The organism is Streptomyces sp. SAS_270 (assembly GCF_052543295.1).
Window position 1 is genome coordinate 1 of record NZ_JBMNDS010000061.1, and the last position, 57,251, is coordinate 57,251.

Genomic DNA, 57,251 nt, shown 5'->3' on the forward strand with positions numbered 1-57,251 from the left:
AAACGCCCGGTTACATTCCGAACCCGGAAGCTAAGCCTCACAGCGCCGATGGTACTGCAGGGGGGACCCTGTGGGAGAGTAGGACGCCGCCGAACAATCATTCAAAGAGCTGGTTCCCGAACTTCGGTTTGGGGACCAGCTCTTTTTTGTTCTGCGTCACTTGCAGTTCACGTTGTGCGACCAGCATTCGCATCATGGGTACCGCAGCAATGCTCAGGGCCGCCGGAGTCGGAGTCGGTGACGAGGTCATCGTGCCGGCGTTCGGGAACGTGGAAGTCGCCGAGGCAGTGACCCTGACCGGCGCGACACCGGTGTTCGCCGACATAGATCCGGCGACCTACTGCCTCGACGCCACCGCGATCGAGTCAGTCGTCACTGCCCGTTCGGCAGCCGTCGTCGCCGTACACCGCTTCGGGCGGTCGGCCGACATCGCGCGCCTGCGAGCACTCGGGCAGCGGCACGGGCTCCTGGTGCTGGAACAGGGCGAGTCCGAGGCGCCGTACGACGAAATCGCGCAGCGCCGGGAGCGGGCCGCGTACCTCGACGGGCGATTGAGCGGAGTGCGGACGCCCGATGGTGGTGACGGGCACACCTACCAGCAGTACGTGGTGCGGGTGCCGGGCAACGGGCGGCCGGACCGGGATGCCTTCGCACGGGCCGTACGGGCCAGGGGAGTTGAGTGCCGGGTGCCGGTGAAGACGCCGGTGCACCGTATGCCCGGGTTCCGTCAGGACGTGTACCTGCCCGAGACCGAGCGGGCCGCGGACGAGACCCTCGCGCTGCCGGTGGACGGGGCACTGACGAAGCGGGAGATGCAGCGGATCGTCTCCGCGTGCAATGCGCTCGGCGGGCTGCTGCAGCCCGCTTTCTGATCGTCTGGGACTGGTTGGGAGCACGGGCCTGTTCGGGGTATGATCTATTTCGTTGCCGCGAGGGAAACCTCAAAAAAGTGACAGGCCCCCTTAGCTCAGACGGCAGAGCGTCTCCATGGTAAGGAGAAGGTCAACGGTTCGATTCCGTTAGGGGGCTCCACAACTGAAAAAGGCCTCGCCCTTCCGGGCGGGGCCTTTTTCGTGCCCTGACGGGGGACTTCAGTCCCTCTGGACGCCCGGCACACGCATGGCGAGAATCGCCATGTCGTCCGACGGGGCGTCCGAGGCGAAGCGTTCGACCGCGCGCATGATCCGGGCCGCCACCGCACCCGCCGTCAGACCCGTGCACGTCGTGAGGACGTCCGTGAGGCCGTCGTCGCCCAACATGCGTGTCCCCTCGCGGCGTTCCGTGACGCCGTCCGTGACGCAGAGCAGGACATCGCCCGGATCGAGGGTGACCGTCTGCTCGTACAGCTCCAGGTCGTCCATGACGCCGAGGAGCGGCTGCGGTTCGGCGGCCGGTTCGACCGTGCCGTCCTGGCGCAGGCGGAGCGGGAGCGGGTGCCCGGCGCAGACGACCTTGAGGATCGCCGAGCCGTCCTCCTGGGGCCACAACTCGCCGTACAGGAGCGTCAGGAAGCGGCTGCGGGCGCCCTCGTCGAGGATCGCGGAGTTCAGGCGCTCCAGGACCGCCGGACCGCCGAAGCCCTCCCGGGCCAGCAGCCTGAGCGCGTGCCGGGCCAGGCCCGTGACCGCCGCCGCCTCCGGGCCCGTACCGCAGACATCGCCGATCGCGAAGCCGTAGGCGCCGTCGCGGATCGGGAAGAGGTCGTAGAAGTCGCCGCCGACCTCGTTGCCCTCGCCGGCCGCGCGGTAGATGACCTCGACCTCGACGCCCTCGATGTGAGGGAGCTCCGGGGGGAGGAGGCTGCGCTGGAGGGACTGGCTGATGGCCATGCGCTCCGAGTACAGGCGGGCGTTGTCCAGGGCCAGGGCGGCCCGGCGGCTCAAGTCCTCGGCCAGCTCCAGGATTTCCTGGCGGAAGTGTTCGTCGGACGGCTTGCCCAGCGTGAGCATGCCGATGACGCGGTTGCGGGCCACCAGCGGGAGCACTACCGTCTCGCCGCCCACCGCGGACGCCGTCGCCAGCGTCGTACCGATGCCCGAACTCACCGTCGAGGGTTCGTTGAGCCCGAGACTGCGCATGGACGTGCGCAGCGCCGCCTGGTGGGCCGCCTCCGCCGGGGCCGACCAGACGCGGGCGCCCGGAGTGGGCACCGGGTCCGGCGGGGCGATCTTCGAAAGGAGGGCCTTGAGGCCGTCGATGCGTTCCTCGTCCTCGTGCAGGACGTACGAGAGGTACGGGTCCGAGGCCTGGTCGGCGATCGTGTAGACGGCGCACCAGGTGGCCAGGGTCGGAACCGTCATCTGCGCCATGAGGGCGAGGGTCTGGTCACGGTCCAGGGTGCCCGCGAGGAGATCGGAGGCCTCGACGAGGAAGCTCAGCGAGCCGCGGCGCAGACGCTCCAGCTCGCCGAGGCGGGCGGACTCCACGGCGAGCGCGATGCGGTCGGCGGCGAACTGCAGGCGCAGCGCCTCCTCGTTGGTGTACCGGCCGGGACCCTCGGCTGCCACGCCGAGGGAGCCGGTGAGGCGGCCCTCGACCTTCAGCGGGACCGTGACGACCGAGCGCATGCCGGTGCCGCTCAGCAGCGGGACGGCGCCCGGGACGACCGTGAGGTCCTCGTGGACGGCGGGCATACGGGCCGAGCCGTACCGCCCGGGGCCCGCTTCCACGGGGACGCGGGCGAAGCGCTGACGGGCGGAGGGCAGGCCCGTGGAGGCGCGCACCTCCAGCTCCGTCTCGTCGTCGGTGGCCAGGAGGAGGAAGGCGGAGTCGCCGTCGAGCATGTCGCGGGCGCGCTCCACCGTGCGCTGCAGGAGGCCGTCCAGGTCGTCCGGGGCCGGAGAGCCGATGAAGACCTCGAAGGGGTCCGAGGGCTGGCCGTCGGCACCGGAGGACGAGTCCGAGGCGGGCATGCGCAGCGGCGTCTGGAGGACGGCGCGCTCGTGGTCCCGTACGAGAAGACAGACCGTGGACGGTTCGCCGCCCGTGTCACGTACACGCAGATGGGAGGCGTAGACCGGTGTCACGCGGCCGTTGGCGCCGCGGATGCCGTAGCTGCCCTCCCAGCGCGAGAGCTGGAGGGCCTCGACGATGCCGGTGCTGGTGCCGGGAGTGTGCGGCCAGGCCGCGAGGTCCGTGAGCGGTTTGCCGATGACCAGTTCCGCCGTGTACCCGAAGAGTTCCTCCGCGTCCTCGTTCCAGGCGTTGATGGCGCCGGCGCGGTCGATCTGGACGACCGCGACGCGGACGCGGCCGTCGGCGAGCGGGAGGAGGTCGGCCGGGAGGGCCGGGCCGGCGGCGCGGGTGCCCACCGGGCGGTCGGGGAGGGCGATTTGGAACCAGACCTGCTTGTGCGTGGGCGTGTACTCCACGCCCCAGCGGCCGGCCAGCGCCGCACAGAGCTGGAGGCCCCGGCCGCCCTCGCGGTCAGGGCTGCCCATGTTGATGGCCGCGGCCTGGAGTGGAATCTCTCGTTCCGGGTAGCGGTCCGCCACCTCGATGCGTACGCCGTCGTCGCTCCGCAGACACAGGACGTCCGCGGCAGTGCCCGCGTGCACCACAGCGTTGGTGACGAGTTCGCTGGTGAGGACCACCGCGTCGTCGATGATGTCGGCGAAGCCCCAGCCCTGGAGGGTGTCACGGACGAAGGAACGAGCGGTCGCGACGGATCGCCCGACGGGCTCGAAGCTGGCGGCCGCGCGCGCGGTGATCACAGAACTCCTTGTCCGGTTCTCGACATGCAGGGCCTCATGCCCTGCCTGCTCCTGCCGGGGCAGAGCCTGGTTCCCCGTGGGCCGGGGATCCTGGGGTTGTCCCCCAGGATGCAGTCCGGTGGTCATGGTGCGGTGCCCCTCCGATGCCTGCCCGCTCGTACTCGTGCCACCGCCCAGGCCGGACGGGACCGGCGCGGCTGGACAGCCGCATGCAAGGTTACTTACCTTCGCGGTCCATGCGGATGCCGGTCACCAGTGTTTCCGTCCGGAGGGTGTGCGGACGATGTGCGAAGCTGCCGAACTGTTATGGCCTGGTTCAACCATGGTGAAACACTGGGCAAGCTCCTAGAGAAGGTCCGAGCACACCGAGCGGCAACTTGATTACGCCGAGCAGTAACGGTCGATCCCTGCGGGAGGGACACAGTGGAGTCTGGCGCAGCGACGCGGGGCACTAAGACGCGCGCAAAAGGCGGACAGTCCCTGAACAACCAGCGCAAACCACGCAATGGCACCACCGCAGTGGACACGGCTGCCCTCAACAGGCTGCTGGTGGCCCTGGTGTCGATGCGGGACGGCAACTTCCGAAAGCGCCTGACGGTCTCGGGCGACGGCGTGATGTCCGAGATCGCGGCGGTTTTCAACGAAGTGGCCGACCGCAATCTGCATCTGACGGGTGAGCTGTCGCGGGTGCGGCGCATGGTCGGACGTGAGGGAAAGCTCACGGAACGACTGGAGGCGGGCGCCTGCGAGGGCTCCTGGGCTTCCGCGATCGACGCGTCGAACGCGCTGGTCGACGATCTCGTGCGCCCCGTCTCCGAGGTCGGCCGCGTGCTGTCCGCGGTGGCGGAGGGTGATCTGTCGCCGCGCATGGAGCTGCGCGCTCAGGCGGCCGACGGGAACGGGCATCCGCTGCGAGGTGAGTTCCTCAAGGTCGGGCGGACGGTCAACAACCTGGTCGACCAGTTGTCGACGTTCACCGACGAGGTCACGCGGGTGGCCAGCGAGGTGGGCACCGAGGGCAAGCTCGGCGGCCAGGCGCGGGTGCGCGGTATGTCCGGTTCGTGGAAGGACCTCACGGATTCGGTCAACACCATGGCGTACCGGCTCACGGCGCAGGTGCGTGACATCGCTCTCGTGACGACGGCGGTCGCCAAGGGTGATCTGTCGCGGAAGGTCACCGTTCACGTGGCCGGCGAGATGCTGGAGCTGAAGAACACCGTCAACACGATGGTGGACCAGCTCTCCTCGTTCTCCTCCGAGGTGACGCGAGTCGCGCGGGAGGTGGGCACGGAGGGCGAGCTCGGCGGGCAGGCGCAGGTACCGGGTGTGGCCGGTGTGTGGAAGGACCTCACCGATTCGGTGAACCTGATGGCCGGCAATCTCACGGCCCAGGTGCGCGGGATCGCGCAGGTGACGACGGCGGTCGCCAACGGTGACCTGTCGCAGAAGGTGACGGTGTCGGCGCGCGGCGAGGTCGCGAAGCTCGCCGAGACGATCAACCAGATGACGGAGACGCTGCGGATCTTCGCCGACGAGGTCACCCGCGTCGCCAACGAGGTCGGCGCGGCGGGGCAGCTCGGTGGCCAGGCGAACGTGCCGGGCGCGGCGGGCACCTGGAAGGACCTGACGGACTCGGTCAACACGGTCTTCCGGAACCTCACCACGCAGGTGCGGGACATCGCGGCGGTGACGACGGCCGTGGCCAACGGTGACCTGTCGCAGAAGGTCACCGTCGACGTCGCCGGCGAGATGCTGGAGCTGAAGAACACCGTCAACACGATGGTCGACCAGCTGTCGTCGTTCGGTGTCGAGGTCACGCGCGTGGCGCGCGAGGTCGGTGTCGAGGGTGAACTGGGCGGGCAGGCGCAGGTGCCGGGTGTGGCCGGTACGTGGAAGGACCTCACCGACTCCGTCAACACGGCGTTCCGGAATCTCACCGGACAGGTGAGGAACATCGCCCAGGTGACGACGGCGGTCGCCAACGGTGACCTGTCGCAGAAGGTCACCGTCGACGTGTCCGGCGAGATGCTCCAGCTGAAGAACACCGTGAACACGATGGTGGACCAGCTGTCCTCGTTCGCCGACCAGGTCACCCGGATGGCGCGGGACGTGGGCACGGAGGGCCGGCTGGGCGGTCAGGCCCGCGTGGACGGCGTTTCGGGTACCTGGAAGGAACTCACCGACTCCGTCAACTTCATGGCGGGGAACCTGACTTCGCAGGTACGGCAGATCGCCCAGGTCACCACGGCGGTGGCCCGCGGTGACCTGTCGCAGAAGATCGACGTGGACGCGCGCGGCGAGATCCTGGAGCTGAAGAACACCATCAACACGATGGTCGACCAGCTCTCCGCCTTCGCCGATCAGGTCACGCGGGTCGCCCGTGAGGTGGGCACGGAGGGCCGCCTCGGCGGTCAGGCGCAGGTGCCCGGCGTCGCCGGTGTGTGGCGCGACCTGACCGACTCCGTGAACGGCATGGCGGGCAACCTCACCGCCCAGGTGCGCAACATCGCGCAGGTCGCCACGGCGGTGGCTCGCGGTGACCTGTCGCAGAAGATCGACGTGGACGCGCGCGGCGAGATCCTGGAGCTGAAGAACACCCTCAACACGATGGTGGACCAGCTGTCGAGCTTCGCCGAGCAGGTGACACGGGTGGCCCGCGAGGTGGGCACGGAGGGCATGCTCGGCGGGCAGGCCGAGGTGCAGGGTGTCTCCGGCACCTGGAAGGACCTCACGCAGTCCGTGAACTTCATGGCGAACAACCTGACGATTCAGGTGCGCAACATCGCCGAGGTCACGACCGCGGTGGCCAAGGGTGATCTGTCCAAGAAGATCACCGTCGACGCGAAGGGCGAGATCCTCGAACTCGTCACCACCGTCAACACGATGGTGGACCAGCTGTCCAACTTCGCCGAGCAGGTGAACCGGGTCGCCCGCGAGGTGGGGACCGACGGCAACCTGGGTGGTCAGGCGCGGGTGCCCGGAGTGACCGGCATCTGGAAGGACCTGGGCGACAACGTCAACCTGATGGCCAACAACCTGACCAGCCAGGTGCGCAACATTTCCCAGGTCGCCACGGCGGTGGCCAACGGCGACCTCACCAAGAACGTCACGGTCGAGGCGAGCGGCGAGATCGCGCAGCTCGCCGACACCGTCAACACGATGGTGAAGACGCTGAGTTCGTTCGCCGACGAGGTCACGCGCGTGGCCCGCGAGGTGGGCACGGACGGCATCCTCGGCGGCCAGGCGCGCGTGCCGGGCGTCTCGGGTACGTGGAAGGACCTCACCGAGTCCGTGAACTCGATGGCGTCCAACCTGACCGGTCAGGTGCGCAACATCGCGATGGTCACCACGGCCATCGCCAAGGGCGACCTGACCAAGAAGATCGACATCGACGCGCGCGGCGAGATCCTGGAGCTGAAGACCACCATCAACACGATGGTCGACCAGCTGTCATCCTTCGCCGGGGAGGTCACGCGAGTCGCCCGTGAGGTGGGCACGGAAGGCCAGTTGGGCGGTCAGGCACGCGTGCGCGATGTCGACGGCACCTGGCGCGACCTCACCGAATCGGTGAACGAGATGGCCGGGAACCTGACCCGGCAGGTGCGCGCCATCGCGCGCGTGGCCACCGCGGTGACGCGAGGCGACCTCAACCTGAAGATCGACGTGGACGCCTCCGGCGAGATCCAGGAACTTCAGGACTACATCAACAAGATGATCGCCAACCTGCGTGACACCACGATCGCCAACAAGGAGCAGGACTGGCTCAAGGGCAACCTCGCCCGCATCTCCGCCCTGATGCAGGGGCGCCGCGACCTGGAGGACGTGGCGTCGCTGATCATGAGTGAGCTGACGCCCGTCGTCTCGGCGCAGCACGGAGCGTTCTTCTTGTCGATGCCGCTGGTCGACGGCAAGGACGCCGCCGACGACGAGGCGTACGAACTGCGCATGCTCGGCTCCTACGGCTACTCGATGGGCTCCATGCCGACGTCGTTCCGGCCCGGCGAGGCGCTCATCGGGACGGCCGCGCAGGAGAAGCGCACGATCCTGGTGGAGAACGCGCCGAGCGGTTACCTGAAGATCTCCTCGGGGCTCGGTGAGGCGCCGCCCGCGCAGGTGATCGTGCTGCCGGTGCTCTTCGAGGGGACCGTCCTCGGCGTCATCGAACTGGCGTCCTTCACACCGTTCACGCACATCCAGAAGGACTTCCTGAACCAGATCGCCGAGATGATCGCGACGAGCGTCAACACCATCTCCGTCAACACCAAGACGGAGGTGCTGCTCAAGCAGTCGCAGGAGCTCACCGAGCAGCTCCGGGAGCGTTCGGCCGAGTTGGAGAACCGGCAGAAGGCCCTGCAGGACTCCAACGCCGAGCTGGAGGAGAAGGCCGAGCTGCTGGCCCGGCAGAACCGCGACATCGAGGTCAAGAACACCGAGATCGAAGAGGCCCGGCAGGTCCTGGAGGAGCGTGCCGAGCAGCTCGCCGTCTCCATGCGCTACAAGAGCGAGTTCCTGGCGAACATGTCGCACGAACTGCGTACGCCGCTCAACTCGCTGCTCATCCTGGCCAAGCTGCTCGCCGACAACGCGGACTCCAATCTCACTCCCAAGCAGGTCGAGTTCGCCGAGACGATCCATGGCGCGGGCTCCGACCTGCTGCAGCTGATCAACGACATCCTCGACCTGTCGAAGGTCGAGGCCGGCAAGATGGACGTGTCGCCGACGCGCATCGCCCTGGTGCAACTCGTCGACTACGTAGAGGCCACTTTCCGTCCGCTGACGGCAGAGAAGGGGCTCGATTTCTCCGTACGTGTGTCGCCGGAACTGCCCGCCACCCTGCACACCGACGAACAGCGGCTCCTGCAGGTGCTGCGCAATCTGTTGTCCAACGCGGTGAAGTTCACCGACTCCGGAGCCGTCGAGCTGGTGATCCGGCCGGCGGGCGGGGATGTTCCGGTGGCCATCCGGGAGCAGTTGCTGGAGTCGGGGTCGCTGCGTGACGCGGACGCCGACCTGATCGCGTTCTCGGTGACCGACACGGGCATCGGCATCGCGGCCAGCAAGATGCGGGTGATCTTCGAGGCCTTCAAGCAGGCGGACGGCACGACGAGCAGGAAGTACGGCGGTACGGGCCTCGGGCTGTCCATCTCGCGGGAGATCGCGCGTCTGCTGGGCGGCGAGATCCATGCGCAGAGCGAGCCGGGGCGTGGTTCGACGTTCACGCTGTATTTGCCGCTGCACCCCAGCGAACTGCCGCCGCAGGGCTACGGTCAGCTCGCACCGGCACTGGAGGCGGGGGAGTTGCTGGCCTCCGAGGCGGAGCTGTCCGGGGTCGGCATCGAGACGCCGGCGGAGATGAAGTCGTTCCACGCGACCCAGAACGGGCCCGCCGCGCTCTTCAGGCGGCGCCGCAGGGGGGTGCCCGCGGCCGACCAGCGGGCCGCGCTGCCGGGTCTGCCCGACGGGTCCGCAGGGGCGGCTCAGGAGCAGTGGGCGGCCGCGGGGCGGCAGGACGACCAGCCGCAGCCGCGCCATGGCATCCGCTTCGAGGGCGAGAAGGTGCTGATCGTCGACGACGACATCCGCAACGTGTTCGCGCTCACCAGCGTCCTGGAGCAGCACGGGCTCTCGGTGCTGTACGCGGAGAACGGGCGCGAGGGCATCGAAGTCCTGGAGCAGCACGACGATGTGACGGTCGTTCTGATGGACATCATGATGCCCGAGATGGACGGTTACGCCACGACAACGGCGATTCGTCGGATGCCGCAGTTCGCCGGGCTGCCGATCATCGCGCTCACCGCCAAGGCGATGAAGGGCGACCGCGAGAAGGCCATCGAGTCGGGCGCCTCCGACTACGTGACCAAGCCGGTCGATCCCGATCACCTGCTCTCCGTGATGGAGCAGTGGATGCGCGGGGAGTGACCGCACGCCGGACCGTCGCGCGGCTCGGACGGCCGGACCGGGGTGCCCTGGACCCCGGTCGGCCGCCGCGCAACGGCCCGACGTCGCATAACTCACTGTGGCCGAAGCCGTGTAGAAGTACGGGATTCGGGGAACCTTCTGGTCTCCCGCTACGTTTCTGCTACGTGCACAGTGACATCGCGGTGACAGGGTGTGGCGACGGGCGGGGTGCGGCTACCATGACCGGCACAAGGACGGGCGGCGCAAGGGAGCCGTCCCCTGGGGCGGCGCCCGGTGCTTCCCCAAGTCCTTTGGACAGGGGAGGCCCCATGCCGGGGCGAGGAGGGCGGGCCATGGTGCAGAAGGCCAAGATCCTCCTGGTCGATGACCGGCCGGAGAATCTGCTGGCGCTGGAGGCCATCCTCTCCGCGCTCGATCAGACACTGGTGCGGGCATCGTCCGGGGAAGAGGCGCTCAAGGCGCTGCTGACGGATGACTTCGCGGTCATCCTGCTGGATGTCCAGATGCCGGGGATGGACGGTTTCGAGACCGCCGCGCACATCAAGCGGCGAGAACGGACCCGGGACATCCCGATCATCTTCCTCACCGCCATCAACCACGGCCCCCACCACACCTTCCGCGGGTACGCGGCGGGCGCGGTGGACTACATCTCCAAGCCGTTCGACCCGTGGGTGCTGCGCGCGAAGGTCTCCGTCTTCGTCGAGCTCTACATGAAGAACTGTCAACTCCGGGAGCAGGCGGCCCTGCTGCGGCTCCAGCTGGAGGGCGGCGGCAAGTCCGCACTCGGTACGGCCAAGGAGCCGGCCGGGCTCCTCGCCGAACTGTCGGCGCGGCTCGCGGCTGTTGAGGAGCAGGCCGAGGCGCTCTCCAAGCAGCTCGACGACGACTCGGCGGACGCGGCGGCGGTGGCGACCGCGGCCCATCTCGAACGCAAACTCACCGGACTGCGCAGAGCGCTGGACGCGTTGGAACCGGGTACGGGAAGCGGCGCACCCTCGGTGCCGTCACAGAACTGAGCGGCACCGACCCGGACCGGGCGCGCCGATCCGCTTCGGTGCGCGCCATGCTCATGAGGTCACGTCAGTTTCCGGCCCCGGTAAAGGCGACACGAACGGGTGAAGCAGTAGGCACACGTGTCCGCTGTCGTCTCCACCGGTAACCTCACACCCATGGCCTCACGTCCCTCCGCAGCCAAGAAGCCGCCCGCAAAGAAGGCGGCCGCTCCGACGAGGGCTGCGGCGAAGAAGGCCCCCGCGAAAAAGGCGGCCGCAAAGAAGGCGCCTGCCAAGAAGGCCGCGGCCAAGAAGCCCGCACCCCCGCCGGCGCCCAACCCGACTGCCGGCGTCTACAAACTCGTACGCGCCCTCTGGCTGGGCCTCGCGCACGCCGTCGGGGCGATGTTCCGCGGCATAGGGCGGGGCGCGAAGGGGCTCGACCCGGCGCATCGCAAGGACGGCCTCGCGCTCCTGCTGCTCGGCCTCGCGCTGATCGTCGCCGCGGGAACCTGGTCCAACCTGCGCGGGCCCGTCGGCGATCTCGTCGAGATGCTGGTGACCGGCGCCTTCGGGCGCCTGGACCTGCTCGTACCGATACTGCTCGGCGTCATCGCCGCGCGCCTCATCCGGCACCCCGAGAAGCCCGAGGCCAACGGCCGCATCGTGATCGGCCTGTCCGCCCTTGCCATCGGCGTGCTCGGACAGGTCCACATCGCGTGCGGGGCGCCCGCGCGCAGCGACGGCATGCAGGCGATAAGGGACGCCGGAGGGCTCATCGGCTGGGGGACGGCCACCCCGCTGACGTACACGATGGGCGAGGTCCTCGCCGTACCGCTGCTCGTGCTGCTCACCGTCTTCGGTCTGCTGGTCGTCACGGCGACCCCGGTCAACGCGATTCCGCAGCGGCTGCGGCTGCTCGGCCAGAAGCTGGGCATCGTCCAGGCCGACGAGGACGAGGACGACCTCCTCGGGGACGACGAGCGCTACGACGACCAGTGGCGCGAGGCGCTGCCCGCGCGCTCCCGGCGGCGCCCGAGCGCCCCCGAGACCTACGACCCGGACAGCGCCGAGCAGCAGGCGCTCAGCAAGCGCCGCAGCCGCCCTCGACGGCCCGCCGTGCAGCAGCCGGACATGAACCGGCCGATGGACGCGGTGGACGTCGCCGCGGCCGCGGCCGCCGCCCTCGACGGCGCCGTGCTGCACGGGATGCCGCCGTCCCCGCTGGTCGCCGACCTGACCCAGGGCGTCAGCGTGGAGCGGGACGGGTACGAGGAGACGACCCCCGTACCGGCCGCGCGCGCCAAGGGCGCCAGGCAGACGCCCAAGCAGGAGGCCCTGAAGGTCGACTCCGTGGTGCCCGACCTCACCAAGGCCGCGCCCGAAGCGGCGCGCGACCTGCCTCCGCGCGCCGAGCAGCTGCAGCTCTCCGGCGACATCACGTACTCCCTGCCCTCGCTCGACCTCCTGGAGCGCGGCGGCCCGGGCAAGACGCGCAGCGCCGCCAACGACGCGGTGGTCGCCTCCCTGTCGAACGTCTTCATGGAGTTCAAGGTCGACGCCGCCGTCACCGGATTCACGCGCGGTCCGACGGTCACGCGCTACGAGGTCGAGCTCGGCCCCGCCGTGAAGGTCGAGCGAATCACCGCGCTCACCAAGAACATCGCGTACGCCGTTGCCAGCCCCGACGTCCGGATCATCAGCCCGATCCCCGGCAAGTCCGCGGTCGGCATCGAGATCCCGAACACCGACCGGGAGATGGTCAACCTCGGTGACGTCCTGCGGCTGGCGGACGCCGCCGAGGACGACCACCCGATGCTGGTCGCGCTCGGCAAGGACGTCGAGGGCGGCTACGTGATGGCCAACCTTGCGAAGATGCCGCACGTCCTGGTCGCCGGAGCCACTGGTTCCGGTAAATCGTCGTGCATTAACTGCCTGATTACGTCGGTCATGGTGCGCGCGACCCCCGAGGACGTCCGCATGGTGCTCGTCGACCCCAAGCGAGTCGAGCTCACCGCGTACGAGGGCATCCCGCACCTGATCACGCCGATCATCACCAACCCGAAGCGGGCCGCGGAAGCCCTGCAGTGGGTGGTGCGGGAGATGGACCTGCGCTACGACGACCTCGCGGCGTTCGGCTACCGGCACATCGACGACTTCAACCAGGCCATCCGCGACGGCAAGCTCAAGACGCCGGAGGGGAGCGAGCGGGAGCTCAGGACCTACCCGTATCTGCTGGTGATCGTCGACGAGCTCGCCGACCTGATGATGGTCGCGCCGCGCGACGTCGAGGACTCGATCGTGCGCATCACGCAGCTCGCGCGCGCCGCCGGCATCCACCTGGTGCTGGCCACCCAGCGGCCCTCCGTGGACGTCGTCACCGGTCTGATCAAGGCGAACGTGCCCTCCCGGCTCGCCTTCGCCACCTCCTCGCTCGCCGACAGCCGCGTCATCCTCGACCAGCCCGGCGCCGAGAAGCTGATCGGCAAGGGCGACGGACTCTTCCTGCCGATGGGTGCCAACAAGCCGACGCGCATGCAGGGCGCCTTCGTGACCGAGGACGAGGTCGCGGCGATCGTCCAGCACTGCAAGGACCAGATGGCGCCGGTCTTCCGGGACGACGTCACCGTCGGCACCAAGCAGAAGAAGGAGATCGACGAGGACATCGGCGACGACCTCGATCTGCTGTGCCAGGCGGCCGAGCTGGTGGTCTCCACGCAGTTCGGGTCCACCTCGATGCTCCAGCGCAAGCTGCGCGTCGGCTTCGCCAAGGCGGGGCGGCTGATGGACCTCATGGAGTCGCGGGGCATCGTCGGTCCGAGTGAGGGCTCCAAGGCGCGTGACGTTCTTGTGAAGGCCGATGAGCTGGATGGAGTGCTCGCGGTGATCCGTGGGGAAACTGAAGCGTAAGGAATCGGGGCATGCCGGTCACCGGACGGATGGGTGCGTGGCATGCGGGTATTCGAACGTGACTCACCCGTAAGGAATGGGCGAGCAACCGTTTCCCTTTGCCGTACGTCAAGTTGAGCGAGGGGACGCGAATGTGTCCCGGCATCAGGATGACCGGCCATTCTGATGGCGTACAAAGTCCTACTGCCCGGTTGCCCCACCCTTTCGCACCCCCCCTAGACTGAACCTCCAGCACAGGTGGCTACACGCTCGAAAGGCGCCCCCGTGTCCATCGGCAACTCCCCTGACGGCAACTTCCCCGAAGACGAGCGTCCGTTCGAAGAAGACCACGGCCCTGAAGCCGAACGCCTCTCGATCGGCCGCGCCCTGCGGCAGGCGCGCATCGAGGCCGGACTGACCGTCGACGACGTCAGCAACGCCACCCGGGTCCGCATCGCCATCGTGCACGCGATCGAGCAGGACGACTTCGCCCCCTGCGGCGGCGACGTGTACGCGCGCGGCCACATCCGCACGCTGGCGCGCGCCGTGCGCATCGATCCGGCGCCGCTGCTCGCGCAGTACGACGCCGAGCACGGTGGCCGCCCGGCTCCGACACCGGCGGCCCCGCTCTTCGAGGCGGAGCGGATCCGCCCCGAGCGCCGCGGGCCCAACTGGACCGCCGCCATGGTCGCCGCGATCGTCGCGGTGATCGGCTTCGTCGGCTTCACCGTGATCGGCGGAGGCGACGACGGGGACGGTACGAAGACGCAGGTCGCCGAGGGATCCACGCCGACCGCGAGCAAGCCCGCCGCCAAGCCGACGGCGACCAAGCCCGCCGATCCGAAGCCGGACCCCTCGGACAGCGCCATCGCGGCCGCTCCCCGGGACAAGGTCACCGTCCAGGTGAGCGCCACCGACGGCCGCAGCTGGATCTCCGCCAAGGACCACAACGGCCGGCTGCTCTACGACGGGCTGCTCAAGCAGGGCCAGTCGAAGACCTTCCAGGACAACTCGAAGATCAACCTCGTCCTCGGTGACGCGGGCGCGATCCAGCTCTACGTGAACGGCAAGAAGATCGAGGACGACTTCCAGCAGGGCCAGGTCGAGCGCCTCACGTACACGAAGGGCGACCCCGAGGTCGGCTAGCCGACAGGGCGTTTCGAGCATGCGGCAAGGGGTTGGCCAAGATCGGCCAACCCCTTCGACGTGGGCTGTCAGTCGGACGAAGTAGTCTTGAGCCCATGCCTGAACGCCGTACCGTCGCACTCGTCACTCTTGGCTGCGCCCGCAACGAGGTGGACTCGGAGGAGCTCGCAGGCCGCTTGGAGGCGGACGGCTGGCAACTCGTGGAGGACGCCGAGGAAGCGGACGTCGCTGTAGTCAACACGTGCGGCTTCGTCGAAGCCGCGAAGAAGGACTCCGTAGACGCCCTCCTTGAGGCCAATGATCTCAAGGGTCATGGCAGAACCCAGGCCGTGGTGGCGGTGGGCTGCATGGCCGAGCGGTACGGCAAGGAGCTCGCCGAAGCGCTGCCCGAGGCCGACGGCGTGCTCGGCTTCGACGACTACGCCGACATCTCCGACCGCCTCCAGACCATCCTGAACGGCGGCATCCACGCCTCGCACACCCCGCGCGACCGCCGCAAGCTGCTGCCGATCAGCCCGGCGGAGCGGCAGAACGCCGGCGAGGAAGTGGCCCTCCCCGGCCACGGCGCCCCCACTGACCTCCCCGAGGGCGTGGCTCCCGAGTCCGGCCCCCGGGCGCCCCTGCGCCGCCGGCTCGACGGTTCGCCCGTCGCTTCGGTGAAGCTCGCCTCCGGCTGCGACCGGCGCTGCTCCTTCTGCGCCATCCCGTCCTTCCGCGGCTCCTTCATCTCGCGGCGCCCCAGCGACGTACTGAACGAGACGCGCTGGCTGGCCGAGCAGGGCGTCAAGGAGGTCATGCTGGTCTCCGAGAACAACACCTCGTACGGCAAGGACCTGGGTGACATCCGTCTCCTGGAGACCATGCTGCCCGAGCTGGCGGAGATCGACGGCATCGAGCGGGTGCGCGTCAGCTACCTCCAGCCGGCCGAGATGCGTCCCGGACTCATCGACGTCCTGACGTCCACGCCGAACATCGCGCCGTACTTCGACCTGTCCTTCCAGCACTCGGCGCCCGCCGTGCTGCGTTCCATGCGGCGCTTCGGTGACACCGACCGCTTCCTGGAGCTGCTCGACACGATCCGCTCCAAGGCCCCGCAGGCCGGTGTCCGGTCCAACTTCATCGTGGGCTTCCCCGGCGAGACCGAGGAGGACCTGGCGGAGCTGGAGCGCTTCCTCACGGGCGCGCGGCTCGACGCCATCGGTGTCTTCGGCTACTCCGACGAGGAGGGCACCGAGGCGGCGACGTACGAGAACAAGCTGGACGAGGACGTCGTTGCCGAGCGGCTCGCCCGCGTCTCCCGGCTGGCCGAGCAGCTCGTCTCGCAGCGCGCCGAGGAGCGCGTCGGCGAGACGGTGTACGTCCTGGTCGAGTCCGTCGACGATGTGGAGGGTGCGGTCGGCCGCGCCGCGCACCAGGCGCCCGAGACGGACGGCCAGGTGATGCTCACGAGCGGCGAAGGTCTGACCGTCGGCCGTATCGTCGAGGCGAAGGTGGTCGGTACGGAAGGTGTCGATCTCGTGGCCGAGCCGCTCCTGGGCTCGCTCCCGTGTACTGAGGAGGCGGGCAGATGACCGGAGTCCCGGCATCCGCGGCGGGCGGCTCCCCCAGCGCGAAAGGCGCGCCGGGCGCTTCCGGCGTTCCGGGGGGCGCGAAGCCGGCGCGGGGCGGGAAGCTGGGCGCTGCGGCCGTCAACCAGGCCAGCCTCTGGAACATCGCGAACATCCTGACCATGATGCGGCTCGTCCTGGTGCCGGGCTTCGTGGCGCTGATGCTGGCCGACGGCGGGTACGACCCCGCCATGCGGGCCTGGGCCTGGGCGGCCTTCGCCGTCGCCATGATCACCGACGTCTTCGACGGGCATCTGGCGCGCACCTACAACCTCGTCACCGACTTCGGGAAGATCGCCGACCCCATCGCCGACAAGGCGATCATGGGCGCGGCGCTGATCTGTCTGTCCTCGCTCGGCGATCTGCCGTGGTGGGTGACCGGGGTGATCCTCGGGCGTGAGCTCGGGATCACCCTGCTGCGTTTCCTGGTGATCCGGTACGGAGTCATCCCGGCGAGCCGCGGCGGCAAGATGAAGACCCTCGCCCAGGGCGTGGCGGTCGGGATGTACGTCCTGGCGCTGACGGGCCCGCTGGCCACCCTGAGGTTCTGGGTGATGGCCGTGGCGGTCGTCCTGACCGTGGTCACCGGGCTGGACTATGTGAGACAGGCCATCGTGCTGCGAGGCCGCGGAATCGCCGAGCGCCGGGCTGCTGCCGAGGAGGCGGAGCGGTGAACCCCATGGCCGCCGAAGTGCTGCGACTACTCATGGTGAGGGGCGAGACGCTCGCCGTCGCCGAGTCGCTCACCGGTGGCCTGGTGGCGGCGGAGGTCACAGCGGCGCCCGGGGCATCCAAGGCCTTCCGGGGATCCGTGACCGCGTACGCCACCGAACTCAAGCACGAGCTGCTGGGTGTCGACGCCACTCTGCTGGCCGAGCGCGGAGCGGTGGATCCGCAGGTCGCGGCCCAGATGGCGGCTGGTGTGCGGAAGGCGCTGGGTGCCGACTGGGGGATCGCCACCACGGGTGTCGCAGGCCCCGAACCTCAGGACGGACAGCCGGTCGGCACGGTTTTCGTGGCTGTCGACGGGCCTTCTGAAGCCAATTTTGATGGCATTGATGGCGGGAAAGTACTGCCGCTGCGGTTGAACGGCGACCGTGCGGAAATCCGTATGGAGAGTGTACGGAGCGTACTCGCACTGCTCCTGAAGCAGCTCGCGGGCGAACAGACCGGGAATGAGCGGGCACAGGATACGGAACAGAACGGGGGGACTTGATGTTTGCAGCCCTGAGTGAACACGACATCGCTCCCCGCACGGCCGCGGCGCAAGGCGGTACGGTGGGGCGTGAAGGATGCGGCTACGCGGTCCGAGGAGGGAGCCACCGATGATTCTGCTCCGTCGCCTGCTGGGTGACGTGCTGCGTCGGCAGCGCCAACGCCAGGGCCGTACTCTGCGCGAAGTCTCCTCCTCCGCCCGAGTCTCACTCGGCTATCTCTCCGAGGTGGAGCGGGGGCAGAAGGAGGCTTCCTCCGAACTGCTCTCCGCGATCTGCGACGCGCTGGACGTACGGATGTCCGAGCTCATGCGGGAAGTGAGCGACGAGCTCGCCCTCGCCGAGCTGGCACAGTCGGCAGCGGCCACGGCGCCGGTGCCCGCAGCGGTGCGCCGTCCGATGCTCAATTCCGTATCCGTGACCGGTGTGCCACCGGAACGGGTCACCATCAAGGCGCCCGCCGAGGCAGTGGACGTGGTCGCCGCCTGACCCTCGCGAGCATGCGCTCATGAGGTGAGGAATCGTGTACGAGGCCCCGGCCGGGGCTTTCGTATGCCTCCATGTGTCCGGAATGTGCCGGTGTGTCATGGTGGGTGGGGGTCGAGCGATCCGGAGGCTTGCGGATGTACGTCGTGAAGAGCCCGTTGTCCGACACTGACCTGAAGACCGTGTCCGAGGCGCTGCAGGGTGCGCTCGTCGACCTGGTCGATCTCTCCCTCGTGGCCAAACAGATCCACTGGAACGTGGTCGGCCCACGCTTCCGCTCCGTCCACCTTCAGCTCGACGAGGTCGTGGACACCGCGCGGCTGCACTCCGACACCGTGGCGGAGCGCGCCTCCACGCTGGGCGTTCCGCCCGACGGGCGCGCGGGGACCGTGGCGAGTGCCAGCGGCATCGGCTCGACGCCTGCGGGCTGGGTCAAGGACACCGATGCGGTACGGACGCTCGTGGAGGCGCTGGGCGCGGTCATCACGCGGATGCGGGAGCGAGTGGCGACGACCGGGGACGCTGACCCGGTGAGTCAGGACATCTTCATCGGAATCACCGCCGATCTGGAGAAGCACCACTGGATGTTCCAGGCGGAGAACGGGTGACGTCAGGGGATACGGCGGGCTGAGCGTGCGCCCCTGTGCCGTCGATGCGCCCTGCCGGCGGGCGAGGGCGGCGGTCTAGCGTCGGGCTGGAGGTGGCGGCCATGGCAGGACGGGCGGTGCGCTGGGCCGTGGCTCTGGGGTTCGGCGCGCTGTGGTGGTGGGGGGTGCTCCGGCTGCTGCTGGCCTCCGACGCCGGGGTGCTGGAGGGGGCGGTCGCGACCGGGGGGTGGGGGCTGAGCCTGCTGCCCGTGCACTGCGTGCCGAAGGGGCGCTCCGGGGTGGGGCGGCGGGGCGCAGGGGCACGGGCAGGGGCGCAGCGGGGCGGTCACGCGGGCACGGGCTGAGGGGGCCGGGGGCTGGCGTGTCGTGGGGGCGCGGTCGGGGCTCGGGGGCGGGGCGTGCGACGGGGGTGCTACCAGGGCATTGCCACGCCGCCGTTCGGGCGGAGGATCTGGCCCGTGGTGAAGGATGAGGCGTCGGAGGCCAGGTGCAGTACGGCGTGGGCGATGTCGTTCGGTTCGCCGACCCGGCCCAGGGGGGAAAGGCGGGCCATGAATGCCTCGGTGCGGTCCTGCGCCTCGCCGTGCCGGTCGGTCATTGGCGTACGGATCCAGCCCGGAGCGACCGCGTTGACGCGGATGCCGTGCGAGCCGACCTCGGTCGCCAGGGTCTTGGTCAGCTGGACGACGGCCGCTTTCGCCGCGCTGTAGCAGAGGAGCCCCGGGCCGCCGGTGTCGATGGCGCTCGACGCCATGGTGATGATGCTGCCGCGTGTGTGCGTCCCGATCATGAGGCGGGCGGCTTCCTGGCAGGCGTGGAGCACGCCCTTGAAGTTGACGCTCAGCACCCGGTCGAGGTCCTCGTCCCGGGTCTCCAGAACCGGGCTGCTGTGCATGATCCCGGCGATCGCCGCCATGACGTCGAGGCGTTCGCAGGATGCGACCGCCTGCGCGAGCCGGGCGCGGTCGGTGACATCGAGGAGGTGGGTGTGCGCGATGCCGCCCTGGTCCTTGATGAGGGCCGCCGTCTCATGCAGGCCCTGTGCGTCGCGGTCCGCGCAGTGGACGGTGGCGCCCGCTTCGGCGAGCAGGGCGGCGGATGCGCGGCCGATACCGCTTGCCGCGCCGGTGACGAACGCGGTGCGCCCGGTGAGGTCGTACGCCTTGACGGCCATGAGGGGACGGTACGAGGGTTTCTGACGGGTCGTCAATTAGTCGTACGTCGCTGAGTTCCGCGAAGTCGGGCGGCGGGCGGCGGTGGGGTGGGGCCCGACTGACAGGTCGGGCACCAGTAGGTGGCGCGCTCGCGGGAGCCGTCGCCCTGGTCGGCCAGCAGGATCGAGGTGCGGCAGCGCAGACAGGGGCGTGGTGCGCGGCCGTAGACGAAGAGGTTCTGGTCGCGGCGGCCGGTGGTGCTGCGGGCCGGGCGGTCGCGGTTGGCTTCCAGGAGCTTCTTGGCGAGGGACGGCAGTTGGGCCGCGAGGTCGGCGGGGAGCTCGCCGACGGGGAGCCATGGGGTGACCCGGAGAAGGAAGCACAGCTCGCTCTTGTAGACGTTGCCGATACCCGCGAGGTTGCGCTGGTCGAGCAGGGCCTCGCCGAGGGCGCGGGACGGGTCGCTCAGGAGGTTCTGCAGGGCCTTGTCTGGGTTCCAGTCCGGACCGAGGAGATCGGGGCCGAGGTAGCCGACGGCGTGGGGTTCGTCGGCGGTGCGCAGCAGTTCGAGCACGGGCAGCCGGTAGCCGACGGCCGTGCGGTCCGTGTTGCCGAGGATCGCCCGGATCTGGTGTGTGGGGCCGCCGCTCCAGCGCTGGCCGCTTCCGTACACCTTCCACGCCCCGTCCATCCGCAGATGCGAGTGCAGTGTCAGACCGCCCTCGATGCGGGTGAGGAGGTGTTTGCCGCGGGGGGTGACGTCCAGCACCGTGCGACCGGTCAGGTCGGCGGTGGCGTACTTGGGCACCCTGAGGTCGGAGCGGATCAGCACCTTGCCCGCGAGCGCGATGTGCAGTCGCCTCGCGGCCTGCCAGACGGTGTCTCCTTCGGGCATGGGGTCCAGGGTGGCACGGGTTGGGGGTTTTGGCGGGGTGTGGTGGTGAGGTGATTGTCGTGGGCTGCTGGGGGGTGTTGTGCAGATGAGGTGGAAGGGGGTGCTGTTGCGGGGGTTACGCGCGCAGGCGCAGCCCGCGCGGGGTCGCGATGAATCCGGCTCCTTCCAGGAGGGTGCCGAAGGGGGAGGTCAGCGCGGAGGCGCCGTTGACGCGCTCGACGGTGACCGTGCCGAGCGAGCCCGCGCGGGCGGCCGCGGAGAGGGCCTCGGCGGCGGTGTGCAGGCGAACGTCGTCCGTGACCGCGCCGTCCGGGTCGGCGGGCCAGGCCAGCAGGGTTTTGCCGCCGCGTTCCATGTACAACGTCAGCTCGCCGTCGACGAGCACGACCAGGGAGCCCGCCTTGCGTCCCGGCTTGTGCCCGGCGCCGGTCGGGGGCTCGGGCCAGGGGAGCGCGGCACCGTAGGCGTTGGCAGGGTCGGCGGCGGCCAGGACCACGGCCCGGGGGCCGCTGCCGAGGCGGGCGCGGCCCGCGGGGGAGAAGCCCGGGCGGCCGGAGCGGGCCGAGAATGCGGAGTCGGCGGAGAAGCCGTGGTCGTCGGCGAAGGTGTAGGAGCCGGGGGTCGCGGGCGATCCGGTGGGACCGCCGGGGCGCGTACGGCCGGAGGTGTCGCGGAAGTCGGGGAACGCTGTCCGGTCCAGGTCGCCGAAAGGGTCGGGGGCGTTCGCGGTGTCGTGGCCGTGCAGGGGGTCCGAGTAGGTCTGGGCGTCGGTGAAGCCCAGGTTGGGCGTGGCGTTGTCAGGCCCGGGGGAGCCGTTCGGAGTGGGGAAGGCGTTGGTGAAGTCCGGTTCGGGCAGGGTCTCGCCGCGATCCCGCGCGTTCGCCGTCGCGCGCAGGCGGTCCACCGCGCCGTCCATCGCGAACTGTGCGGCGCCGAGTCCCTCCACCACATAGCCGCGGCGCGCCTGACCGCTGTCCTCGAAGGCGGACAGGATGCGGTACGTCGCCGAGAAGCCGCCCTCGACGCCTTCCGCGGCGACGGCCCCGCGGGTCACCACACCGTGCCGGTCCAGCAGGGTGCGGGCCAGGGCGTGGGCGCGCACCGTGCGGTCGGGCTCGCGGGCGGGGAGCAGCGACCAGCGGCCGGCGACCGTCGGGGGGCCGGTGCGCGAGGCGGGGCGAGCGGCGGCCGTCAAGGAGCCGTAGCGGCCGCGCGGCACTGTGCGCTTGGCGCGATGGGCGGTGGATCCTGCGGTACGGCCGGAGCCCAGGAGAGAGCGCATCGGGGTGAGCATGTCGTTCGTGAGCCGCCCCGACCAGGCCAGGTCCCAGATGGCGTCGGCCAGTTGGGGATCGGTGACGTCCGGGTGCGTGGTGGCGCGGACCTGGTCGGCGATCTGGCGGAAGAAGAGGCCGTAGCCCCCGGAGAGGATGTCCAGGACGGACTGGTGGAGCGCCGTCGGTTCCAAGGGGTGCGGGTCTGGGAGGAGCAGGGGGGCCGCGTCCGCCAGGTAGAGAGACACCCAGCCGTCCTTGCCCGGCAGCGCCCCGGCTCCGGCCCAGAGCACCTCTCCCGCCGCGGTGAGTTCGTCGAGCAGCGCCGGGGCGTACCCGGCGACCCGGGAGGGCAGGACGAGCTTCTCCAGCGCCGACGCGGGGACGGACGCGCCCTGCAACTGCTCGATCGCCCGCACCAGTCCGTCGACACCACGCAGTCCGTGCCCGCTGCCGACGTGCTGCCACTGCGGCAGGAACTGCGCGAGCGCGGCGGGTGGCACCGGTTCCAGCTCGTGGCGCAGGGCCGCGAGTGAACGGCGCCGCAGCCGGCGCAGAACCGTCGCGTCGCACCACTCCTGGCCGATGCCCGCTGGATGGAACTCCCCTTGCACGACACGCCCGTTGGCCGCGAGCCGTTGCAGTGCCCCGTCCGTGACGGCCGTGCCGAGACCGAAGCGGGCGGCGGCCGTGGTCGACGTGAACGGGCCGTGGGTGCGGGCGTAGCGTGCGAGGAGGTCACCGAGGGGGTCCTTGACCGGCTCGGTGAAGGCCTCCGGGACACCCACGGGCAGCGCCGTGCCGAGCGCGTCGCGCAGGCGTCCGGCGTCCTCGATCGCCGCCCAGTGGTCGGCGCCCCCGATGCGGACCCGGATGGCGCGGCGGGCCCCCGCCAGCTCGTGCGCCCACTGCGGATCGGCGCCGCGCTCGGTCAGCTCGGCGTCCGTGAGCGGGCCCAGCATCCGCAGCAGGTCGGCGACGCCTTCGGCGTCCTTGACGCGCCGGTCCTCGGTCAGCCACTGGATCTCCCGCTCCAGCTCGGTCAGCACGTCGGCGTCGAGCAGCTCGCGCAGCTCGGCCTGTCCGAGCAACTCGGCCAGCAACCGTGAGTCCAGTGACAGGGCGGCGGCGCGCCGCTCGGCGAGGGGCGAGTCCCCCTCGTACAGGAACTGGGCCACGTAGCCGAAGAGGAGGGAGCGCGCGAAGGGGGACGGCTCGGGCGTGGTGACCTCGACCAGGCGCACCTTGCGGGACTCGATGTCGCCCATCAGTTCCGTGAGGCCAGGGACGTCGAAGACGTCCTGGAGACACTCGCGGACCGCCTCCAGGACGATGGGGAACGATCCGAACTCGCTTGCCACCTGAAGGAGTTGGGCGGCGCGCTGGCGCTGCTGCCACAGCGGGGTGCGCTTGCCCGGGTTGCGGCGCGGCAGCAGCAGCGCCCGGGCGGCGCACTCGCGGAAGCGAGCCGCGAACAGCGCCGAGCCGCCCACCTGGTCGGTGACGATCTGATCGACCTCGCCCTTGTCGAAGGCGACGTCCGCCGCGCCGACGGGCGCCTGCTCGGCGTCGTACTCCGCGCCCGCCTTCACGGGCTCCTGGTCGAGGAGGTCCAGGCCCATCAGGTCCGCGTCGGGCAGGCGGAGCACGATGCCGTCGTCGGCGTGCATGACCTGTGCGTCCATGCCGTACCGCTCGGAGAGCCGGGCACCCAGCGCGAGAGCCCAGGGGGCGTGGACCTGGGCGCCGAAGGGGGAGTGCACGACGACCCGCCAGTCGCCGAGCTCGTCGCGGAAGCGTTCGACGACGATCGTGCGGTCGTCCGGGATGTGCCCGCACGCCTCGCGCTGCTCGGCGAGGTACGCGAGCACGTTGTCCGCGGCCCAGGCGTCCAGGCCCGCGGCGAGGAGGCGCAGGCGGGCGTCCTCCTTCGGCAGCGAGCCGACCTCGCGCAGGAACGCGCCGACCGCGCGGCCCAGTTCGAGCGGCCGGCCCAGCTGGTCGCCCTTCCAGAAGGGAAGCCGGCCGGGGACCCCGGGAGCGGGCGAGACCAGGACGCGGTCGCGGGTGATGTCCTCGATACGCCAGGAACTCGTGCCCAGCGTGAAGACATCGCCGACCCGGGACTCGTAGACCATCTCCTCGTCGAGCTCGCCGACCCGGCCGCCGCCCTTCTTGGGGTCGGCGCCCGCCAGGAAGACTCCGAAGAGCCCGCGGTCGGGGATCGTGCCGCCGGACGTGACGGCGAGACGCTGCGCGCCGGGGCGCCCGGTGACCGTACCGCCGACGCGGTCCCACACCACACGGGGGCGCAACTCCGCGAAAGCGTCCGACGGATAGCGGCCCGCGAGCATGTCCAGCACCGCGGTGAACGCCGACTCCGGGAGTGAGGCGAAGGGGGCGGCGCGGCGGACCGTGGCGAGCAGGTCGTCCACCTGCCAGGTGTCCAGCGCGGTCATCGCGACGAGCTGCTGGGCCAGCACGTCCAGGGGGTTCGCCGGGACGCGGAGCGACTCGATGGAGCCGGTGCGCATCCGTTCGGTGACCACCGCCGCCTGGACCAGGTCGCCTCGGTACTTGGGGAAGACGACTCCCGTGGAGATCGCGCCCACCTGGTGCCCGGCGCGGCCCACGCGCTGAAGGCCGGAGGCCACCGACGGGGGCGACTCGACCTGGACGACCAGGTCCACCGCGCCCATGTCGATGCCCAGTTCGAGGCTGGAGGTGGCGACCACCGCGGGGAGGCGGCCCGCCTTCAGGTCCTCCTCGACCAGCGCCCGCTGCTCCTTGGAGACCGAGCCGTGGTGGGCGCGGGCGATGACGGGAGGAGCCCCCTGGGCCGCGCCCGAGCCGCCCATCAGCTCGGCCGGGGCGTGCGCCTCTTCCAAGGGTTCGCCGGTCGCCCTCTCGTACGCGATCTCGTTCAGCCTGTTGCAGAGCCGCTCCGCAAGCCGACGGGAGTTGGCGAACACGATCGTCGAGCGGTGGGACTGGACGAGGTCGGCGATCCGCTCCTCGACATGCGGCCAGATGGAGGGCTTCTCCGCCCCGTCGTTCCCGTCGGCCGCCGGGGAGCCGCCCAACTCGCCCAGATCCTCGACCGGGACGACCACGGAGAGGTCGAACTCCTTGCCCGACGGCGGCTGGACGATCTCCACCTTGCGGCGCGGCGAAAGATAGCGCGCCACCTCGTCCACCGGACGGACCGTCGCGGAGAGGCCGATGCGGCGGGCGGGCTTGGGCAGCAGCTCGTCCAGGCGCTCCAGGGTGAGCGCGAGGTGCGCGCCGCGCTTGGTGCCCGCCACCGCGTGCACCTCGTCCAGGATCACCGTCTCGATGCCGGTCAGCGCGTCGCGCGTGGCCGACGTCAGCATCAGGAACAGCGACTCCGGAGTCGTGATCAGGATGTCCGGCGGGCGGGTGGCCAGGGCGCGGCGCTCCGCGGCCGGGGTGTCTCCGGAGCGGATGCCCACCTTCACCTCGGGCTCGGGCAGGCCCAGGCGCACGGACTCCTGGCGGATGCCGGTCAGGGGGCTGCGGAGGTTGCGCTCGACGTCCACGGCCAGCGCCTTGAGCGGGGACACGTACAGGACTCGGCAGCGCTTCCTGGGGTCGGCCGGTGGTGGGGCCGACGCCAGCTGGTCCAGCGCGGCGAGGAAGGCGGCCAGGGTCTTGCCGGAGCCGGTGGGGGCTACGACCAGCACGTCCGAGCCTGCGGCGATCGCTCTCCACGCGCCCGCCTGGGCCGCGGTGGGCGCGGAGAAGGCCCCCGTGAACCAGCCGCGGGTCGCGGGGGAGAAGCCGTCGAGGGCTCGAAGCGGTGAGCTGACCATGCGTCCATCCTGCACCCGGGGACTGACAATGGCGCTGAGCTGGGGGAATGCCCTTGAGGGTGGGGCGGGTGGGGCGTGGGTTGCGGGGTGTTCCTTCGCCTGCCGGTCCCTCGTTCTGCCGTCTGCCGTCTGCCGTCTGCCGTCTGCCGTCTGCCGTCTGTCGCCCGGCGCCTGCCGGTCGGTGTGGGTCGGGGCCGGGCCGGAGCATCCGTCCTCGGTCTGGCGCGGAATCGGTTCCTTTACAAGCGGAGGGCGGTGACGCGTACAAGCGGAGGGCGGTGACGCGCCATCCGCTGCGGGCGGACGTTCCGGCCCGTCCCCTGCCGTGCGTACGCGGCCGCGGGTGCGTGGGGGCGGGGGCGGCTGAGGGGCGGAGCGCTGCGAGGGCTGATGGGGGTGTGGAGCGGCGCAGAATGGGGGCATGGGTGGTTCCGGGGAGCGGGCGCGGCACTGGCGGTATGCCGAGTTGCCGGGGGTCGATCTGCTGCGGGCGCGGTATGTCGACAAGATCTTCGTGCGGCATACGCATGAGAACTTCGTCATCGCCGCGATCGCTGATGGTGTGGAGGTCTTCCACCACGGTGGTGCCGATCAGTACGTGGGGCCGGGCGCCCTGGCACTGGTCAATCCCGATACGCCGCACACGGGCCGCGCCGGGGTTCCCGAGGGATGGCGGTACGGGGCGGTCTATCCGTCGCCCGAGTTGGTGGCCGGGATCGCGGCCGAGACCACCACTGTGCGCGGCACCCCGGGGTTCACCAGTCCCGTGCTCGATGATCCGTATGCCGCAGGCCTCGTTCATCAGGTGCTGCGGGCCGCGGATGACGGCAACGCGCTGGCCGCCGACACCCTGCTACGGGTCGCGGTGACCCGGCTGCTGCGGCTGAACGGCGGTTCGCTGCCGCAGCGTGCCGTGCGGAGCGCCGGCGCTCGGGTCGCGGCACGCGCGCGTGCCGTGCTGGAGGAGAACATGGCCGCGCCTCCGGCCCTGGAGCGGCTGGCGGCCGACCTGGGCACCAGCCCGTTCGCGCTGCTGCGCGCGTTCCGGAACGCCTACGGGATGCCGCCGCACACCTGGCTGACCGATGCCCGGGTGCGCCGGGCGCGGCATCTGCTGGACGCCGGAACCGCACCGGCCGAGGTCGCCGCCGCTGTCGGGTTCACCGACCAACCTCATCTGAACCGTCACTTCACCCGCGTCGTCGGGGTCCCGCCGGGCGCCTACCAGCGGGAACGCCGGGGCTTGCGCAAGAACGTACAAGACCCACACGGGAACCTTCTCCTACCATCCGATGCGTGGCAGAACAGCAAGCTCTCGCAGACATACGCAGTGACGACGGCGGAAAACCCGACGCCGCCGTCGTCCGGGACGCCCTGGGGGTCGGGGTCGCCGTCGGACTGTCCGGTTTCGCCTTCGGGGTGACCTCGGCCGGCAGCGGGCTCACGCTGCTGCAGACCTGTGCGCTCAGTCTTCTGGTGTTCACCGGCGCCTCGCAGTTCGCTCTCGTGGGCGCGCTCGCCGCCGGGGGCAACCCGCTCACGGCCGCGGCGGGCGCCTTCTTCCTAGGTGTGCGCAACGCCTTCTACGGGCTGCGCCTTTCGCAGCTGCTGGCCCTCCCGCGCGCGGTGCGCCCGTTCGCCGCCCAATGGGTCATCGACGAGACGACGGCCGTCGCGCTCGCGCAGCCGACGCGCCGTAGCGTCCGCATCGGCTTCACCGTCACCGGCCTCACCCTCTACGTGTTGTGGAACCTCACCACACTGCTCGGCGCCGTCGGCGCCGAGGCCATCGGCGACACCGACGCGTGGGGGCTGGACGCCGCAGGGCCCGCCGTCTTCCTGGCGCTGCTCGCGCCGATGCTGAAGAGCACCACGGAGCGTGCGGTCGCGGGTCTCGCGATTGTGCTGGGGCTCGGTCTGCTGCCCGTCCTGCCGGCGGGAGTTCCCGTGCTGGTGGCCGCGCTGGCCGCCCCCGCCGCCCTCTACGTAGAGGGGCGTCGCCGTATGAAGACCACCGACAACGGGGCGAGGGGGGAGCGGTGAACGTCTGGATCGCCATCGGCGCGACCGCTGTCGGCTGCTACGCCGTCAAGCTCATCGGACTCCTGGTTCCGGCCGGCGTGCTGGAACGGCCGCTCGTCAAGCGCCTCGCCGCCCTGCTGCCCGTCGCCCTCCTCGCCGCCCTCACGGCCCAGCAGACCTTCGCCGACGGCCACACGCTGGTCGTGGACGCGAAGGCCGCCGGGCTCGCGGCAGCCGCCGTCGCGCTCGTTCTGCGTGCGCCCTTCCTGCTGGTGGTCGCCGCCGCAGTGGCGGTGACCGCGGGGGTGCGGGCGATGACGGGCTGAGGCATCGGGGCGGGGGCAACGACGGGGCACGGACCGATTGCGAGACCAGGGGATACAGGGGGCCTGTGATGCGCACAGGCCCCCCTGTGCCCCCGCGGGAGCCCCGGGCGGTTCAGCTGATGGGGCGCCCGTACGCCCGTAGCGTGCGCAGTGCCTCGATGGTCACGCGCGGGCGGGACTCCAACGCGATGCCCGGTGCCCATTGACGCCAGCGGACCGGCCAGCCGCCGTCCGTCCGCTGGTCGCCCGCCAGGAAGTCGAGCGAGCGCGTCATCTCCTCGTCGGTGAACCACGCGCGCGCGAGCGAGCCCGGCGTCTTCGCGTAGTCGTGCGCGAAGTGATGCTCTCCCGGCGCATAGCCGGGGGCCACCGGATACGACTCAAGGTGCTCGGGGTCCAGGGCCGCGAGCCGGTGTTCGCGCACCAGGCGGCCCAGGCGGTCGGCGGCCGCCTCGGCGCGCGGGCGGTCGGGCGCGGAGTCGAGGAAGGTCACGACGGCCTCGACCTCGTACGGATGGGACTTCTCCAGGGAATCGACCGCCTGCCAGCAGAAGTCGGTGGCCCTGAACAACCACGCGTGCCACACCTCGTTGCGGTGCAGCAGGCCCACCACGGGCCCGGTGGCGAGGAGTTCGCTCGGCGGGTCGTCGACGACCGGGATGAAGGGCGCCGCCGGATAGCCGCGCTGGCTGGGATGGATCGCCGGCAGCGCGCCGTCCGCGGTGGAGACGGAGGTCAGATAGCGGCACACGCGCTCCACGCGCTGCCCGCCGCAGCGCCCGATCGCGTCCAGGACGCGCAGCGCGTGCGCCGTGTGCAGTGGCTGGCTGACCGGACCGCGCAGATCGGGTTCGAGTGCGTGACCGTACCCGTCGTCCTCGTTGAGGTACGCGGTCAGCGCGGTCTCCACCGCGTCGGCGCTCCCGTTCAGGAAGTGGTACGCGAAGAGGCGCTGCTCCAGCACGCGCGCGGTGAGCCAGACGAAGTGCTCGGCGCGCGAGAGCGGGGTCTGCGCCGGGGGCGTCGGGGGGAGTGGGGATGCTCCTGTTTCGGCCATGCGTCAGACCGTAGGACGGAAAGCGTTCTCGACAAGTGGTCCCGGCGAGGGCCCACCCTCAGGGGCGGGATACTGGAGTCATGCGGTTGACGGTCTTCTGGCAGCGAATGGCGGATCACTTCGGAGCGGGGTACGCCGACACCTTCGCGCGCGATCATGTGATGACGGAGCTCGGCGGACGCACCGTGCACGAGGCTCTGAACGCCGGCTGGGAGGCCAAGGAGGTGTGGCGCGCAGTGTGCACTTCCATGAACGTTCCCCACGAAAACCGCTGAAGGGCCCCGAGGATCGAGGGGTGGTCACCGATTGTCGGTGGCGTGGGCGAGACTTGCACCGTGGCCCCGACAGACGAGACCGCGCAGGTCGCCCAGCACGCATCCCCCTTCGGCACGACACCGCCCTCCGGTCCCCCGGACCAGGACGCCGTCGCGCGAGGCGGGCGTATGCCGCGCTGGCTGCCGCGCGCGATGGTGCTCGCCCTCGCACTCATCGCCGCCTTCCAGCTGGGCAGTTGGGCGTTCCACCAGCTCACCGGCCTCCTGATCAACATTCTCATCGCGTTCTTCCTGGCGCTCGCGATCGAGCCGGCGGTCAGCTGGATGGCCTCGCGCGGCATGCGCCGTGGGCTGGCCACCTTCGTCGTCTTCCTCGCGGTGATGATCGTGGTGGCGGGCTTCATCACGCTGCTCGGGTCCATGCTCGCGGGCCAGATCATCAAGATGGTCGAGGGCTTCCCGGACTATCTGGACTCGGTCATCAACTGGATCAACACCACCTTCCACACCGAGTTGAGACGGGTGGACATCCAGCAGAGCCTGGTCCGTTCCGACTGGCTGCGGAAGTACGTGCAGAACAGCGCCACGGGCGTCCTCGACGTGTCCGCGCAGGTGCTCGGCGGCCTCTTCCAGTTGCTGACGATCGCGTTGTTCTCGTTCTACTTCGCCGCCGACGGGCCGCGGCTGCGGCGGGCGTTGTGCTCCGTGCTGCCGCCCGCCCGGCAGGCCGAGGTGCTGCGCGCTTGGGAGATCGCCGTCGACAAGACCGGCGGCTATCTGTACTCACGTGGCCTGATGGCACTGATCTCGGGCATCGCGCACTACATCCTGTTGCAGTCCCTGGGCGTGCCCTACGCGCCCGTGCTTGCTGTCTGGGTCGGCCTGGTCTCGCAGTTCATTCCGACCATCGGCACGTATCTCGCCGGCGCCCTGCCGATGCTGATCGCCTTCACGATCGACCCCTGGTACGCGCTGTGGGTGCTGATCTTCGTCGTGGTCTACCAGCAGTTCGAGAACTATGTGCTGCAGCCCAAGCTGACCGCCAAGACCGTGGACATCCATCCCGCGGTCGCCTTCGGGTCGGTCATCGCGGGCACCGCCCTTCTCGGCGCCGTCGGCGCCCTGGTCGCCATTCCCGCGGTCGCCACCCTGCAGGCCTTCCTGGGGGCGTACGTGAAGCGCTACGACGTCACCGACGACCCCCGGGTGCAGGGGCACCGCCGCCGGGCCTCGGGCAGCGTCCTCGCGCGCGTGCGGCGGTTGTGGAGGCAGCCGCGGGCAGAGGAGCACGGGGAGCACGGGGAGCACGGGGAGCACGGGGAGCACGGGGAAGGCTCCCCGCAGAACCCTCAGTAGGTGAAGGCTGCCCACGCTCCCGCGCCGAGAACGGCCGCCACGTAGCAGCCGACCGCCGCGTACAGGACGCGTTGTCCGGTCCTCTCGCTCCAGGACGTGCGGGACAGCAGCCAGGCCAGCGCGGGCAGCACCAGGACGGCGTGCAGGCTCCCCCCGTGCAGGGGCTTGAGCGGGGCTGTCGAGTGGTAGGCGGCCTCCTGGTGGCCGGTCCGGGTGAGGACGACTCCGCGCGCGATCATCGCCGCACCCGACACGAGGGCGACCAGCAGGAGCGCGAATCCGGAACGCAGCGCGAGCGGCATCCCCGAGGGACCCGCGGGGCGATGCCGGAACGAGGCGACGGCGAACACGGTGAGCAGGACCACGAGCACTCCGCCGCCCACGGCGAGCGTCATCGAGACCGCGGTGTCGAAGGTGGTCTCCATGTTGAGATGCGAGGGGACCCGACGCCACGCCTGGAGGGTGATCCCGCCGACCTCCACGACACAGTCCGCGGCGAACACGACCAGCAGCGTCGTGCGCAGCCGCGTCCCGATGCGCAGATACGACGTGACCCAGGTGATCGCGATCAGCGTCAGCCCGAAAGAGAGCCCGAACGTGACGGGCTTGCGCCACGAGACAGGCCCCTCCCAGGGGCCGCCGTCGACGGCGAAGACCATCAGGTGCGCCAGACCGGACAGCGTCAGTACGGCACCGGTTCCGTAGCAGAGGCGTTCGGCTCTCGTCGTCCTCCGGGTGCCCGGGCCCGGCACCGCGAGCGCCGGTGTGGTGCCGGGGGAAGAGAGTGGGGCGGTGAAGGGGGCGGGGATGGCTGGGGTGCGTGGTCCGCTGCGGCTCTCCATGGGCTCAGCTTGCGCGGGCCGGGCCGTGCGGTCGTCGTACGGCCGAAGACTCCTGCCGTACGCCCGGGAGAGTAGGGCCGCGCGGTCGTCGTACGGTGCCGGCTCGTCGGGTGCGGAGGTTCGGTGACGGGTGATGTCGGACCGTGAACGTAGTCTCGGAGGTGCCGCGTGGTGCGCTTGACACCAAAATCGAACATCCATTCTCATGGAGTCTCCGGCGAGCCTCTCGATGGGGATTTCGAGAGGGTTTTCGTGGAGATGTGCCCGAGTTATCCACAGGCCGGACGGGCGTCGGGGCGCATTGTCAGTGGCAGGCGTTAGCGTCTTTGACGTGAAGCGATCGACTCAAGCAAACCGGGTGGAACCCATGGCAGGAACCGACCGCGAGAAGGCGCTCGACGCCGCACTCGCACAGATTGAACGGCAATTCGGCAAGGGCGCGGTGATGCGCCTCGGCGAGCGGCCGAACGAGCCCATCGAGGTCATCCACACAGGGTCGACCGCGCTCGACGTCGCCCTCGGTGTCGGCGGCCTGCCGCGCGGCCGAGTGGTGGAGGTGTACGGCCCGGAGTCCTCCGGGAAGACGACGCTGACGCTGCACGCGGTGGCGAACGCGCAGAGGGCCGGCGGCCAGGTGGCCTTCATCGACGCCGAGCACGCCCTCGACCCCGAGTACGCGAAGAAGCTCGGCGTCGACATCGACAACCTGATCCTGTCCCAGCCTGACAACGGCGAGCAGGCCCTGGAAATCGTCGACATGCTCGTCCGCTCCGGCGCGCTCGACCTCATCGTCATCGACTCCGTCGCCGCGCTCGTCCCGCGTGCGGAGATCGAGGGAGAGATGGGCGACTCGCACGTGGGTCTGCAGGCCCGTCTGATGAGCCAGGCCCTGCGGAAGATCACCAGCGCGCTCAACCAGTCGAAGACCACCGCGATCTTCATCAACCAGCTGCGCGAGAAGATCGGCGTGATGTTCGGCTCCCCGGAGACGACGACGGGTGGCCGCGCCCTGAAGTTCTACGCCTCGGTGCGACTCGACATCCGCCGTATCGAGACGCTGAAGGACGGCACCGACGCGGTCGGCAACCGCACCCGCGTCAAGGTCGTCAAGAACAAGGTCGCGCCCCCCTTCAAGCAGGCCGAGTTCGACATCCTCTACGGGCAGGGCATCAGCCGCGAGGGCGGTCTGATCGACATGGGCGTGGAGAACGGCTTCGTCCGCAAGGCCGGTGCCTGGTACACGTACGAGGGCGACCAGCTCGGCCAGGGCAAGGAGAACGCCCGTAACTTCCTGAAGGACAACCCCGACCTCGCCAACGAGATCGAGAAGAAGATCCTGGAGAAGCTGGGCGTCGGTGTGAAGCCGCAGGAGCCCGCCGCCGAACCGGGTGTGGACGCGGCGGTCTCGGCCGCTCCGGACGACGCAGCCAAGACGGTGCCCGCCCCGGCGGCCAAGGCGGCCAAGTCCAAGGCCGCGGTGGCCAAGAGCTAGTCCGCGAGTCAGTCAATGACACGACGAACGGACTGGGCCGAGTACGCCTACCCCGTGACCCCGGAGGGGCAGGGGCACGGGGCCGACGACGGCTCGGCCGGAGACGGTGGCGGGGCGTACGGCAGCGACGGGTGGCGTGACGGCGACCCGGGTGGCGATGGACCGTACGCGTACGGAGCCGATCCGGATGGCGAAGTTCCGGATGGCGAAGGTCCGTACGGCGGCTCCCCCCGCGGCGACAGCCCGTCAGGCGGCCACCGCGCGACGGGCGAAGGCTCGCGCCGCGGCGGTGGTCGGCGCGGTGACGGAGGACCGCCCGGCGGGCGGGGGCGTCGGCGGCGTGGCGGTGGCTTCGGCGAGCCGTCCGGCGACCCACAGGACGGAGGCCTCCCTTCCTCGTCGAGGGCCGAGAAGGGGGAGCCCCCAGGGGACCCGGCTGAGCGGGCACGGGCGATCTGCCTGCGCCTGCTCACCGGGACCCCGCGCACGCGGAAGCAACTCGCGGACGCGTTGCGCAAGCGCGAGATCCCTGACGACGTCGCGGACGAGGTGCTGTCCCGCTTCGAAGAGGTCGGCCTGATCAACGACAGTGCCTTCGCGGAAGCCTGGGTGGAGTCGCGGCACCATGGCCGCGGTCTGGCCCGGCGGGCACTCGCGCGGGAGCTGCGGACCAAAGGCGTGGACTCGACGCTGATCGACGAGGCCGTCGGACAGCTCGACTCGGACCAGGAGGAGGCGACCGCCCGCGAGCTGGTCGCCCGAAAGCTGCGCTCCACGCGCGGCCTCGACCGTGACAAGCGCCTGCGCCGCCTTGCGGGCATGCTGGCCCGCAAGGGCTACGGCGAGGGCATGGCCCTGCGAGTGGTCCGGCAGGCGCTGGAAGAAGAGGGCGAGGACACGGACGGGCTCGGGGACGAGGCGTTCTGACCTCGGCGGTGGTCCCACGGATACCGGAGGTCCCGGGACCGCCCCCCACGGAACCCGCGGGGCCGAACCGGGCGCGCGAACCGTGGCGCTCCGAATCCTGGGTCCCACGAGATCAGCGGCCAACAGCCGATAGTCGGCCGACAGCCGACAGCCAAGAGATGACGGTCACCGGTCGGCAGCCCGATCGCGGGCCCTGAACACGGTAGACGCGCGGGGGCGCGCCGATCGCGTTCAGGGCCCGGACGTATTTCCCAGCGGGTGCATTTCCCGCTCCGGCCGGTGTCTTTCCCGCCCGGGCGATGATGCCCAACTCCGCCTCGCCGGGGTGGGGTTAACCCCCGGCTCAAGATGCCAGGTCACCGCAGTGCACAGGTATCTGTGCACAGGCGACTGTGTACGCATGGCACAGCAACCCGGCGCGACCGAACCCCCGGAGACACCGAGCACCCCCATCGAGCTCTCCGACCTCGCCACGCTCAAAGCCCTCGCGCAGCCCCGCAGGCAGCGGATGCTCCAGCACCTCACCCTGCACGGCCCCGCCACCTCCGCGACGCTCGCCCGGGCCCTGGGGCTCAACACCGGAGCCACCAGCTATCACCTGCGCGAACTCGCCCGGCACGGCTTCGTGGAGGAAACGGCGGAACCGGAGGAGGCGTCCGGCCACGGCCGGGAGCGCTGGTGGCGTGCCGTACCCGGTGACCGGCGCTTCCCGCCGCGCAGCCGCCAGAGCCCCGAGATGCGGCTGGTGATGGACGAGCTGAACCATCACGCGTACGCCGCCGACCTCGAACTCTTCGAGCAGGCACAACTGCGACGGGACGCGGACGACGACCCCTGGGCCGACGCCTTCCCGTACTCGCGCGGCACCGTGCGCCTCACGCTCCCCGAACTCCGCGAGTTCTTCGAGGAGTACATCGCGCTCCTCAACCGCTACAAGCGCCCCGAATCCGACACTCCGCCCGGCGCCCGCACCATGCTCACCCGCTTCCTCGCCTTCCCGGCCCCCGCGAAAGAGAGCGACCTGTCATGATGCTGCGCTACGCACTGAAGACCGTCCGAGCCCGCAAGGGCGGCTTCCTCGGTGCCTTCCTCGCCCTGATGTGTGCGGCCGCCCTCATCACCGCCTGCGGCACCCTCCTCGAAACCGGACTGCGCGGCACGATCAGCACCGAGCGCTATGCCGCGACCCCCGTCGTGGTCTCCGCCGACCAGAACGTCCACCAAACGACCGTCAAGCACAAGAAGGGCAAGACCAAGGTCAAGCACAAGGCCAAGCCGATCGCCGAACGTGCCTGGCTTCCCGACGACCTCGCCGCACGCATTCGCCAGGCACCGGGCGTAGGCCGTGTCATCCCCGAACTGACCTTCCTCGCCCAGCCGTTGATGCCGAAAGTCGCGGCAGAGAAGAACAGAGCCGCCTACGGCCATGCCTGGGACTCCGCCGCGCTGACCCCGTACACGCTCACCACCGGCACCGCGCCCAAGGCCGACGATGACGTCGTCATCGACCACTACCTCGCCGAGCGCGCGCACCTCCGGCCGGGCGACCGTCTCACCGTCCAGTCGACACAGGCGCCGCGCACCTACCGTGTCAGCGGAATCGCGGCGCCCGCCCGGTCCGTGCACCATCAGACCTCCCTGTTCTTCTCGGTGCGGGAGGCCCGGCGTCTCGCCGCGCACCCCGGACAGGTCACCGCCTTCGGCGTGCTCCCCACCAAGGGCACGGATGCCGTGGAGCTGAAGCAGTCCGTCGCGAAGGCCCTGCACGGCACCACCGCTCAGGTCAGCGCGGGCGACGGCCGTGGCCCGGTCGAGTTCCTGGACGCGGCCAACGCCCGGACGAAGCTGGTCAGCATGGGCGGCGCGATGGGCGGCACCTCGCTGCTCGTGGCCGTCCTCGTGGTCGTCGGAACCTTCGCGCTCTCCGTTCAGCAGCGCCACCGCGAACTCGCCCTGCTGCGCGCCATCGCCGCCACACCGGGCCAGATCCGCCGGCTCCTCGGCCGCGAAGCACTACTGGTCGGCGCGGCGGCCGGTGTCCTCGGAGCCCTCGCGGGGCTGCCACTGGGCAGCTGGCTGCACAGCCGGTTCGTCGCCATGGGTGCCGTCCCGGCCACGCTGCAGCACACCGTCAGCGTCTTCCCGCTGTTCGCGGCGGTCGCCGCGACGCTCCTCGGAGCGTGGGCCGCCGCCCGTGTCTCCTCCCGGCGCGTCACTCGGATCCGCCCGGCCGAGGCACTCGCCGAAGCGAAGGCCGAGCCTGCCCGCCCCGCATGGGGGCGCATCCTCGCCGGACTCGCGCTGCTCGCCGGTGGCTCCGTCCTTGTCGCCGTGCTCAGCATCCTGCGCACCGAACCCGCCTCGACTCCCGTGACCTTCCTCGCCGTCGTGGTCCTCTCCTCCGCCGTCGCCCTGCTGGGCCCGCTCCTGGTCAGGGCAGCCGCCGCGCTGCTCTCCCGTCCGCTGCGACTGACCGGTCCCGGTGGCCGCCTGGCACGCGCCAACCTGCGCGGCAACGCCGCCCGTATGGCCTCCGTTGTCACCCCTCTCACCCTGCTCATCGGCATGACCTGCACGGTTCTCTTCGTTCAGCCGACTCTCGGCGACGCGGCCCGCGCCCAGGCCCGCGAAGGCATCCGCGCCGACTGGGTGCTGGCCGCCCAGGGCCCCGGTGTCCCCGCCGAGGCCGCCCGACTGCTGCGCACACAGCACGACACCGCCACCGAAGTGGTCCGTACGACGGTCCGCGTGGGACTCGACAAGTACGCGGCCCAGGGCGTCACGCCCGAAGGCCTCGCCCGCACATGGGACCCGGACGTCACCGCCGGCTCACTGACCGCCCTGAAGAGCACCACCGTCGCCGTCAGTGAACTCGCAGCCGACCAACTCCGCTTGAAGCCCGGCAGCACTCTGAAGCTCACCCTTGGCGACGGCACGCCCGCCACGCTCACCGTCGCCGCCGTGTATGCCAAGGGCCTCGGCTTCGGCGACCTCACCTTCGCCCATGACCTCATCACCCGCCACGTGGACAACCCCCTCGCCACCACCGTGCTCGTCAGGACCAGCCGTACACAGACACAACTCGCGACTACGCTCCGTGAGTTCCCGGCTGTCCATGTCCTCGCACCGGCCGCCGCCGACTCGATCCAGGCGGACCGTCAGCAGGCGAACGCCGAGGTCAACTACCTGGCCATGGGGCTGGTCCTGGCCTTCACCGCCATCGCCGTTGTCAACACCCTGGCGATGTCGGTCTCCGAACGTGTCCGGGAGTTCGCGATGCTCCGCCTCGCCGGGGCGACCCGCCGCCAGGTGCTGCGGATGCTGCGTAGCGAGGCTTTGTCGGTCCTGCTCCTTGCGACGGTCCTGGGCAGCGGTATCGCCCTCGCTGTCCTCACCGCCTTCAGCGTCGGGATGACGGGCAGCGCGGCTCCGGCAGTCACCCCTCTGCTGTACGTCGCCGTCGTCGCGACCGCCGGCCTCCTCGCCCTCGTAGCCACCGCGTTGCCGGGCCGTGTGGCGCTGAAGGTCCGCGCCGTCACGGTGGCCACGGCCAAGGAGTAACCGGTAAGGGGCAGTACGCAAGGGTGGGCGCCCCTTACAACAGGGGCGCCCACATCGACGTACGACCAGCCAAAACCTCTGTTACGTCGTCACCGGAAAGCCGGCCGCCTTCCACGCCTGGAACCCGCCGACCAGATCCGTCGCCCGGTGCAGGCCCAATTGCCGCAGGGACACGGCGGCCAGACTCGACGCGTACCCCTCGTTGCAGACGACCACGACCCGCAGATCGTGGCTCGTCGCCTCGGAGGCCCGGTGGCTGCCCTGGGGGTCGAGGCGCCACTCCAGCTCGTTGCGCTCGACGACGAGGGCACCGGGGATCAGACCGTCGCGGTCGCGCAGGGCGGCGTACCGGATGTCGACCAGGAGTGCTTCGCCCGACTGCGCGGCGTCGTGCGCCTCCTTGGCCTCCACGCGGTCGAGGCCCTCGCGGACCCGCTCCAGCAACTCGTCGATGCCCACGGGGTGTTCGGACTCTGTGCTCACTGCCAGTCCTCCGGACGCTCGACGTGCTCCAGACGCAGTACCTGCCCGGTGCGGCTGTAACGGCGGATCCGCGGCAGGGGCGGATAGTAGGCGTGGACGGAGATCGCGTGCTCGTCGGTGGACTCGTTGAGCACCTCGTGGACGTGGTGACGGCCGAAGGCGCGCCCCTCGCCGGCGGTCAGCCGGCGTTCCCGGTCCACTCCTTCGGTGAGTTCCAGGGTTTTCCAGCCGTCCGCGGGGAGGCGGGCGGCGAGCGAGTTCTCCTTGAGTTCGCCGGACGCGGCGAGGAAGGCGCCGACGGACTCGGCGTGGTCGTGCCAGCCGGTCCCGGTGCCCGGTGGCCAGCCGATGAGCCAGGCCTCGCTGCCGCCGGGGCCTTCGAGGCGCACCCAGGTACGGCCTTCGGGGTCGAGCGGGAGCGAGGAGATCAGCTCGGCGTCGGCCGCCGCTCGGCGCACGAAGTCGAGCAGTTCGGCCTGGGTGGGGGGCCGGACGGGCGCGGAAGCAGGGAGGGAGACAGAGGGTGACGCAGACAAGGGGGCCGTCCTGAGCGTTCGCGGGAGGGCGCGCGGCAGCACGGGCCGGGGCGCGCGAGGAAAGGGATGCGAATCAGCAGGACGGGCGACACACGCAGCCCGCATAGCGGACGAGGTCCATATGGACCCTCCGCCACAGGCGCACACAGGTGTCGGTCACGATCCGGAGTACACCATGCCGGTGCAGACCGGTCAACTCACCGTCACTATGTGGACCACAGCGTGACTACAGGATCGGAAGAGCTCCAGGTCAGGTCGGCACCGCAGGCGCCGGGCCGGCGCAGAAGCGGCTGGGCACCGACCCCTCAGCTCTTGCCGGCCGTCGCGCCCGCCTCCGTGCGCGCAGGACCACCCACAGTGGCCTCCGCCGCCGCGTACAGATCGGCCGGGCGCACCCCGCTCAGCGCCGTGACAAGGTGCCCGTCGGGGCGGAGGAGAAGCACGGTGTGCGCGGGCGCACCCGGGTAGCTCTCCGTGACCAGCAGCTCAGCGGGATGCGGCAGCGCGGTGACGGCAGCCGCGAGCCGGGGCATGATCCCCGCCGTGACCCAGTGCTTGCGCTCCCACACGCCCGTACCGGGGGCGATCAGCACCACCAGCAGCGCGCCGTGTCCGAGCCGGTCCCGCAGCCGCACAAAGGAGCCGTCCTCGGCAGTCACCCGCACATCGGCGGCCGGCGCCCCGGGCTCCGTGTCCACGGCGACCGCCGACTCGGCGTACGGAGGCGCGAGCGGCGAATCGGCGTACGCCCCCGGCGCACCGAGCGGGCCCTGCCCCAGGTGGCCGTCCGTGAGCAGCGCGTCGTGGCCGCGGGCCGAGCCGGGCACGTAGGCGCGCAGGCCCGCGCCACCGCGTACGAGGGGCAGCGCCTGGTCGGCGGCGCGCAGCCGGGCCGCGACGACCGCGCGACGCTCGTCCTGATAGCTGTCCAGCAGCTTGTCGCGCGGTCCGTGGTGCCAGGCCAGCGCCAGCTTCCAGGCGAGGTTGTCGGCGTCCCGCAAACCCTCGTCCAGACCCTGCGTACCGAGCGCGCCGAGCAGGTGGGCGGCGTCCCCGGCGAGGAAGACGCGGCCTGCGCGCCACCGGCGGGCGAGGCGGTGGTGGATCGTGTGGACGCCGGTGTCCAGCAGTTCGTACGGCGGTGTGGAGCCCCCGCTCCAGCCCGCGAGGGTCTCCCGGATGCGTGCCAACAGCAGGTCCGGGGTGACCAGGTCCTTGCCCGGCGGCAGCAGCCAGTCCAGGCGCCACACGCCGTCGGGCAGCGGGCGGCCGGCCACCTCCCCGGCCGAGGGGCCCGCCGTCCGCCAGGGCGGCATCCGATGGAGCAACGCCTCGCCGGGCCAGGGAAGTTCCGTCCGCAGGGCAGCCACGGCGTGTCGTTCGACGGCCGTGCGGCCGGGGAAGCGGATGTCCTGGAGCTTGCGCACGGTCGAACGCGGTCCGTCGCAGCCGACCAGGTAACTGCCGCGCCACCACGTGCCCTTGGGGCCGCGGGTGTGCGCGGTGACACCCGACGGGTCCTGCTCGACGGAGTCGAGTCGGCTGTCCGTGGTGAGCCTGACCAGCCGCTCGTCGGCGATGGCTTCGCGCAGGGCGGTGGTCAGGACGTGCTGGGCGATGTGGACGGGCGCCGGATCGGTGTTGTCGAACGTGATCTCGCGGATCACCTGCTTGCGCCGCACCGACCGCCATCCGGCCCAACGGAATCCGGCCTCCGCGAGCGGCAAGCCGGTCAGCCGTTCCACGAGCGCGGCGGTGTCCTCACGCAGTACGACGCTGCGCGCGAGCCGCTGCTCGTCCTTGCCCGGACCTTCGTCGAGGACCACGGAAGGAACGTCCTGGCGTGCCAGCGCAAGGGCGAGCGTCAGCCCGACAGGCCCCGCTCCGACGATGATCACCGGGTCCACGGCGCGGTGCCCCCTGCCCGGAGCGGTGTCCTGGGGGACGTACGGGAACAGGCAGTTGGAGCGGGGTGCGCGATCACAGAACGTATGCAACCCATTGCCAGTGCTTGCGTCAAGTGACGAAGGTAGTGGCGATCACGCCACTACCTCCGTCACTTGACTGCGCATCAGGTGTACGTGATCCAGTGGTGCAGCGGGCCTCCCGTCGCCGCGGCGGCGCGAGCTGCCCTCGAAGGGGCCTGCGCTCGAAGGGACGAGCATCGCAGCCGAGGCTGAGGATCGGGCGGTGCCCGGACACTGCGAAGGCGACCTCATTGTCGGCCTGAACAGTTCGTGATCGGCACCGTGGTCGAGCGAGCTACCCGGTTCGCGGCGCTGCCGCGATATTCGCCCATGTCCGAAAACGGTGGGCCCGCATCAATAACGGCCCGGCACTGGCCGGGCACAGAGTCGAAGCCGTGTGCGACGCCGTGGGTGGGACGATCTACCTTGCTCGAACAGCTCCGCAAGTCGCTGACTCGGAATCAGGGTGCGGAGACGGCCCAGCACGCTCAACTCCGCGTTTTTACCAGCCTGGAGATCTACTTTCGCCGATGCTCACAGCACGTGGCAGCGTGGCCCCAACAAAACACCAAGGGCCTGCTCCGCTGCACTTTCCCAAGGGCACCACCTTGACCTCCGCACAAACGCGGCGGTCTGGACGCAATGCCGTTGCGTTAGCTTGCGGGCGTAGGCTGCTGTGTAGTGGTCCCGGGGGTGGTTCGGGTGGCTGCAAGCGTCTCTGAGTTATCGGGTTTAGGCCTGTTGACCTGGGTCTATCCGCCAGGTCTGGTGGATCGGGTGGTGGCCGCCTGCGGTCGTGTGGAGCAACGCAAGCGCCTGCTCCCGGCCCGGCTGGTGGTGTATTTCGTGCTAGGGCTGGCTCTCTTCTCTCCTGCCCCGTATCTGGACGTGATGCGGCAACTACCTAACTTTTCTCGGCCTCGCCGCAGCAGTTTGCTGCTACAAGCCATTCGTCCGCCTCAGTATGTAGGCCACCGTCTAACTGACGTTTGGTCCCGGGTTAGGTTCCGTGCCAGTTGAGGGTGGCTTCGCCTATGAGCCTGCGGGCCATGAGGTCGATCATCGCGAGGTGGATCATGGCGTCGGTGCGGTGTGGGCGGGTCTCGTAGTCACGGGCGAGGTGGCGGTGGTGCATGAGCCTGCCGATGCTGCGCTCGATCGTCCATCGTCTCGGAATGATCGTGAATCCGCGTGCTCCACGGGCTGGACGTCGATGCGGGCGCCGTGGTCGATGGCCGTGGTGCGGTAGCCGGCGTCCGCCCAGGCCCTTGGTCACGTGGGGGTAGGCGGCGGCGATGCGGGACAGCAGGGTCACGCCGGCCGGGGTGTCGGACACGCTGGCGGCGGTGACCAGCACGGTCAGCAGCAGGCCGAGGGTGTCGCAGCCGAGGCGGCGCTTGCGGCCGATGATCCGATTCCCGGCGTCGGTGCCCTGGTCGGCCAAGTGCACCTTGGCGGAGGTCTGGATTCCTCTGCTGCCGCATCACCAGCAGCCGACTCACGAATGTCTCCCGTCCCATGATGCCGGAGCCGAGAAGCCCTGACGCATCGAGCGCAAACAGAACCAAACGCTCAGGGAGCCAGCCCGGCATCTTCAGATGTCGGTCGTCGCCGGCGGTGTGGGCCAGTCGGCCGTCACCATCCGGCGATGGGGGACCAACAAGGGTTCCTGTGGGGTGAGTTCTGGTGAGATACCCGATTCAACGAGCCAGGAGCCTCGCCCGCGTACGCGGGCGTCCCGGCTGAGGCTTCCGGATCACCCGACCAGCCGGTGAGCTGAAACGGTTCACAGATGGCCTGCCGGGCTTGGCCCTGCGTATGACTGGGTCCGCCGATATCCCGGCGGACCACAGCTCTATCGGATGCATGTCAGATCGTGCGGTCGGAACCGGTTCCGTAGGTGCCCCCGACCTCGGCGGCGTTGAGCTCTTCCACATCCGCGGCCCCGAGGACCGCACCGGTGCTCCGCTTGCTGCGGCGCAGCCTGCGCTCCAGCCAGCTTGCGAAGCTCGTGAGGAGGAAGTTCACGACGATGTAGATGAGCGCCACCCCGACGAAGCTCTGGATGACATTGGCGTAGTTGGCCGCGAAGGTGCTGCGCGTGTTGAGCAGCTCGGTGTAGCCGATCATCACGCCACCCAGCGCGGTGTCCTTCACGATGACGACGAGCTGGCTGACGATGGCCGGCAGCATGGCCGTGACCGCTTGCGGGAGCAGGATGCTGGTCATCGTCTGGCCCTTGCGCAGGCCGACGGCGTAGGCGGCCTCCGTCTGCCCCTTGGGGAGCGCGAGGATGCCGGCTCGTACGATCTCGGCGAGGACCGAGGCGTTGTAGAGCACCAGGCCGGTGACGACTCCGTACAGGGGCCGGTTGTCGCTGCTCACGTTCGCATAGCGGGAGTAGAACTCGTTGGCGAACAGCATCAGCAGCAGCACGGGGATCGAGCGGAAGAACTCGACCACGACGCCAGCCGGCACGCGGACCCACCGGTGGTCGGACAGGCGGCTGATACCGAAGAACGCACCCAGCGGAAGCGCGATGAGCATGGACAGTGCGGCGGCCTTCAGCGTCTTCCCGAGGCCAGGCAGCAGATACGTCGTCCAGGCGTCGGACGTCGTGTAAGGCTCCCACAGGGACCACTTCAACTGGCCCTTGTCGTCCAGTGTCCGCCAGATCCACCACGCCAGAAGGGCGAGCAGGATGACGAAGATCGCCGAGAAGAAGACGTTGCGTCGCTTGGCCCGAGGGCCGGGGGCGTCGTAGAGGACGGAGGTCATCGCTTCACCGCCAGTCGCTTGCCCAGCCAGCCGAGGATGAGGCCGGTGGGAAGGGTCAGAACCACGAACCCGAAGGCGAAGACCGCGCCGATGAGCAGTGTCTGGGCCTCGTTCTCCATCATTGTCTTCATCAGATAGGCGGCCTCCGCCACGCCGATCGCGGCCGCCACGGTGGTGTTCTTGGTCAGCGCGATCAGTACGTTGGCCAGCGGACCGATGACCGAACGGAACGCCTGCGGCAGCACGACGAGCTGCAGCGTCTGGCTGAAGCTCAGCCCGATCGCGCGAGCCGCCTCGGCCTGTCCGAGGGGCACGGTGTTGATGCCGGAACGCAGCGCCTCGCACACGAAGGCCGCGTGGTAGGCAACCAGACCGAGCACCGCAAGGCGGAAGCCCTGGATCTTGAAGTCGGACGCGCCCATCGTCACGCCGAAGATGTCGGCGAGGCCGGCCGAGTTGAACAGGATGATGACCGTCAGGGGGATGTTCCGGACGATGTTGACATAGGCGGTGCCGAACCCGCGCATCAACGGGACCGGGCTGACCCGCATCGCGGCCAGCAGGGTGCCCCAGACCAGGGAGCCGACGGCGGAGAGGACGGTGAGTTTCACCGTCATCCAGAACGCCCCTAGGACGTCATAACCTTGAAGAAAATCGAACACGATCTCCCGCGCTTCCGGGTATGTGGCGTACGAGGACGGCGTGGCGCGCCGCCGCCGTGATCGCGGCGGGCGGCGGCGCGCCAGAGGCACCCTGCAGGGCCGAGGGCTTGCTTAGCCGAGGGCTTGTCCTACTTGACGAGCTGGCCGATCTTCGGCGCATTCTCGTTCTTGTACTTGGCCGGGCCGAAGTTCTTGTCGACCGCCTTCTGCCACGAGCCGTCGCTGACCATCTTCTCCAGAGCGGAGTTGACCTTGTTCAGGGTGGCGGTGTCGCCCTTCTTCACACCGATGCCGTAGTTCTCGTTGCTGAGCTTGAGCCCGGCGAGCTTGAACTGGCCCTTGTACTTGTCCTGCGCGGCGAAGCCCGCGAGGATCGAGTCGTCGGTGGTGACCGCGTCCACGGCACCGCTCTGGAGTGCAGCGATGCACTCCGAGTAGCCGCTGTACTCCTTGAGGTTGGCCTTCGGGGCGATCGTGTCGTGGATGTTCTGCGCCGAGGTGGAGCCGGTCACGGAGCACAGCTTCTTGCCGTTGAGGTCCGTGGCCTTGGAGATGTCCGAGTCCTTCTTGAGCAGCAGGTCCTGGTGGGCCAGCAGGTAGGGACCCGCGAAGTCGACCTTCTGCTTGCGCTCGTCGGTGATCGAGTACGTCGCCGCGATGAGCTTCACGTCGCCGCGGGAGAGCGCGTTCTCGCGGTCGGCGCTCTTGGTCTCGACCCACTGGATCTGGTCCGGCTTGTAACCGAGCTGCTTGGCCACATACGTCGCCACATCCACGTCGAAGCCCGAGAAAGAACCGCTCGGCTCCTTCAGTCCAAGGCCCGGCTGGTCGTACTTGATGCCGATCTTGATCGTCTTGCCGCCCGACGAGCCGCTGTCGTCCTTCTTGTCGTCCGAACCGCACGCCGTGGCGGTGACCGCGAGCGCGAGCACGACGGCCGAGGCGGCGGTGACCTTGCGGAGCTTCATGGTGAACATCCTTTGACTGGTGAAGAGATGCAGGCCTTCGGTGGTGGGAACGCAGGCCCTCAGTGGTGGAACGCAGGACCTAGTGGTGCAGGATCTTCGACAGGAAATCCTTGGCCCGGTCGCTGCGCGGATTGCTGAAGAACTGGTCCGGCACAGCCTCTTCGACGATGCGGCCGTCGGCCATGAACACCACACGGTTCGCAGCCGAACGAGCGAACCCCATTTCGTGGGTGACGACGATCATGGTCATGCCGTCACGCGCGAGCTGCTGCATGACCTCCAGGACCTCGTTGATCATCTCGGGGTCGAGTGCCGAGGTCGGCTCGTCGAAGAGCATGACCTTGGGGTCCATCGCCAGCGCCCGCGCGATGGCGACGCGCTGCTGCTGGCCGCCCGACAGCTGGGCGGGGTACTTGTCGGCCTGGGTGCCCACACCGACGCGGTCGAGCAGCGCCCGGGCCTTCTCCTCCGCGGCCTTCTTCTCGGCCTTGCGGACCTTGATCTGGCCCAGCATCACGTTCTCGAGCACCGTCTTGTGCGCGAAGAGGTTGAAGGACTGGAAGACCATGCCCACGTCGGCCCGCAGCCGGGCGAGCGCCTTGCCCTCGTCGGGCAGTGCCTTGCCGTCGATCGAGATGGCGCCCGAGTCGATCGTCTCCAGGCGGTTGATGGTGCGGCACAGGGTGGACTTCCCGGACCCGGAGGGCCCGATGACCACGACGACCTCGCCACGGGCGATCGTCAGGTCGATGTCCTGGAGCACGTGCAACGCGCCGAAGTGCTTGTTGACGCTCTTCAGGACGACCAGTTCCTCGGTCGCGGCCACGGCGTCCTTGGCCACCGATACTTCGGTCATCGCTTTTTGGCTCCGTCCTCCTCGGTTGCGGAGGACAGTAGTGACCCCGTGCGACCAGCGTCATTACATCTGAGGGGAAATTGAGGATAACGATCCGATAGCGTGCGGATACTCCACGTAATGGCTGCTGCGGGTCGCGTACCCGTTGGGTAACGGAAGCCGCCCGCAACCGGAACCCTCTTGACGTCGTCCTCGTCCATCGGAATGACTGCCATGGTGCACGCGCGCGTGCAGCCGTTCAGCACAGGGAAGCGCACGACCGTTGAGCAGACCGAGACCGTACGACCGTTCTACAAGCCGAGACCGTACGACCGATGAACCGGAGGGGGCCGGGATGAGACTGCTGCTCGTCGAGGACGACAACCATGTCGCCGCCGCCCTGTCCGCGGTCCTGGCGCGGCACGGGTTCGACGTCACGCATGCCCGCAGCGGCGAGGAGGCGCTCCAGGCGCTGGTGCCGGAAGGCGCCGGCTTCGGAGTGGTCCTGCTCGACCTCGGCCTGCCCGACCAGGACGGCTACGAGGTCTGCGGAAAGATCCGCAAGCGCACCAGCACCCCGGTGATCATGGTCACCGCACGCTCGGACGTACGCTCCCGGATCCACGGCCTCAACCTCGGCGCCGACGACTACGTAGTGAAGCCCTACGACACGGGCGAGCTCCTCGCCCGCATCCACGCCGTCAGCCGGCGCAATGCGCACGACGACGGCGCGTCGCCCGCGGAGACCGCCCTGCGGCTCGGGCCCGTGCACATCGAACTCCCCACCCGCCAGGTCAGCGTGGACGGTTCGGTTGTCCAACTGACCCGCAAGGAGTTCGACCTTCTCGCACTGCTGGCCCAGCGCCCCGGAGTGGTCTTCCGCCGGGAGCAGATCATCAGCGAGGTGTGGCGCACCAGCTGGGAAGGGACCGGGCGCACCCTGGAGGTGCACGTCGCGTCCCTGCGCTCCAAGCTGCACATGCCGGCGCTGATCGAGACCGTACGCGGCGTCGGGTACCGGCTCGTCGCCCCGGTGTCGTAGCGGGTACAGGTGCGCACACGTCTTCTTCCGCTGCTCATCGTCCTGATGGCGGCCGTACTGCTCGCGCTCGGCATCCCGCTCGCCGGGAGCTTCGCCGCCGCGCAGCAGCAGAAGGTGGTCGTCGACCGCATCGACGACACGGCGCGCTTCGCCGCTCTCGCGCAGTTCGTCACCGACCGGCCCTCCGGCGCCCCGGTGGGCGCCACGGACGAGCGCGGCGAGACCCTCCAGAAGGAACTCGCCGCGTACTACGACGTGTACGGCATCAAGGCGGGCGTCTTCTACCGCAATCACGACCCCATGGCCAACGCGCCCGACGACTGGTTCCTCCCGGACGAGGGCGAGGGCCGGGACGCCTTCGACGAGGCGCTCCTCGGGCGCCGCAGCCACGATCCCAAGCAGGTCTGGCCATGGCAGCGCAGCCGGCTGGTCGTCGCGTCCCCGGTGATCAGGGACGGTGACGTCATCGGCGTCGTCGTCACCGACTCGCCCACTGGACATCTGCGTTCGAAGACGCTGCACGGCTGGCTGCTCATCGGGGCGGGCGAGATCGCCGCGATGCTGCTCGCCGTCGGCGCCGCGCTGCGGCTGACCGGCTGGGTGCTGCGGCCCGTCCGCGTCCTCGACGCCACCACCCACGACATCGCCACCGGACGTCTGAAGTCCCGGGTCGCCGCCGCCGGCGGGCCGCCGGAACTCCGGCGCCTGGCCCGGTCGTTCAACGAGATGGCGGACAACGTCGAAGACGTTCTGGAGCAGCAGCGCGCCTTCGTCGCCGACGCCTCGCACCAACTGCGCAACCCGCTCTCGGCGCTGCTGCTGCGCATCGAGCTGCTCGCCCTCGAACTGCCGGAGGGCAACGAGGAGATCGCCTCGGTCCGCACCGAGGGCAAGCGTCTCGCCGAGGTTCTCGACGACCTCCTCGACCTCGCCCTCGCCGAGCACGCCGAGGCGGACCTCCGGCTCACCGACATCGGCGAGCTGACGGCCGAACGTGTCGCGTCCTGGGCGGCGCTCGCGGCGAGCAAGGGCGTACGCCTGGCGGGGAAGTGCCCGGCCACCACCGCCTGGGCCGATCCGGTCACCCTGTCCAGCGCACTGGACGCGGTGATCGACAACGCGCTGAAGTTCACGCCGCGAGGGGAGAGCGTCGAGGTGGCGGTCTCCTCGAACGGCGAGGTGTCGACCGTCGTCGTCACCGACGGCGGCCCCGGTCTCACCGACGAGGAGCTGGCCCGCATCGGCGACCGCTTCTGGCGCAGCGCCGGCCACCAGAACATCAAGGGCTCGGGACTCGGCCTGTCCATCTCCCGGGTGCTCCTCGCGGCCGGCGGCGGGTCCATCGCGTACGCCCATCACGCGCCGCACGGCCTGAAGGTGACGGTGACGGTGCCGAGGTCGCCGGGCGCCTGACAGGGGCCCGGCGGGGTCGAGGAGCAGGCCGGGAGAGGGCTACGGCTTGACCGAGCGGTAGTAGCGCCGTGCCCCTTCGTGCAGCTGCAGCGGGTCGGTGTAGACGGCCGTCCGCAGGTCCACCAGCTGGGCCGCGTGCACCACGGCGCCGATGTGGTCGCGGCTGTTGATCACCGTGCGGGTGAGCTGTTCCGTGAGCTTCGGGTCCGAGTCCTCGCGCGTGATCAGGAGGTTCGCCACCGCCACCGTCTGCACGGACTCGCCCAGCTGGGCCTTGGGATAGGCGTCGGCCGGCATCACGGCGGCCCGGTAGTAGCTGGAGGCGCCGCCCTGCTGGTGCAGCTTCTCGACCAGGTCGCTGCCGATCGGCAGCAGCTTGATCCTGAAGCTCTGCGAGAGCTTCTGCACGGCACTTGTCGGCAGACCGCCCGACCAGAAGAACGCGTCGATCTTGTGCTGCTTGAGCAGCGTGGGCATGGTCCCGATCCCGTCGGGGAGCGGCACGATGTCCTCCTTGGGATCGAGCCCCGCGGCCTGCAGGACATGGTCCGCTATCAGCCGCACCCCTGATCCGCTCGGCCCGACGGCGACCTTCTTGCCGCGCAGGTCCGCCACGGACTTCACGGACGAGGAGCGCGGGACCACCACGTGCACGTAGTCGTCGTAGAGACGGGCGCAGCCGCGCAGCATGTCCGAACCGGGTGTGCCCTGGAGCATGTACGTCTCCACGGCGTCGGCCGCTGCGATGGTGAAGTCGGCCTGCCCGGTGGCCACCCGCCGTACGTTCTCCTGGGACCCGTCGCTGTTCTGCAGCCGTACGTCCAGGTTGGGCATGTCCTTGGCGAACTCGTCCTGCAGCATCGTGCCGTACTTCTGGTAGACCCCCGTCGGTGTGCCGGTGCTGAACGTGATCGATCCGCTCGGCGACTCCTCGCCCAGCGGCAGCAGCCACCACAGCAGCAGCCCTAGGACCACGGCGGCGGCCGCCGAGCCGAGCAGTGCGCCGCGTCGGCCGATACGGGGGAGTGCCTGGAACATGCGCGCGATCCTGCCAGCCCGGGAGCCGTCCTGACCAGGCCCGGCCCCGCAGGGGGTCTCCCACCGCTCGGTAGGCTCGGCGGATGCAGCCCTCTCCAGCCTCCCTGGTCCGTGAATTCCACGTCGCCTTCGGGCTCGACGCCCGCAGCGTGCCGACGGAGGTCTCCCCGGAGCTCGCCGCCCACCGCGGTGAGCTGCTCGCCGAGGAGGCCGCCGAAGTCGCCGAGGTGGCGGTGAGCGGCCCGCTGGACCGGCTCGCGCACGAGCTGGCCGATGTGGTCTACGTCGCGTACGGCACCGCGCTCGTCCACGGCATCGACCTGGACGCGGTGATCGCCGAGATCCACCGCGCGAACATGACCAAGCTGGGCCCCGACGGCCATGTCGCCCGCCGGGCGGACGGCAAGGTCCTGAAGGGGGAGCACTACCGTGCGCCGGACGTCTCGGAGATCCTGAGCCGCCAGGGCTGGACGGCCCCCGGAGCCTAGGGGGACGGGAGGCACTCCGGGCACCGCCTACCCTTGTCACATGAGCAGCAGCGACCGGAGCCAGGCAGTGGACGTTCAGGAACCCAAGACCTACGAAGTGCGCACTTACGGGTGCCAGATGAACGTCCACGACTCCGAACGGCTCTCCGGCCTCCTTGAGGGCGCCGGTTATGTGCGCGCGCCCGAGGGTGCGGACGGCGACGCCGATGTCGTCGTCTTCAACACCTGCGCCGTACGCGAGAACGCCGACAACCGGCTGTACGGCAACCTGGGCCGCCTCGCCCCGATGAAGACGAAGCGCCCCGGCATGCAGATCGCCGTCGGCGGCTGCCTCGCCCAGAAGGACCGCGACACCATCGTGCAGCGGGCCCCCTGGGTGGACGTCGTCTTCGGCACGCACAACATCGGCAAGCTGCCGGTCCTTCTGGAGCGCGCCCGCGTGCAGGAAGAGGCGCAGGTCGAGATCGCCGAGTCCCTTGAGGCGTTCCCCTCGACGCTGCCCACCCGCCGCGAGAGCGCGTACGCGGCCTGGGTTTCGATCTCCGTCGGCTGCAACAACACCTGCACCTTCTGCATCGTCCCGGCGCTGCGCGGCAAGGAGAAGGACCGCAGGACCGGCGACATCCTCGCGGAGATCGAGGCGCTGGTCGGCGAGGGAGTCTCCGAGATCACGCTGCTCGGGCAGAACGTCAACGCCTACGGGAGCGACATCGGCGACCGCGAGGCGTTCAGCAAGCTGCTGCGGGCCTGCGGCCAGATCGAGGGGCTGGAGCGCGTGCGCTTCACGTCACCGCACCCGCGTGACTTCACGGACGACGTCATCGCGGCCATGGCCGAGACGCCGAACGTGATGCCCCAGCTGCACATGCCGATGCAGTCCGGCTCGGACACCGTCCTGAAGGCGATGCGCCGCTCGTACCGGCAGGAACGGTACCTCGGGATCATCGAGAAGGTCCGCGCGGCGATCCCGCACGCGGCGATCACCACGGACATCATCGTGGGCTTCCCCGGCGAGACCGAGGAGGACTTCGAGCAGACCCTCCACGCGGTCCGCGAGGCCCGTTTCGCGCAGGCGTTCACGTTCCAGTACTCCAAGCGGCCCGGCACCCCCGCGGCCACCATGGAAGGCCAGATCCCCAAGGAGGTCGTCCAGGCGCGCTACGAGCGTCTCGTCGCCCTCCAGGAGGAGATCTCCTGGGACGAGAACAAGAAGCAGGTCGGCCGCACCCTTGAGCTGATGGTCGCCGAGGGCGAGGGCCGCAAGGACGGCGCCACCCACCGCCTCTCCGGCCGTGCCGCCGACAACCGCCTGGTGCACTTCACCAAGCCGGACGAGGAGGTCCGCCCCGGCGACGTGGTCACCGTCGAGATCACCTACGCCGCCCCGCACCACCTGCTCGCCGAGGGCGCCACCCTGAACGTGCGTCGCACGCGCGCGGGGGACGCCTGGGAGAAGCGCAACGCCGCCGAGGCGGCGAAGCCGGCGGGTGTGATGCTGGGCCTGCCGAAGATCGGCGTTCCGCAGGCGCTGCCGGTCGCGACGGGCAGCGGCTGCGGCTGCGACTGACGAGGGAGAGTCATGACGACGGGGGACGGGCGTACGGCCCGCTGGGTGCTGCTCCTGATGAAGCCGGCCGGGGTCTACGCGCGCGAGCCGTACCCGACGATGGCCACGGTGGACGGCACCCGCGAGGAGGCCGTGCAACGGTTCGGGGAGTTCGTACGGCTCTATCGGCCGATACATCCGAGCCATCCGGTGCGGCTGCGCCGCTTCCGCACCGATGACGGCTGGATGGTGATCGGCGACGGACTGTCCGGCAGCATCTTTGCGTACCACTTCCTGATCACCGAGTTGGAGTGGGACTCGGGAACCATCAGCTACTGAAGCGACCGAAGCGACCGAAGCGACCGAAGCGACGGAGCGCGTACGCTGCCGATCATGCTTGTCGCCGCCGCTGTGTGCCCCTGTCCGCCCCTGCTGGTGCCCGAGGTCGCCGCGGGCGCGGCGCCCGAGCTCGACGCCGCGCGCGCAGCCTGCGCGGACGCCCTGGGCGTGCTGGCCGCCTCGCGCCCGGACCGCCTGATCGTCGTGGGGCCCGCCGAGCAGAGCGGGCGCGGACCGTTTCCCCAGGGCGCGCCGGGCTCCTTCCGCGGCTTCGGCGTGGACCTCGGCGTACGTCTGGGAGGCGGGAAGCCGGGACCGGCGGAGTCGGCGGAGCCGGAGCGTGAGCTTCCGCCCTCGCTCGCCGTCGCCGCCTGGCTGCTGGAACGTACCGACTGGTCCTGCGCGCCCGTCGAAGGCCTCGGTGTCGGGGAGCCGCTCGCGGCCGACCGGTGCTTCCAGGCCGGTGCGGGGCTCGCCGCGCGGGCCGGGCGGGTCGCCCTGCTGGTGATGGGCGACGGCAGCGCCTGCCGGACGCTCAAGGCACCGGGGTATCTCGACGAGCGCGCGGCGCCCTTCGACGCGGCGCTCGCACGGGCGCTGGGCACGGCGGACGTGGGGGCCCTGAAGACGCTGGACGCCGAGTTGGCGTACGAGCTGAAGGTGTCCGGGCGAGCTCCCTGGCAGGTGCTGGCCGGTGCGGCCGAGGGCGCGGGACTCGCCGGTGCGCTGCTCTACGAGGACGCGCCCTACGGGGTGGGGTACATGGTGGCGACCTGGTCCTGACGGCCTGCCGGCGTCAGCCCCGACCGCCGCCGTACGGCCCGGTGCGGACACGGCGGACGGCCGGGAGCCCGTGCTCCACGGCCGTCCGGCGATGCGTGCCGTTCAGGAAGCCGGAGGCGACGAGGGCCCGTCCGTCGGAGGCGTGGTGCCGCCGCCCTCCTTGTGCGCAAGGCGGTCCATGGCGCCCTTGGCCTTGCCCGTGCCCGTCTGGATCTTTTCGCTGTACTTGCCCTTGGTCTTCTCGTCGACCACCTTGGCGGCCTTGTCGAGACCGTGCCCGATCTTGTCCCCGTGCTGCTGCGCGAGGTCGGAGACCTTGTCCTTGGCCGGGGCCAGCTTGGCCTTGAGATTGTCCAGGAGACCCATGCTCCACCTTCCCTCGCGGGGCAGTTACTTGCGGGCGCTCTCGCCCGCCTCGTTGTCGGCGGCCTTCTCGGCGGTCTGCTGCTGCGGGATCTCGACGTCCTCCGTGGTGGCGGCCTCGACGGTCTCCTCCGCCGTGGCCTCGACCTCGGCCTCGACCTCTGCTTCAGTCTCGGTCTCGGTCCGGGACGACTCCTTCACCTCTTCCGCCGCGTCCGCCGCGGGTTCGGGCGTCAGAGTGTCGGCCTGCACCTCGGCGGTTGACGCCTCCTCCGTAGCCTTCGACCTCCGGAGAAGTCGTGCAAAAACGCTCATATCCACTCCATACGTTACTCGTGAGGGCGAAATCCCGCGTCGCCCGGTGCGTCCCATTGCGTCGCCCGGGTCACCGGTACTCGAAAACCGGCGGCTGGAACCTCGCAACTGGGAACGACCCCGGACCCGTGCCGTCACGTCGCTCGTTCGAGGAGAGGCCCCGAGGTTTGCGAGACTGGGTCGGTGAGTAGTGCAGCCCCCGCACCGCGGGTCATCGCCGTCGTCGGACCGACCGCGGCAGGAAAGTCCGATCTGGGCGTTTTCCTCGCCCAGCGCCTCGGCGGCGAGGTCGTCAACGCAGATTCCATGCAGCTCTACCGAGGGATGGACATCGGCACCGCCAAGCTGACGCCCGAGGAACGCGGCGGAGTCCCGCACCACCTCCTGGACATCTGGGACGTGACGGTCACGGCGAGCGTCGCCGAGTACCAGAGACTCGCGCGGGCCCGGATCGACGCCCTGCTCGCCGAGGGGCGCTGGCCCGTCCTGGTCGGCGGTTCCGGGCTCTACGTCCGAGGGGCCGTCGACAACCTGGAGTTCCCCGGCACGGATCCCGAGGTGCGAGCACGCCTGGAGGAGGAGCTCACCCTGCGCGGTTCCGGCGCGCTGCACGCACGGCTGGCCGCGGCGGACCCCGGCGCCGGTCACGCGATCCTGCCCAGCAACGGCCGCCGCATCGTCCGGGCCCTCGAAGTCATCGAGATCACCGGCAAGCCCTTCACCGCCAACCTCCCGGGGCACGACTCCGTCTACGACACCGTGCAGATCGGTGTCGACGTGGCGCGCCCCGAACTCGACGAGCGCATCGCGCGCAGGGTCGACCGGATGTGGGAGGCGGGGCTCGTGGACGAGGTGCGCGCGCTGGCGGAGCAGGGCCTGCGCGAGGGGCGCACGGCATCGCGCGCGCTCGGGTATCAGCAGGTGCTCGCGGCGCTCCTGGGGGAGTGCACGGAGGAAGAGGCGCGCACCGAGACCGTACGCGCCACCAAACGCTTCGCGCGCCGCCAGGATTCATGGTTCCGGCGGGATCCGCGGGTGCACTGGCTGAGCGGCGCTGCGGCGGATCTCACAGAACTCCCTGAGCTCGCACTGGCGTTGGTCGAACGAGCGGTTACAGCCTGATCACGTCATGGCATCGGGACGCTCCGGCCGCCGTCCGGGCCTCTGGCGCCGTGCCATCATCGAGCTTCGATCGACCAGTGGAGTCCTAGTTGGGAGGGCGCGTGGCGATGGAGGCCGGCCCTCGCGACACCGCACAGGACGCGGAGCACGACACCGCGCAAGAGCAGCAGGAACCGCAGGATCTGGTCGGGGACCGACTGAGTCCGGACGGACCCGACGAGACCTCCGGCGGCGTGACCGCCGACGGTCCGGGTCCGGGTGAGATGTCCCCGGAACCCGAGGTCGAGGTCGAGCTGCGCCCGCAGCGCCGGATGCGCATCTGGCAGCTCGCGCCCATCGTGACGCTGGCCGCGGTCGGCTCGCTGATGTTCGCCTTCCCGCTGGCCTTCGAGTTCGGCGACGGCGGTGCCGTGGTCGCCATGCTCGGCCTGCTGATCTGCTCCTGCGCGGCCGGCTGGGGCATGATGGCGGCCCGCCGGGTCGGCTCCACCTGGCCGGGGTTCCCGCAGCGCGGCTCCGGCCGCCGACCGGACTGGCGGGTCGTGATCGCGTACGCCGTGGTCGTGGGCGCGGTGGCAGTGCTCGCCGTGTGGCGGGTCGCCCGCCTGCGCTGAGTCCGGGCACCGCACTCCGGGCCGCCGACCGGGGCCGGTCCGCCTCCTGGACGGGAGCGGTCCGCTGTCGTACCGAACCCGTACGATCGAGGAATGAGCACGCGGATCGCCTTCCTCAAGGGCCACGGGACCGAGAACGACTTCGTGATCGTCCCGGACCCGGAGAACGCCATCGACCTGTCCCCGTCCGCCGTGGCCGCCCTGTGCGACCGCCGCGCGGGCATCGGCGGCGACGGTCTGCTGCATGTCGTACGGTCCGCCGCGCACCCCGAGGCCGAGAAGATGGCCGCCGAGGCGGAGTGGTTCATGGACTACCGCAACGGCGACGGCTCGATCGTGGAGATGTGCGGCAACGGAGTGCGTGTGTTCGCCCGCTACCTCCAGCGGGCCGGATATGTGGCCGAAGGGGACTTCACGGTCGCCACGCGCGGGGGCGTGAAGAGCGTGCACCTCTCCAAGGACGGTGACGTCACCGTCGGCATGGGCAGCGCACTCCTCCCCGAAGGTGACGTCACGGTGAGCGTCGGCGAGCGCAGCTGGCCCGCGTTGAACGTGAACATGGGCAATCCGCATGCCGTCGCCTTCGTGGACGACCTCGCACACGCCGGCAGCCTGTACGACGCGCCGCCCTTCAGCCCGGCGTCGGCGTACCCGGCCGGGGTGAACGTCGAGTTCGTGGTCGACCGCGGCCCCCGCCATGTCGCGATGCGCGTTCACGAGCGCGGCGCGGGCGAGACCCGCTCGTGCGGCACGGGCGCGTGCGCAGTGGCCGTCGCCACCGCCCGGCGCGACGGCACCGACCCGGCCGTGACCGGGACCCCGGTGACGTACACCGTCGACGTGCTCGGCGGACGCCTCGTGATCACCGAACACCCCGACGGCGCGATCGAGATGACGGGCCCCGCGGTGATCGTCGCCGAGGGCGAGATCGACGCGGAGTGGCTGGCCACGCTGCACGGCTGAGCTGCGGACGGCCGGCCCCGGCGCCCCCGGACGGGACGAGCGTCGGCCTTCCCGGCGGTGAACGGCCCCGGTGTCGTCCGCCCGCCCGAAGGTGTACGACACCCGCATCCGCCTCGACCCGCGCTTTCGAATCACTCGAAACCGTAAACCCCTGAACCTTCGCTCGAATGGGTGATCCGTTTCACGCTCGGCGAGAGGCGGTCAGCCGGGCGTGGTGGGCTCGGTAGCATCAAGCACCGGCCCGGACGGGGGATCGACGCCATCCCCTGAGCCGTGTTCGCCATGGGGCACCCCGTCCGCCGGTCTACGCAGCCGGAGGTGCCCATGAGTGCGGAGGCCACGAACCCCGCGACGCCAGGCCCTGCAACGCCCGGATCGCTCCGCAGGAAGAGCCGCCCCCGGATCGATCTGCGGCGCCTGGGCCGGGCCGCGCTGCTCGGCCCCACGGCCCGCGACCGGCTGCCCGACGCGATCGGCCATGTGGCCGAGGCGCACCGCGCCCACCACCCCGACGCCGACCTCGAACCGCTGCGCAGGGCGTGGGTCCTCGCGGAGTCCTCGCACCGCGGCCAGATGCGCAAGAGCGGCGAGCCGTACATCACCCACCCGCTCGCCGTGACCCTGATCCTCGCCGAACTCGGCGCGGAGACCACGACGTTGACCGCCTCGCTGCTCCACGACACCGTCGAGGACACGGAGGTGACGCTCGATCAGGTGCGGGAGCAGTTCGGCGACGAGGTCTGCTACCTGGTCGACGGCGTCACCAAGCTGGAAAAGGTCGACTACGGAGCGGCGGCCGAGCCGGAGACGTTCCGCAAGATGCTCGTCGCCACCGGCAACGACGTCCGTGTGATGTCGATCAAACTCGCCGACCGGCTGCACAACATGCGCACCCTCGGCGTGATGCGCCCCGAGAAACAGGAGCGCATCGCCAAGATCACCAGGGACTTCCTGATCCCGCTCGCCGAGCGGCTCGGCGTCCAGGCGCTCAAGACCGAGCTGGAGGACCTGGTCTTCGCGATCCTGCACCCCGAGGAGTACGAGCACACCCGGGGGCTGATCGTCGACAACGCGGCGCGCGGCACCGACCCGCTCGCGGAGATCGCGGAGGACGTCCGCACGGTGCTGCGGGAGGCAGGGCTGCAGGCCGAAGTCCTCATAAGGCCACGGCACTTCGTCTCCGTGCACCGCGTGTCGCGCAAGCGCGGACAGCTGCGCGGCGCCGACTTCGGACGCCTGTTGGTGCTGGTGAACGAGGACGCCGACTGCTACGGAGTCCTCGGCGAGCTGCACACCTGTCTCACGCCGGTGGTCTCGGAGTTCAAGGACTTCATCGCCGTCCCCAAGTTCAACCTCTACCAGTCGCTGCACACGGCCGTCGCCCACGCGGACGGCGAGATCGCCGAAG

At 70.2% G+C, this 57,251-nt stretch carries 49 protein-coding genes, 1 tRNA gene and 1 rRNA gene (1 of these 51 running past the window's edge); 33 read left to right on the forward strand and 18 right to left on the reverse strand.

What is annotated here, in order from left to right:
* The 3 genes from rrf to ACN6LB_RS31865 all read left to right on the forward strand — a co-directional run.
* A 5S ribosomal RNA gene (rrf, locus tag ACN6LB_RS31855) occupies positions 1–95 on the forward strand; the annotation flags it as partial.
* Positions 96–209: 114 nt separating this feature from the next.
* A complete protein-coding gene (locus tag ACN6LB_RS31860) occupies positions 210–872 on the forward strand; it encodes a DegT/DnrJ/EryC1/StrS family aminotransferase (RefSeq protein ID WP_445028908.1) in 663 nt (220 codons plus the stop codon).
* 84 nt (positions 873–956) lie between these two features.
* Positions 957–1,032: transfer RNA gene (locus ACN6LB_RS31865), tRNA-Thr, on the forward strand.
* Between the two features lie 59 nt (positions 1,033–1,091).
* Here the strand turns inward: ACN6LB_RS31865 and ACN6LB_RS31870 are convergent.
* Positions 1,092–3,839 carry a SpoIIE family protein phosphatase gene (locus ACN6LB_RS31870; protein WP_445028873.1) on the reverse strand — a complete coding sequence of 916 codons (2,748 nt, stop codon included), beginning with the start codon at positions 3,837–3,839 and terminating at the stop codon, positions 1,092–1,094.
* A gap of 297 nt (positions 3,840–4,136) precedes the next feature.
* Between ACN6LB_RS31870 and ACN6LB_RS31875 the strand changes: the two genes are divergently transcribed.
* The 10 genes from ACN6LB_RS31875 to ACN6LB_RS31920 all read left to right on the forward strand — a co-directional run bounded on the left by ACN6LB_RS31875 (position 4,137) and on the right by ACN6LB_RS31920 (position 18,918).
* Positions 4,137–9,632, forward strand: a complete 5,496-nt coding sequence (locus ACN6LB_RS31875) for a HAMP domain-containing protein (protein ID WP_445028874.1) — start codon at positions 4,137–4,139, stop codon at positions 9,630–9,632.
* Positions 9,633–9,964: 332 nt separating this feature from the next.
* The gene (locus ACN6LB_RS31880) at positions 9,965–10,648 is read left to right on the forward strand and encodes a response regulator (RefSeq protein WP_356136720.1); all 684 of its coding nucleotides are present in this window, start codon (positions 9,965–9,967) and stop codon (positions 10,646–10,648) included.
* A gap of 153 nt (positions 10,649–10,801) precedes the next feature.
* Entirely contained in the window at positions 10,802–13,534 is a 2,733-nt protein-coding gene (locus tag ACN6LB_RS31885) for a DNA translocase FtsK (protein WP_445028875.1), read from the forward strand.
* A gap of 264 nt (positions 13,535–13,798) precedes the next feature.
* Positions 13,799–14,659, forward strand: a complete 861-nt coding sequence (locus ACN6LB_RS31890; protein ID WP_445028876.1) for a helix-turn-helix domain-containing protein — start codon at positions 13,799–13,801, stop codon at positions 14,657–14,659.
* Positions 14,660–14,754: 95 nt separating this feature from the next.
* Positions 14,755–16,230, forward strand: coding sequence for a 30S ribosomal protein S12 methylthiotransferase RimO (rimO, locus tag ACN6LB_RS31895; RefSeq protein ID WP_445028877.1), 1,476 nt, complete (start codon positions 14,755–14,757; stop codon positions 16,228–16,230).
* Positions 16,227–16,940 carry a CDP-diacylglycerol--glycerol-3-phosphate 3-phosphatidyltransferase gene (gene pgsA / locus ACN6LB_RS31900; RefSeq protein ID WP_356136710.1) on the forward strand — a complete coding sequence of 238 codons (714 nt, stop codon included), beginning with the start codon at positions 16,227–16,229 and terminating at the stop codon, positions 16,938–16,940. The genes rimO and pgsA overlap by 4 nt, the downstream gene beginning before the upstream one ends.
* Positions 16,937–17,482, forward strand: coding sequence for a CinA family protein (locus ACN6LB_RS31905; protein ID WP_356136707.1), 546 nt, complete (start codon positions 16,937–16,939; stop codon positions 17,480–17,482). Before pgsA ends, ACN6LB_RS31905 begins: the two co-directional genes overlap by 4 nt.
* Before the next feature lie 109 nt (positions 17,483–17,591).
* Positions 17,592–17,969 (forward strand): helix-turn-helix domain-containing protein, encoded by a 378-nt coding sequence (locus tag ACN6LB_RS31910; RefSeq protein ID WP_356136705.1) that lies wholly within the window; start codon positions 17,592–17,594, stop codon positions 17,967–17,969.
* Between the two features lie 134 nt (positions 17,970–18,103).
* Positions 18,104–18,574: a Dps family protein gene (locus ACN6LB_RS31915; protein ID WP_356136703.1), complete on the forward strand. Its 471-nt coding sequence runs from the start codon at positions 18,104–18,106 to the stop codon at positions 18,572–18,574.
* A 101-nt stretch (positions 18,575–18,675) separates the two neighbouring features.
* Complete coding sequence (locus tag ACN6LB_RS31920) at positions 18,676–18,918, forward strand: hypothetical protein (protein ID WP_445028878.1); 243 nt, start codon at positions 18,676–18,678, stop codon at positions 18,916–18,918.
* Positions 18,919–18,986: 68 nt separating this feature from the next.
* On the opposite strand, the gene ACN6LB_RS31925 is transcribed toward ACN6LB_RS31920, so the two are convergent.
* The 3 genes from ACN6LB_RS31925 to ACN6LB_RS31935 all read right to left on the reverse strand — a co-directional run bounded on the left by ACN6LB_RS31925 (position 18,987) and on the right by ACN6LB_RS31935 (position 25,730).
* Entirely contained in the window at positions 18,987–19,748 is a 762-nt protein-coding gene (locus ACN6LB_RS31925) for an SDR family NAD(P)-dependent oxidoreductase (RefSeq protein ID WP_445028879.1), read from the reverse strand.
* Between the two features lie 32 nt (positions 19,749–19,780).
* Positions 19,781–20,623, reverse strand: coding sequence for a DNA-formamidopyrimidine glycosylase family protein (locus tag ACN6LB_RS31930; protein ID WP_445028880.1), 843 nt, complete (start codon positions 20,621–20,623; stop codon positions 19,781–19,783).
* A 115-nt stretch (positions 20,624–20,738) separates the two neighbouring features.
* Positions 20,739–25,730, reverse strand: coding sequence for an ATP-dependent helicase (locus tag ACN6LB_RS31935; RefSeq protein ID WP_445028881.1), 4,992 nt, complete (start codon positions 25,728–25,730; stop codon positions 20,739–20,741).
* A gap of 421 nt (positions 25,731–26,151) precedes the next feature.
* Here ACN6LB_RS31935 and ACN6LB_RS31940 point away from each other — a divergent pair, with 421 nt between their 5' ends.
* From ACN6LB_RS31940 to ACN6LB_RS31950, 3 genes are read left to right on the forward strand one after another with little or no spacing between them, the layout of a single operon-like run.
* On the forward strand, positions 26,152–27,153 hold the full coding sequence (locus tag ACN6LB_RS31940) for an AraC family transcriptional regulator (RefSeq protein WP_445028882.1): 1,002 nt from the start codon (positions 26,152–26,154) through the stop codon (positions 27,151–27,153).
* Positions 27,054–27,773 carry an AzlC family ABC transporter permease gene (locus ACN6LB_RS31945; protein WP_445028909.1) on the forward strand — a complete coding sequence of 240 codons (720 nt, stop codon included), beginning with the start codon at positions 27,054–27,056 and terminating at the stop codon, positions 27,771–27,773. The genes ACN6LB_RS31940 and ACN6LB_RS31945 overlap by 100 nt, the downstream gene beginning before the upstream one ends.
* Positions 27,770–28,078, forward strand: a complete 309-nt coding sequence (locus ACN6LB_RS31950) for an AzlD domain-containing protein (RefSeq protein WP_445028883.1) — start codon at positions 27,770–27,772, stop codon at positions 28,076–28,078. Before ACN6LB_RS31945 ends, ACN6LB_RS31950 begins: the two co-directional genes overlap by 4 nt.
* 112 nt (positions 28,079–28,190) lie before the next feature.
* Here the strand turns inward: ACN6LB_RS31950 and ACN6LB_RS31955 are convergent, their stop codons facing one another.
* Positions 28,191–29,135: a hypothetical protein gene (locus ACN6LB_RS31955; protein ID WP_445028884.1), complete on the reverse strand. Its 945-nt coding sequence runs from the start codon at positions 29,133–29,135 to the stop codon at positions 28,191–28,193.
* Between the two features lie 80 nt (positions 29,136–29,215).
* On the opposite strand from ACN6LB_RS31955, the gene ACN6LB_RS31960 reads away from it, so the two are divergent.
* Together ACN6LB_RS31960 and ACN6LB_RS31965 are read left to right on the forward strand one after the other, a co-directional pair.
* Entirely contained in the window at positions 29,216–29,410 is a 195-nt protein-coding gene (locus tag ACN6LB_RS31960; protein ID WP_356136686.1) for a DUF3046 domain-containing protein, read from the forward strand.
* 60 nt (positions 29,411–29,470) lie between these two features.
* Positions 29,471–30,766, forward strand: coding sequence for an AI-2E family transporter (locus ACN6LB_RS31965; protein WP_445028885.1), 1,296 nt, complete (start codon positions 29,471–29,473; stop codon positions 30,764–30,766).
* Here ACN6LB_RS31965 and ACN6LB_RS31970 read toward each other — a convergent pair.
* Positions 30,760–31,608 (reverse strand): hypothetical protein, encoded by an 849-nt coding sequence (locus tag ACN6LB_RS31970; protein WP_445028886.1) that lies wholly within the window; start codon positions 31,606–31,608, stop codon positions 30,760–30,762. The genes ACN6LB_RS31965 and ACN6LB_RS31970 overlap by 7 nt on opposite strands.
* A gap of 367 nt (positions 31,609–31,975) precedes the next feature.
* On the opposite strand from ACN6LB_RS31970, the gene recA reads away from it, so the two are divergent.
* From recA to ACN6LB_RS31990, 4 genes are all read left to right on the forward strand, one after another.
* On the forward strand, positions 31,976–33,100 hold the full coding sequence (gene recA, locus ACN6LB_RS31975) for a recombinase RecA (protein ID WP_356136680.1): 1,125 nt from the start codon (positions 31,976–31,978) through the stop codon (positions 33,098–33,100).
* A gap of 15 nt (positions 33,101–33,115) precedes the next feature.
* Entirely contained in the window at positions 33,116–34,027 is a 912-nt protein-coding gene (recX, locus tag ACN6LB_RS31980) for a recombination regulator RecX (protein WP_445028887.1), read from the forward strand.
* Positions 34,028–34,427: 400 nt separating this feature from the next.
* Positions 34,428–35,057 carry an ArsR/SmtB family transcription factor gene (locus ACN6LB_RS31985; protein ID WP_445028888.1) on the forward strand — a complete coding sequence of 210 codons (630 nt, stop codon included), beginning with the start codon at positions 34,428–34,430 and terminating at the stop codon, positions 35,055–35,057.
* Positions 35,054–37,588, forward strand: a complete 2,535-nt coding sequence (locus tag ACN6LB_RS31990) for an ABC transporter permease (protein ID WP_445028889.1) — start codon at positions 35,054–35,056, stop codon at positions 37,586–37,588. The genes ACN6LB_RS31985 and ACN6LB_RS31990 overlap by 4 nt, the downstream gene beginning before the upstream one ends.
* Before the next feature lie 81 nt (positions 37,589–37,669).
* On the opposite strand, the gene ACN6LB_RS31995 is transcribed toward ACN6LB_RS31990, so the two are convergent.
* From ACN6LB_RS31995 to ACN6LB_RS32010, 4 genes are all read right to left on the reverse strand, one after another.
* Positions 37,670–38,071, reverse strand: a complete 402-nt coding sequence (locus tag ACN6LB_RS31995) for a rhodanese-like domain-containing protein (protein ID WP_445028890.1) — start codon at positions 38,069–38,071, stop codon at positions 37,670–37,672.
* Positions 38,068–38,607: a cysteine dioxygenase gene (locus tag ACN6LB_RS32000; RefSeq protein ID WP_445028891.1), complete on the reverse strand. Its 540-nt coding sequence runs from the start codon at positions 38,605–38,607 to the stop codon at positions 38,068–38,070. Before ACN6LB_RS32000 ends, ACN6LB_RS31995 begins: the two co-directional genes overlap by 4 nt.
* Before the next feature lie 73 nt (positions 38,608–38,680).
* Positions 38,681–38,767, reverse strand: coding sequence for a putative leader peptide (locus ACN6LB_RS32005; RefSeq protein ID WP_313960178.1), 87 nt, complete (start codon positions 38,765–38,767; stop codon positions 38,681–38,683).
* 145 nt (positions 38,768–38,912) lie between these two features.
* Positions 38,913–40,514: an FAD-dependent monooxygenase gene (locus ACN6LB_RS32010; protein ID WP_445028892.1), complete on the reverse strand. Its 1,602-nt coding sequence runs from the start codon at positions 40,512–40,514 to the stop codon at positions 38,913–38,915.
* 762 nt (positions 40,515–41,276) lie between these two features.
* On the opposite strand from ACN6LB_RS32010, the gene ACN6LB_RS32015 reads away from it, so the two are divergent.
* Entirely contained in the window at positions 41,277–41,594 is a 318-nt protein-coding gene (locus tag ACN6LB_RS32015) for a transposase domain-containing protein (RefSeq protein WP_445028893.1), read from the forward strand.
* On the opposite strand, the gene ACN6LB_RS32020 is transcribed toward ACN6LB_RS32015, so the two are convergent.
* From ACN6LB_RS32020 to ACN6LB_RS32040, 5 genes are all read right to left on the reverse strand, one after another.
* The gene (locus tag ACN6LB_RS32020) at positions 41,575–42,018 is read right to left on the reverse strand and encodes a transposase (protein ID WP_445028894.1); all 444 of its coding nucleotides are present in this window, start codon (positions 42,016–42,018) and stop codon (positions 41,575–41,577) included. The two genes, ACN6LB_RS32015 and ACN6LB_RS32020, sit on opposite strands and share 20 nt — an antisense overlap.
* A gap of 425 nt (positions 42,019–42,443) precedes the next feature.
* A complete protein-coding gene (locus ACN6LB_RS32025) occupies positions 42,444–43,352 on the reverse strand; it encodes an amino acid ABC transporter permease (RefSeq protein WP_445028895.1) in 909 nt (302 codons plus the stop codon).
* Positions 43,349–44,014: an amino acid ABC transporter permease gene (locus ACN6LB_RS32030; protein WP_445028896.1), complete on the reverse strand. Its 666-nt coding sequence runs from the start codon at positions 44,012–44,014 to the stop codon at positions 43,349–43,351. The genes ACN6LB_RS32025 and ACN6LB_RS32030 overlap by 4 nt, the downstream gene beginning before the upstream one ends.
* Before the next feature lie 128 nt (positions 44,015–44,142).
* The gene (locus ACN6LB_RS32035) at positions 44,143–44,982 is read right to left on the reverse strand and encodes a glutamate ABC transporter substrate-binding protein (RefSeq protein ID WP_445028897.1); all 840 of its coding nucleotides are present in this window, start codon (positions 44,980–44,982) and stop codon (positions 44,143–44,145) included.
* Between the two features lie 79 nt (positions 44,983–45,061).
* A complete protein-coding gene (locus ACN6LB_RS32040; protein ID WP_356136657.1) occupies positions 45,062–45,838 on the reverse strand; it encodes an amino acid ABC transporter ATP-binding protein in 777 nt (258 codons plus the stop codon).
* Positions 45,839–46,172: 334 nt separating this feature from the next.
* Here ACN6LB_RS32040 and ACN6LB_RS32045 point away from each other — a divergent pair, with 334 nt between their 5' ends.
* Together ACN6LB_RS32045 and ACN6LB_RS32050 are read left to right on the forward strand one after the other, a co-directional pair.
* Positions 46,173–46,859: a response regulator transcription factor gene (locus tag ACN6LB_RS32045; protein WP_356136655.1), complete on the forward strand. Its 687-nt coding sequence runs from the start codon at positions 46,173–46,175 to the stop codon at positions 46,857–46,859.
* 9 nt (positions 46,860–46,868) lie between these two features.
* Positions 46,869–48,272: a sensor histidine kinase gene (locus ACN6LB_RS32050; RefSeq protein ID WP_445028898.1), complete on the forward strand. Its 1,404-nt coding sequence runs from the start codon at positions 46,869–46,871 to the stop codon at positions 48,270–48,272.
* A gap of 39 nt (positions 48,273–48,311) precedes the next feature.
* Here the strand turns inward: ACN6LB_RS32050 and ACN6LB_RS32055 are convergent, their stop codons facing one another.
* A complete protein-coding gene (locus ACN6LB_RS32055; protein ID WP_445028899.1) occupies positions 48,312–49,310 on the reverse strand; it encodes a TAXI family TRAP transporter solute-binding subunit in 999 nt (332 codons plus the stop codon).
* Positions 49,311–49,393: 83 nt separating this feature from the next.
* On the opposite strand from ACN6LB_RS32055, the gene ACN6LB_RS32060 reads away from it, so the two are divergent.
* The 4 genes from ACN6LB_RS32060 to ACN6LB_RS32075 are packed head-to-tail and all read left to right on the forward strand — an operon-like array spanning position 49,394 to position 52,466.
* Positions 49,394–49,798 carry a pyrophosphohydrolase domain-containing protein gene (locus ACN6LB_RS32060; RefSeq protein ID WP_445028900.1) on the forward strand — a complete coding sequence of 135 codons (405 nt, stop codon included), beginning with the start codon at positions 49,394–49,396 and terminating at the stop codon, positions 49,796–49,798.
* Between the two features lie 40 nt (positions 49,799–49,838).
* Positions 49,839–51,365, forward strand: a complete 1,527-nt coding sequence (gene miaB / locus ACN6LB_RS32065) for a tRNA (N6-isopentenyl adenosine(37)-C2)-methylthiotransferase MiaB (RefSeq protein ID WP_445028901.1) — start codon at positions 49,839–49,841, stop codon at positions 51,363–51,365.
* 12 nt (positions 51,366–51,377) lie between these two features.
* Positions 51,378–51,683, forward strand: coding sequence for a hypothetical protein (locus ACN6LB_RS32070; RefSeq protein ID WP_445028902.1), 306 nt, complete (start codon positions 51,378–51,380; stop codon positions 51,681–51,683).
* A 54-nt stretch (positions 51,684–51,737) separates the two neighbouring features.
* Positions 51,738–52,466 carry a class III extradiol dioxygenase subunit B-like domain-containing protein gene (locus ACN6LB_RS32075; protein ID WP_445028903.1) on the forward strand — a complete coding sequence of 243 codons (729 nt, stop codon included), beginning with the start codon at positions 51,738–51,740 and terminating at the stop codon, positions 52,464–52,466.
* Positions 52,467–52,568: 102 nt separating this feature from the next.
* Here the strand turns inward: ACN6LB_RS32075 and ACN6LB_RS32080 are convergent, their stop codons facing one another.
* Together ACN6LB_RS32080 and ACN6LB_RS32085 are read right to left on the reverse strand one after the other, a co-directional pair.
* Entirely contained in the window at positions 52,569–52,832 is a 264-nt protein-coding gene (locus tag ACN6LB_RS32080; RefSeq protein ID WP_356136641.1) for an antitoxin, read from the reverse strand.
* A 24-nt stretch (positions 52,833–52,856) separates the two neighbouring features.
* On the reverse strand, positions 52,857–53,144 hold the full coding sequence (locus ACN6LB_RS32085; RefSeq protein WP_356136639.1) for a hypothetical protein: 288 nt from the start codon (positions 53,142–53,144) through the stop codon (positions 52,857–52,859).
* Positions 53,145–53,327: 183 nt separating this feature from the next.
* Between ACN6LB_RS32085 and miaA the strand changes: the two genes are divergently transcribed.
* The 4 genes from miaA to ACN6LB_RS32105 form a co-directional block, all read left to right on the forward strand.
* Entirely contained in the window at positions 53,328–54,266 is a 939-nt protein-coding gene (gene miaA / locus ACN6LB_RS32090) for a tRNA (adenosine(37)-N6)-dimethylallyltransferase MiaA (protein ID WP_445028904.1), read from the forward strand.
* 107 nt (positions 54,267–54,373) lie between these two features.
* Complete coding sequence (locus tag ACN6LB_RS32095; protein WP_445028910.1) at positions 54,374–54,880, forward strand: hypothetical protein; 507 nt, start codon at positions 54,374–54,376, stop codon at positions 54,878–54,880.
* A 93-nt stretch (positions 54,881–54,973) separates the two neighbouring features.
* Positions 54,974–55,843, forward strand: coding sequence for a diaminopimelate epimerase (gene dapF, locus ACN6LB_RS32100; RefSeq protein ID WP_445028905.1), 870 nt, complete (start codon positions 54,974–54,976; stop codon positions 55,841–55,843).
* A gap of 324 nt (positions 55,844–56,167) precedes the next feature.
* Positions 56,168–57,251, forward strand: the 5' portion of a protein-coding gene (locus tag ACN6LB_RS32105; protein WP_445028906.1) for a RelA/SpoT family protein. The gene runs 1,046 nt beyond the window's last position; only the first 1,084 of its 2,130 coding nucleotides appear in the window; it begins with the start codon at positions 56,168–56,170; its stop codon lies beyond the right edge, outside the window.

Bases quoted from the DNA above. Each gene is read 5' to 3' on its own strand.
- ACN6LB_RS32040 (WP_356136657.1), bottom strand. From the start codon at position 45,838: ATGACCGAAGTATCGGTGGCCAAGGACGCCGTGGCCGCGACCGAGGAA.
- ACN6LB_RS31990 (WP_445028889.1), top strand. From the start codon at position 35,054: ATGATGCTGCGCTACGCACTGAAGACCGTCCGAGCCCGCAAGGGCGGC.
- rimO (WP_445028877.1), top strand. From the start codon at position 14,755: ATGCCTGAACGCCGTACCGTCGCACTCGTCACTCTTGGCTGCGCCCGC.
- miaB (WP_445028901.1), top strand. From the start codon at position 49,839: ATGAGCAGCAGCGACCGGAGCCAGGCAGTGGACGTTCAGGAACCCAAG.
- ACN6LB_RS31970 (WP_445028886.1), bottom strand. From the start codon at position 31,608: ATGGAGAGCCGCAGCGGACCACGCACCCCAGCCATCCCCGCCCCCTTC.
- ACN6LB_RS31935 (WP_445028881.1), bottom strand. From the start codon at position 25,730: ATGGTCAGCTCACCGCTTCGAGCCCTCGACGGCTTCTCCCCCGCGACC.
- ACN6LB_RS32095 (WP_445028910.1), top strand. From the start codon at position 54,374: ATGGAGGCCGGCCCTCGCGACACCGCACAGGACGCGGAGCACGACACC.
- ACN6LB_RS32080 (WP_356136641.1), bottom strand. From the start codon at position 52,832: ATGGGTCTCCTGGACAATCTCAAGGCCAAGCTGGCCCCGGCCAAGGAC.
- dapF (WP_445028905.1), top strand. From the start codon at position 54,974: ATGAGCACGCGGATCGCCTTCCTCAAGGGCCACGGGACCGAGAACGAC.
- ACN6LB_RS31930 (WP_445028880.1), bottom strand. From the start codon at position 20,623: ATGCCCGAAGGAGACACCGTCTGGCAGGCCGCGAGGCGACTGCACATC.
- ACN6LB_RS31920 (WP_445028878.1), top strand. From the start codon at position 18,676: ATGGCAGGACGGGCGGTGCGCTGGGCCGTGGCTCTGGGGTTCGGCGCG.
- ACN6LB_RS31860 (WP_445028908.1), top strand. From the start codon at position 210: ATGCTCAGGGCCGCCGGAGTCGGAGTCGGTGACGAGGTCATCGTGCCG.
- ACN6LB_RS32035 (WP_445028897.1), bottom strand. From the start codon at position 44,982: ATGAAGCTCCGCAAGGTCACCGCCGCCTCGGCCGTCGTGCTCGCGCTC.
- ACN6LB_RS32070 (WP_445028902.1), top strand. From the start codon at position 51,378: ATGACGACGGGGGACGGGCGTACGGCCCGCTGGGTGCTGCTCCTGATG.
- ACN6LB_RS32025 (WP_445028895.1), bottom strand. From the start codon at position 43,352: ATGACCTCCGTCCTCTACGACGCCCCCGGCCCTCGGGCCAAGCGACGC.
- recA (WP_356136680.1), top strand. From the start codon at position 31,976: ATGGCAGGAACCGACCGCGAGAAGGCGCTCGACGCCGCACTCGCACAG.
- ACN6LB_RS31960 (WP_356136686.1), top strand. From the start codon at position 29,216: ATGCGGTTGACGGTCTTCTGGCAGCGAATGGCGGATCACTTCGGAGCG.
- recX (WP_445028887.1), top strand. From the start codon at position 33,116: ATGACACGACGAACGGACTGGGCCGAGTACGCCTACCCCGTGACCCCG.
- ACN6LB_RS31915 (WP_356136703.1), top strand. From the start codon at position 18,104: ATGTACGTCGTGAAGAGCCCGTTGTCCGACACTGACCTGAAGACCGTG.
- ACN6LB_RS32045 (WP_356136655.1), top strand. From the start codon at position 46,173: ATGAGACTGCTGCTCGTCGAGGACGACAACCATGTCGCCGCCGCCCTG.
- ACN6LB_RS31880 (WP_356136720.1), top strand. From the start codon at position 9,965: ATGGTGCAGAAGGCCAAGATCCTCCTGGTCGATGACCGGCCGGAGAAT.
- ACN6LB_RS31940 (WP_445028882.1), top strand. From the start codon at position 26,152: ATGGGTGGTTCCGGGGAGCGGGCGCGGCACTGGCGGTATGCCGAGTTG.
- pgsA (WP_356136710.1), top strand. From the start codon at position 16,227: ATGACCGGAGTCCCGGCATCCGCGGCGGGCGGCTCCCCCAGCGCGAAA.
- ACN6LB_RS31885 (WP_445028875.1), top strand. From the start codon at position 10,802: ATGGCCTCACGTCCCTCCGCAGCCAAGAAGCCGCCCGCAAAGAAGGCG.
- ACN6LB_RS31870 (WP_445028873.1), bottom strand. From the start codon at position 3,839: ATGACCACCGGACTGCATCCTGGGGGACAACCCCAGGATCCCCGGCCC.
- ACN6LB_RS32075 (WP_445028903.1), top strand. From the start codon at position 51,738: ATGCTTGTCGCCGCCGCTGTGTGCCCCTGTCCGCCCCTGCTGGTGCCC.
- ACN6LB_RS32085 (WP_356136639.1), bottom strand. From the start codon at position 53,144: ATGAGCGTTTTTGCACGACTTCTCCGGAGGTCGAAGGCTACGGAGGAG.
- ACN6LB_RS31910 (WP_356136705.1), top strand. From the start codon at position 17,592: ATGATTCTGCTCCGTCGCCTGCTGGGTGACGTGCTGCGTCGGCAGCGC.
- ACN6LB_RS31985 (WP_445028888.1), top strand. From the start codon at position 34,428: ATGGCACAGCAACCCGGCGCGACCGAACCCCCGGAGACACCGAGCACC.
- ACN6LB_RS31925 (WP_445028879.1), bottom strand. From the start codon at position 19,748: ATGGCCGTCAAGGCGTACGACCTCACCGGGCGCACCGCGTTCGTCACC.
- ACN6LB_RS32060 (WP_445028900.1), top strand. From the start codon at position 49,394: ATGCAGCCCTCTCCAGCCTCCCTGGTCCGTGAATTCCACGTCGCCTTC.
- ACN6LB_RS31955 (WP_445028884.1), bottom strand. From the start codon at position 29,135: ATGGCCGAAACAGGAGCATCCCCACTCCCCCCGACGCCCCCGGCGCAG.
- ACN6LB_RS32055 (WP_445028899.1), bottom strand. From the start codon at position 49,310: ATGTTCCAGGCACTCCCCCGTATCGGCCGACGCGGCGCACTGCTCGGC.